57 protein-coding genes and 3 tRNA genes (1 of these 60 only partly in view) are annotated in these 55,974 nt (G+C 65.4%); 28 read left to right on the plus strand and 32 right to left on the minus strand.

Going from position 1 to position 55,974, the window contains the following annotated elements:
- Nucleotides 1–24 precede the first annotated feature (24 nt).
- The 10 genes from dnaA (at nt 25) to CCUG20998_RS00050 (ending at nt 12,223) form a co-directional block, all read left to right on the plus strand.
- Nucleotides 25–1,557, plus strand: coding sequence for a chromosomal replication initiator protein DnaA (gene dnaA, locus CCUG20998_RS00005; protein WP_036457103.1), 1,533 nt, complete (start codon nt 25–27; stop codon nt 1,555–1,557).
- Nucleotides 1,558–2,097: 540 nt separating this feature from the next.
- Complete coding sequence (dnaN, locus tag CCUG20998_RS00010; protein ID WP_012392010.1) at nt 2,098–3,306, plus strand: DNA polymerase III subunit beta; 1,209 nt, start codon at nt 2,098–2,100, stop codon at nt 3,304–3,306.
- Nucleotides 3,307–3,326: 20 nt separating this feature from the next.
- A complete protein-coding gene (gene recF, locus CCUG20998_RS00015; protein WP_020731179.1) occupies nt 3,327–4,484 on the plus strand; it encodes a DNA replication/repair protein RecF in 1,158 nt (385 codons plus the stop codon).
- Nucleotides 4,481–5,044 carry a DUF721 family protein gene (locus CCUG20998_RS00020; protein WP_036456822.1) on the plus strand — a complete coding sequence of 188 codons (564 nt, stop codon included), beginning with the start codon at nt 4,481–4,483 and terminating at the stop codon, nt 5,042–5,044. Before recF ends, CCUG20998_RS00020 begins: the two co-directional genes overlap by 4 nt.
- A 254-nt stretch (nt 5,045–5,298) precedes the next feature.
- Entirely contained in the window at nt 5,299–7,332 is a 2,034-nt protein-coding gene (gyrB, locus tag CCUG20998_RS00025; protein ID WP_020731182.1) for a DNA topoisomerase (ATP-hydrolyzing) subunit B, read from the plus strand.
- Nucleotides 7,333–7,371: 39 nt separating this feature from the next.
- Nucleotides 7,372–9,891, plus strand: coding sequence for a DNA gyrase subunit A (gene gyrA / locus CCUG20998_RS00030; RefSeq protein WP_020731183.1), 2,520 nt, complete (start codon nt 7,372–7,374; stop codon nt 9,889–9,891).
- An 83-nt stretch (nt 9,892–9,974) separates the two neighbouring features.
- Nucleotides 9,975–10,877: a DUF3566 domain-containing protein gene (locus tag CCUG20998_RS00035; protein WP_020731184.1), complete on the plus strand. Its 903-nt coding sequence runs from the start codon at nt 9,975–9,977 to the stop codon at nt 10,875–10,877.
- A gap of 60 nt (nt 10,878–10,937) precedes the next feature.
- Nucleotides 10,938–11,011, plus strand: a tRNA-Ile gene (locus CCUG20998_RS00040).
- 163 nt (nt 11,012–11,174) lie between these two features.
- Nucleotides 11,175–11,247 (plus strand) — tRNA-Ala (locus CCUG20998_RS00045).
- A gap of 136 nt (nt 11,248–11,383) precedes the next feature.
- Nucleotides 11,384–12,223, plus strand: a complete 840-nt coding sequence (locus CCUG20998_RS00050; RefSeq protein WP_231389804.1) for a class I SAM-dependent methyltransferase — start codon at nt 11,384–11,386, stop codon at nt 12,221–12,223.
- 27 nt (nt 12,224–12,250) lie between these two features.
- Here the strand turns inward: CCUG20998_RS00050 and CCUG20998_RS00055 are convergent, their stop codons facing one another.
- Complete coding sequence (locus tag CCUG20998_RS00055) at nt 12,251–13,012, minus strand: MerR family transcriptional regulator (protein WP_020731187.1); 762 nt, start codon at nt 13,010–13,012, stop codon at nt 12,251–12,253.
- Nucleotides 13,013–13,122: 110 nt separating this feature from the next.
- Nucleotides 13,123–13,551 carry a cell wall synthesis protein CwsA gene (cwsA, locus tag CCUG20998_RS00060; RefSeq protein ID WP_020727528.1) on the minus strand — a complete coding sequence of 143 codons (429 nt, stop codon included), beginning with the start codon at nt 13,549–13,551 and terminating at the stop codon, nt 13,123–13,125.
- 164 nt (nt 13,552–13,715) lie between these two features.
- Between cwsA and CCUG20998_RS00065 the strand changes: the two genes are divergently transcribed.
- Nucleotides 13,716–14,264 carry a peptidylprolyl isomerase gene (locus CCUG20998_RS00065; RefSeq protein ID WP_011738416.1) on the plus strand — a complete coding sequence of 183 codons (549 nt, stop codon included), beginning with the start codon at nt 13,716–13,718 and terminating at the stop codon, nt 14,262–14,264.
- A 10-nt stretch (nt 14,265–14,274) separates the two neighbouring features.
- On the opposite strand, the gene CCUG20998_RS00070 is transcribed toward CCUG20998_RS00065, so the two are convergent.
- Nucleotides 14,275–14,700 (minus strand): PH domain-containing protein, encoded by a 426-nt coding sequence (locus CCUG20998_RS00070; RefSeq protein WP_036456828.1) that lies wholly within the window; start codon nt 14,698–14,700, stop codon nt 14,275–14,277.
- Nucleotides 14,701–14,855: 155 nt separating this feature from the next.
- Nucleotides 14,856–15,137, minus strand: coding sequence for a cell division protein CrgA (gene crgA / locus CCUG20998_RS00075; protein ID WP_011738418.1), 282 nt, complete (start codon nt 15,135–15,137; stop codon nt 14,856–14,858).
- 128 nt (nt 15,138–15,265) lie between these two features.
- Between crgA and CCUG20998_RS00080 the strand changes: the two genes are divergently transcribed.
- The gene (locus CCUG20998_RS00080) at nt 15,266–16,009 is read left to right on the plus strand and encodes a DUF881 domain-containing protein (RefSeq protein ID WP_015353890.1); all 744 of its coding nucleotides are present in this window, start codon (nt 15,266–15,268) and stop codon (nt 16,007–16,009) included.
- Between the two features lie 37 nt (nt 16,010–16,046).
- On the plus strand, nt 16,047–16,733 hold the full coding sequence (locus CCUG20998_RS00085; protein ID WP_012392022.1) for an aminodeoxychorismate/anthranilate synthase component II: 687 nt from the start codon (nt 16,047–16,049) through the stop codon (nt 16,731–16,733).
- Here the strand turns inward: CCUG20998_RS00085 and pknB are convergent.
- The 7 genes from pknB to CCUG20998_RS00120 form a co-directional block, all read right to left on the minus strand.
- A complete protein-coding gene (gene pknB, locus CCUG20998_RS00090; protein ID WP_020731191.1) occupies nt 16,711–18,591 on the minus strand; it encodes a Stk1 family PASTA domain-containing Ser/Thr kinase in 1,881 nt (626 codons plus the stop codon). The two genes, CCUG20998_RS00085 and pknB, sit on opposite strands and share 23 nt — an antisense overlap.
- On the minus strand, nt 18,588–19,946 hold the full coding sequence (locus tag CCUG20998_RS00095) for a serine/threonine-protein kinase (RefSeq protein WP_038578150.1): 1,359 nt from the start codon (nt 19,944–19,946) through the stop codon (nt 18,588–18,590). Before CCUG20998_RS00095 ends, pknB begins: the two co-directional genes overlap by 4 nt.
- Nucleotides 19,943–21,418 carry a D,D-transpeptidase PbpA gene (gene pbpA / locus CCUG20998_RS00100; RefSeq protein ID WP_020731193.1) on the minus strand — a complete coding sequence of 492 codons (1,476 nt, stop codon included), beginning with the start codon at nt 21,416–21,418 and terminating at the stop codon, nt 19,943–19,945. Before pbpA ends, CCUG20998_RS00095 begins: the two co-directional genes overlap by 4 nt.
- Complete coding sequence (locus CCUG20998_RS00105) at nt 21,415–22,824, minus strand: FtsW/RodA/SpoVE family cell cycle protein (protein WP_012392026.1); 1,410 nt, start codon at nt 22,822–22,824, stop codon at nt 21,415–21,417. Before CCUG20998_RS00105 ends, pbpA begins: the two co-directional genes overlap by 4 nt.
- Nucleotides 22,821–24,380, minus strand: coding sequence for a PP2C family protein-serine/threonine phosphatase (locus CCUG20998_RS00110; RefSeq protein ID WP_020731194.1), 1,560 nt, complete (start codon nt 24,378–24,380; stop codon nt 22,821–22,823). The genes CCUG20998_RS00105 and CCUG20998_RS00110 overlap by 4 nt, the downstream gene beginning before the upstream one ends.
- On the minus strand, nt 24,377–24,844 hold the full coding sequence (locus tag CCUG20998_RS00115) for an FHA domain-containing protein FhaB/FipA (protein ID WP_015353896.1): 468 nt from the start codon (nt 24,842–24,844) through the stop codon (nt 24,377–24,379). The genes CCUG20998_RS00110 and CCUG20998_RS00115 overlap by 4 nt, the downstream gene beginning before the upstream one ends.
- Before the next feature lie 133 nt (nt 24,845–24,977).
- The gene (locus tag CCUG20998_RS00120; RefSeq protein WP_020731195.1) at nt 24,978–26,618 is read right to left on the minus strand and encodes a DUF3662 and FHA domain-containing protein; all 1,641 of its coding nucleotides are present in this window, start codon (nt 26,616–26,618) and stop codon (nt 24,978–24,980) included.
- A gap of 293 nt (nt 26,619–26,911) precedes the next feature.
- Here CCUG20998_RS00120 and CCUG20998_RS00125 point away from each other — a divergent pair.
- A tRNA-Leu gene (locus tag CCUG20998_RS00125) sits at nt 26,912–26,994 on the plus strand.
- 45 nt (nt 26,995–27,039) lie between these two features.
- Here the strand turns inward: CCUG20998_RS00125 and CCUG20998_RS00130 are convergent.
- From CCUG20998_RS00130 to CCUG20998_RS00160, 7 genes are all read right to left on the minus strand, one after another.
- A complete protein-coding gene (locus CCUG20998_RS00130) occupies nt 27,040–28,218 on the minus strand; it encodes an IS481 family transposase (RefSeq protein ID WP_036456834.1) in 1,179 nt (392 codons plus the stop codon).
- Between the two features lie 508 nt (nt 28,219–28,726).
- Nucleotides 28,727–29,895, minus strand: a protein-coding gene (locus tag CCUG20998_RS00135; protein ID WP_099052604.1) for an IS3 family transposase whose coding sequence is annotated in 2 segments (ribosomal slippage) — nt 28,727–29,608 and nt 29,611–29,895 — 1,167 coding nt in all. Because the reading frame shifts where the segments join, the coding sequence is not laid out codon by codon here.
- A 683-nt stretch (nt 29,896–30,578) separates the two neighbouring features.
- Nucleotides 30,579–30,761 carry a hypothetical protein gene (locus tag CCUG20998_RS00140; RefSeq protein WP_036456837.1) on the minus strand — a complete coding sequence of 61 codons (183 nt, stop codon included), beginning with the start codon at nt 30,759–30,761 and terminating at the stop codon, nt 30,579–30,581.
- Complete coding sequence (locus tag CCUG20998_RS00145; RefSeq protein WP_020731199.1) at nt 30,754–31,110, minus strand: hypothetical protein; 357 nt, start codon at nt 31,108–31,110, stop codon at nt 30,754–30,756. Before CCUG20998_RS00145 ends, CCUG20998_RS00140 begins: the two co-directional genes overlap by 8 nt.
- Before the next feature lie 118 nt (nt 31,111–31,228).
- Nucleotides 31,229–32,464, minus strand: a complete 1,236-nt coding sequence (locus tag CCUG20998_RS28255) for a hypothetical protein (protein ID WP_020731200.1) — start codon at nt 32,462–32,464, stop codon at nt 31,229–31,231.
- Entirely contained in the window at nt 32,465–32,713 is a 249-nt protein-coding gene (locus tag CCUG20998_RS00155; protein WP_050674459.1) for a hypothetical protein, read from the minus strand.
- 331 nt (nt 32,714–33,044) lie between these two features.
- Nucleotides 33,045–33,812 carry an SDR family NAD(P)-dependent oxidoreductase gene (locus CCUG20998_RS00160; protein ID WP_020731201.1) on the minus strand — a complete coding sequence of 256 codons (768 nt, stop codon included), beginning with the start codon at nt 33,810–33,812 and terminating at the stop codon, nt 33,045–33,047.
- 186 nt (nt 33,813–33,998) lie between these two features.
- On the opposite strand from CCUG20998_RS00160, the gene yaaA reads away from it, so the two are divergent.
- Nucleotides 33,999–34,751 (plus strand): peroxide stress protein YaaA, encoded by a 753-nt coding sequence (yaaA, locus tag CCUG20998_RS00165; RefSeq protein WP_020731202.1) that lies wholly within the window; start codon nt 33,999–34,001, stop codon nt 34,749–34,751.
- A 23-nt stretch (nt 34,752–34,774) separates the two neighbouring features.
- On the opposite strand, the gene CCUG20998_RS00170 is transcribed toward yaaA, so the two are convergent.
- From CCUG20998_RS00170 to CCUG20998_RS00185, 4 genes are read right to left on the minus strand one after another with little or no spacing between them, the layout of a single operon-like run.
- Complete coding sequence (locus CCUG20998_RS00170) at nt 34,775–35,770, minus strand: glycine betaine ABC transporter substrate-binding protein (RefSeq protein WP_020731203.1); 996 nt, start codon at nt 35,768–35,770, stop codon at nt 34,775–34,777.
- A 5-nt stretch (nt 35,771–35,775) separates the two neighbouring features.
- On the minus strand, nt 35,776–36,579 hold the full coding sequence (locus CCUG20998_RS00175; RefSeq protein ID WP_231389830.1) for an ABC transporter permease: 804 nt from the start codon (nt 36,577–36,579) through the stop codon (nt 35,776–35,778).
- Nucleotides 36,580–36,581: 2 nt separating this feature from the next.
- Nucleotides 36,582–37,781 carry an ABC transporter ATP-binding protein gene (locus CCUG20998_RS00180; protein ID WP_012392041.1) on the minus strand — a complete coding sequence of 400 codons (1,200 nt, stop codon included), beginning with the start codon at nt 37,779–37,781 and terminating at the stop codon, nt 36,582–36,584.
- On the minus strand, nt 37,774–38,421 hold the full coding sequence (locus tag CCUG20998_RS00185; protein ID WP_036457113.1) for an ABC transporter permease: 648 nt from the start codon (nt 38,419–38,421) through the stop codon (nt 37,774–37,776). Before CCUG20998_RS00185 ends, CCUG20998_RS00180 begins: the two co-directional genes overlap by 8 nt.
- Before the next feature lie 319 nt (nt 38,422–38,740).
- Here CCUG20998_RS00185 and CCUG20998_RS00190 point away from each other — a divergent pair, with 319 nt between their 5' ends.
- Nucleotides 38,741–39,148, plus strand: a complete 408-nt coding sequence (locus tag CCUG20998_RS00190; RefSeq protein WP_011738435.1) for a cold-shock protein — start codon at nt 38,741–38,743, stop codon at nt 39,146–39,148.
- Nucleotides 39,149–39,249: 101 nt separating this feature from the next.
- Here CCUG20998_RS00190 and CCUG20998_RS00195 read toward each other — a convergent pair whose 3' ends face one another.
- Nucleotides 39,250–40,209 (minus strand): dipeptidase, encoded by a 960-nt coding sequence (locus tag CCUG20998_RS00195; protein WP_020731206.1) that lies wholly within the window; start codon nt 40,207–40,209, stop codon nt 39,250–39,252.
- Between the two features lie 129 nt (nt 40,210–40,338).
- On the opposite strand from CCUG20998_RS00195, the gene CCUG20998_RS00200 reads away from it, so the two are divergent.
- Nucleotides 40,339–41,652, plus strand: a complete 1,314-nt coding sequence (locus CCUG20998_RS00200) for an ammonium transporter (RefSeq protein ID WP_036456843.1) — start codon at nt 40,339–40,341, stop codon at nt 41,650–41,652.
- Between the two features lie 9 nt (nt 41,653–41,661).
- Here the strand turns inward: CCUG20998_RS00200 and CCUG20998_RS00205 are convergent, their stop codons facing one another.
- The 3 genes from CCUG20998_RS00205 to CCUG20998_RS00215 all read right to left on the minus strand — a co-directional run bounded on the left by CCUG20998_RS00205 (nt 41,662) and on the right by CCUG20998_RS00215 (nt 43,456).
- Nucleotides 41,662–41,961 carry a GNAT family N-acetyltransferase gene (locus tag CCUG20998_RS00205; protein ID WP_020731208.1) on the minus strand — a complete coding sequence of 100 codons (300 nt, stop codon included), beginning with the start codon at nt 41,959–41,961 and terminating at the stop codon, nt 41,662–41,664.
- Nucleotides 41,958–42,926 (minus strand): pirin family protein, encoded by a 969-nt coding sequence (locus CCUG20998_RS00210; protein WP_020731209.1) that lies wholly within the window; start codon nt 42,924–42,926, stop codon nt 41,958–41,960. The genes CCUG20998_RS00205 and CCUG20998_RS00210 overlap by 4 nt, the downstream gene beginning before the upstream one ends.
- 113 nt (nt 42,927–43,039) lie before the next feature.
- Nucleotides 43,040–43,456 (minus strand): WhiB family transcriptional regulator, encoded by a 417-nt coding sequence (locus CCUG20998_RS00215; protein ID WP_012392048.1) that lies wholly within the window; start codon nt 43,454–43,456, stop codon nt 43,040–43,042.
- Between the two features lie 143 nt (nt 43,457–43,599).
- Here CCUG20998_RS00215 and CCUG20998_RS00220 point away from each other — a divergent pair, with 143 nt between their 5' ends.
- The 6 genes from CCUG20998_RS00220 (at nt 43,600) to CCUG20998_RS00245 (ending at nt 47,582) form a co-directional block, all read left to right on the plus strand.
- Nucleotides 43,600–44,391: a helix-turn-helix domain-containing protein gene (locus CCUG20998_RS00220; RefSeq protein WP_020731210.1), complete on the plus strand. Its 792-nt coding sequence runs from the start codon at nt 43,600–43,602 to the stop codon at nt 44,389–44,391.
- Nucleotides 44,388–45,215 (plus strand): C40 family peptidase, encoded by an 828-nt coding sequence (locus CCUG20998_RS00225; RefSeq protein ID WP_020731211.1) that lies wholly within the window; start codon nt 44,388–44,390, stop codon nt 45,213–45,215. Before CCUG20998_RS00220 ends, CCUG20998_RS00225 begins: the two co-directional genes overlap by 4 nt.
- The gene (locus CCUG20998_RS00230) at nt 45,212–45,592 is read left to right on the plus strand and encodes a DUF4226 domain-containing protein (protein WP_020731212.1); all 381 of its coding nucleotides are present in this window, start codon (nt 45,212–45,214) and stop codon (nt 45,590–45,592) included. Before CCUG20998_RS00225 ends, CCUG20998_RS00230 begins: the two co-directional genes overlap by 4 nt.
- Nucleotides 45,593–45,666: 74 nt before the next feature.
- On the plus strand, nt 45,667–46,920 hold the full coding sequence (locus CCUG20998_RS00235) for a DUF4226 domain-containing protein (RefSeq protein WP_020731213.1): 1,254 nt from the start codon (nt 45,667–45,669) through the stop codon (nt 46,918–46,920).
- A gap of 42 nt (nt 46,921–46,962) precedes the next feature.
- Complete coding sequence (locus CCUG20998_RS00240; RefSeq protein ID WP_020731214.1) at nt 46,963–47,280, plus strand: ESX-1 secretion-associated protein; 318 nt, start codon at nt 46,963–46,965, stop codon at nt 47,278–47,280.
- On the plus strand, nt 47,277–47,582 hold the full coding sequence (locus CCUG20998_RS00245) for a DUF2694 family protein (RefSeq protein ID WP_020731215.1): 306 nt from the start codon (nt 47,277–47,279) through the stop codon (nt 47,580–47,582). Before CCUG20998_RS00240 ends, CCUG20998_RS00245 begins: the two co-directional genes overlap by 4 nt.
- Nucleotides 47,583–47,586: 4 nt before the next feature.
- Here the strand turns inward: CCUG20998_RS00245 and CCUG20998_RS27740 are convergent, their stop codons facing one another.
- Nucleotides 47,587–47,730 carry a hypothetical protein gene (locus tag CCUG20998_RS27740; RefSeq protein WP_020727578.1) on the minus strand — a complete coding sequence of 48 codons (144 nt, stop codon included), beginning with the start codon at nt 47,728–47,730 and terminating at the stop codon, nt 47,587–47,589.
- Nucleotides 47,731–47,809: 79 nt separating this feature from the next.
- On the opposite strand from CCUG20998_RS27740, the gene CCUG20998_RS00250 reads away from it, so the two are divergent.
- The 3 genes from CCUG20998_RS00250 (at nt 47,810) to CCUG20998_RS00260 (ending at nt 49,697) form a co-directional block, all read left to right on the plus strand.
- Nucleotides 47,810–48,916, plus strand: a complete 1,107-nt coding sequence (locus CCUG20998_RS00250) for a DUF5631 domain-containing protein (RefSeq protein WP_020731216.1) — start codon at nt 47,810–47,812, stop codon at nt 48,914–48,916.
- Between the two features lie 87 nt (nt 48,917–49,003).
- The gene (locus CCUG20998_RS00255; protein WP_099052605.1) at nt 49,004–49,324 is read left to right on the plus strand and encodes a DUF2710 family protein; all 321 of its coding nucleotides are present in this window, start codon (nt 49,004–49,006) and stop codon (nt 49,322–49,324) included.
- Nucleotides 49,325–49,448: 124 nt separating this feature from the next.
- On the plus strand, nt 49,449–49,697 hold the full coding sequence (locus tag CCUG20998_RS00260; protein WP_020731219.1) for a hypothetical protein: 249 nt from the start codon (nt 49,449–49,451) through the stop codon (nt 49,695–49,697).
- 27 nt (nt 49,698–49,724) lie between these two features.
- Here the strand turns inward: CCUG20998_RS00260 and CCUG20998_RS00265 are convergent, their stop codons facing one another.
- Both CCUG20998_RS00265 and CCUG20998_RS00270 read right to left on the minus strand, forming a co-directional pair.
- Nucleotides 49,725–50,498 (minus strand): TIGR03084 family metal-binding protein, encoded by a 774-nt coding sequence (locus CCUG20998_RS00265; protein ID WP_020731220.1) that lies wholly within the window; start codon nt 50,496–50,498, stop codon nt 49,725–49,727.
- Nucleotides 50,499–50,500: 2 nt separating this feature from the next.
- Nucleotides 50,501–51,793: an MFS transporter gene (locus CCUG20998_RS00270; protein WP_012392059.1), complete on the minus strand. Its 1,293-nt coding sequence runs from the start codon at nt 51,791–51,793 to the stop codon at nt 50,501–50,503.
- Nucleotides 51,794–51,913: 120 nt separating this feature from the next.
- Between CCUG20998_RS00270 and CCUG20998_RS00275 the strand changes: the two genes are divergently transcribed.
- Complete coding sequence (locus CCUG20998_RS00275; protein WP_099052677.1) at nt 51,914–52,558, plus strand: YqgE/AlgH family protein; 645 nt, start codon at nt 51,914–51,916, stop codon at nt 52,556–52,558.
- Here CCUG20998_RS00275 and CCUG20998_RS00280 read toward each other — a convergent pair.
- From CCUG20998_RS00280 to CCUG20998_RS00290, 3 genes are all read right to left on the minus strand, one after another.
- Nucleotides 52,545–53,585 (minus strand): bile acid:sodium symporter family protein, encoded by a 1,041-nt coding sequence (locus CCUG20998_RS00280; RefSeq protein ID WP_231389805.1) that lies wholly within the window; start codon nt 53,583–53,585, stop codon nt 52,545–52,547. The two genes, CCUG20998_RS00275 and CCUG20998_RS00280, sit on opposite strands and share 14 nt — an antisense overlap.
- Nucleotides 53,586–53,592: 7 nt before the next feature.
- Entirely contained in the window at nt 53,593–53,943 is a 351-nt protein-coding gene (locus tag CCUG20998_RS00285) for a hypothetical protein (RefSeq protein ID WP_020731224.1), read from the minus strand.
- Between the two features lie 84 nt (nt 53,944–54,027).
- Nucleotides 54,028–55,161, minus strand: coding sequence for an LpqN/LpqT family lipoprotein (locus CCUG20998_RS00290; protein ID WP_020731225.1), 1,134 nt, complete (start codon nt 55,159–55,161; stop codon nt 54,028–54,030).
- Nucleotides 55,162–55,359: 198 nt separating this feature from the next.
- Here CCUG20998_RS00290 and leuS point away from each other — a divergent pair, with 198 nt between their 5' ends.
- On the plus strand, nt 55,360–55,974 hold the start of the coding sequence (leuS, locus tag CCUG20998_RS00295; RefSeq protein ID WP_020731226.1) for a leucine--tRNA ligase. It continues 2,316 nt past the right edge of the window; 615 of the gene's 2,931 nt are visible here — the first part of the coding sequence; it begins with the start codon at nt 55,360–55,362; its stop codon lies beyond the right edge, outside the window.

Raw genomic sequence — 55,974 nt, forward strand, 5'->3', positions numbered from 1 at the left:
ATGTCGGATCAGGGAGATGCGTCGTTGACCAATGACCCCGGTTCCGGTTTCGCCGCAGTGTGGAATGCCGTCGTCGCTGAGCTCAACGGAGAACCCAACACTGATGGTGATGCCGGCACCGGCACCACTTTGACCAGTCCACTAACCCCCCAGCAAAGAGCTTGGTTGAACCTCGTCCAACCGCTCACCATCGTTGAGGGGTTTGCTCTGCTGTCGGTCCCGAGCAGCTTTGTGCAAAACGAGATCGAACGCCACCTGCGCACCCCGATCACCGCAGCGCTGAGCCGTCGGCTTGGACAACAGATCCAGCTCGGGGTCCGCATCGCCCCGCCGCCCGCCGACGATGATGACGATTCGGTGGTCGCTGCGGTCGAGGACCCCGGCCTCGAAGCGTCACCAGAAACGTCACAAGAAGTCTCCGACGAGATCGATGACTTTGGCGAAAACGCGCCAAATTCGCGGCAAAGCTGGCCGACGCACTTCAAGAAGCGCTCAACCGACGCTGATACCAGCGCTAGCGCCGGCGGTACCAGCCTCAACCGCCGCTACACGTTCGACACCTTCGTCATCGGAGCCTCCAACCGATTCGCGCACGCGGCCACTCTGGCGATCGCCGAGGCACCCGCCCGTGCCTACAACCCACTTTTCATCTGGGGCGAGTCCGGACTGGGCAAAACACACCTGCTGCACGCCGCGGGGAACTACGCACAGCGTTTGTTCCCGGGCATGCGCGTCAAATACGTGTCCACCGAGGAATTCACCAACGACTTCATCAACTCGCTGCGTGATGACCGCAAAGTCGCCTTCAAACGCAGCTACCGCGACGTCGACGTATTGCTCGTCGATGACATCCAGTTCATCGAAGGCAAAGAAGGTATCCAGGAAGAGTTCTTCCACACCTTCAACACGTTGCACAACGCGAACAAGCAGATCGTGATCTCCTCGGACCGGCCGCCCAAACAGCTGGCCACTCTCGAAGACCGGCTCAGAACCCGGTTCGAGTGGGGACTGATCACCGACGTTCAACCCCCCGAGCTGGAAACCCGCATCGCGATCTTGCGTAAGAAGGCGCAGATGGAGCGACTCGCGGTGCCCGACGATGTCCTAGAACTGATCGCCAGCAGCATCGAACGCAACATTCGCGAACTCGAGGGTGCGCTCATCCGTGTCACCGCGTTTGCCTCGTTGAACAAGACGCCCATCGACAAGGCACTTGCCGAGATCGTGCTGCGTGATCTGATCGCCGACGCCGGCACCATGCAAATCAGCGCGGCCACCATCATGGCTGCCACCGCCGAGTACTTCGACACCACGGTCGAGGAGCTCCGCGGCCCTGGCAAGACCCGAGCGCTGGCTCAGTCGCGACAGATCGCGATGTACCTGTGCCGGGAGCTCACTGACCTGTCACTACCCAAGATCGGCCAGGCATTCGGGCGCGACCACACCACGGTCATGTACGCCCAGCGCAAGATCCTGTCCGAAATGGCCGAGCGCCGTGAGGTCTTCGATCACGTCAAGGAGCTCACCACCCGCATTCGGCAGCGCTCCAAGCGCTGATCCGCGGCCGGCTCCAGTAATTTCTGCAAAAAAACTTCTCTCACGTTAGTCACACGAGTTACACGACACCGGTGTGTGTAGTCCTGTGCACAAACGGCTGCAGACATTCATGTAATTTTCGGACTGGAGTGCACACCGCCCGTCCCATCCCCAACAGGCCAACACAGACCACACAGCCACCCGCAGCCTGATCCACAGCCCCACCGGTCCTCTAGCTGCGTCAAGACCCGGCTGTCCCCAGAATTAACACCCCTTATTACTGTTATTGAGATCTCTTCGATGTTTGTTCTTTGAAGAACAGCGTTGGGGACATCCGCTACACAGCGCCGCATCGCAGCGCGTGTCGGCTGACTTGTCGTCACTGACAGCGAGCTTTCAAGTTCGGGCTTGAAGCTCTACGGTTGGTGTTCGACTGTCGTTGCGGACGTCTTGGTGTAACTACACGCCACTGACGTACGAGGCGGTCAGTCCCACCTGCCGGCGACAAAGTCGGCTCATGGATTTACGGATTTTGAACTCACTGTTAGGTGAAGGGACGCAATGGACGCGGCTACGACACGAGCTGGTCTCACCGACTTGAAATTTCGTTTGGTGCGCGAGTCCTTCGCCGATGCGGTGTCGTGGGTCGCAAAAAACTTGCCCACCAGGCCTGCGGTGCCGGTGCTGTCGGGAGTGTTGTTGACCGGCTCCGACGAGGGGCTGACCATCTCGGGTTTTGACTACGAGGTTTCCGCAGAAGTCCGGGTTCCCGCCGAAATCGCTTCTCCTGGAACGGTTTTGGTATCCGGGCGATTGCTGTCCGACATTACCCGGGCACTGCCGAACAAGCCGGTCGACTTCTACGTCGACGGTAACCGCGTCGCGCTGACCTGTGGGAACGCCAGGTTTTCACTTCCGACGATGGCGGTTGAGGATTACCCGACGCTGCCCACACTGCCCGAGGACACCGGCACGCTGCCCGCCGAGCTGTTCTCCGAGGCGATCGGTCAGGTCGCCATCGCCGCAGGTCGTGATGACACCTTGCCCATGTTGACCGGTATTCGTGTCGAGATCTCAGGCGAGAAAGTGGTTTTGGCGGCTACCGACCGGTTCCGCCTGGCAGTTCGCGAGTTGACCTGGAATGCGTTGTCCCCCGACATCGAGGCGGCGGTGTTGGTGCCGGCCAAGACCCTGGGCGAGGCGGCCAAAGCCAACACCGATGGTTCGGAAGTCCGGTTGTCGTTGGGCGCCGGTATGGGGGTTGGCAAGGACGGCCTGCTGGGTATCAGCGGTGACGGCAAGCGCAGCACCACGCGGCTCCTTGATGCGGAGTTTCCCAAGTTCCGTCAGCTGTTGCCGGCCGAACACACCGCGGTGGCCAGCGCCGATGTGGCTGAGCTGACCGAGGCGATCAAGCTGGTCGCCTTGGTGGCCGACCGCGGCGCCCAGGTGCGCATGGAGTTCGCCGATGGAATGTTGCGGCTTTCGGCCGGAGCCGATGACGTCGGACGGGCCGAAGAAGACATTGCCGTTGAGTTCGCGGGTCAACCCTTGACCATCGCGTTCAACCCGACATATCTGATCGACGGGTTGGCCTCGTTGCATTCCGAGCGGGTGTCGTTCGGTTTCACCACGCCGGGCAAGCCGGCGCTGTTGCGGCCGGCGTCCGCTGAGGACCGGATTGTCAGCGGTCCCGGGGATCAAGGTCCCTTCGCGGCGGTGCCGACCGACTACGTCTATCTGTTGATGCCGGTTCGGTTGCCGGGCTGACCACCATGGTGCCGAAATAGGTGTACGTCCGGCATTTGGGATTGCGTGATTTCCGTTCGTGGGCGCACGCGGATCTTGAACTGGGGCCCGGACGAACGGTGTTCGTCGGTCCGAACGGATTTGGCAAGACCAATATCATTGAGGCGCTGTGGTATTCGGCCACATTGGGGTCGCACCGGGTCGGTACCGACGCGCCGTTGATCCGCGCGGGTGCCGACCGAGCGGTGATCTCGACGATCGTGGTCAATGACGGTCGAGAATGTGCGGTGGACCTGGAGATCGCCGCCGGCCGTGCTAACAAGGCGCGGTTGAATCGATCACCGGTGCGCAGCACGCGCGAGGTGATCGGTGTTTTGCGGGCGGTGTTGTTTGCCCCCGAAGATCTGGCCTTGGTGCGTGGGGACCCAGCGGATCGTCGCCGCTACCTCGATGACTTGGCGACGTTGCGCCGACCGACCATCGCCGGCGTGCGGGCCGACTATGACAAGGTGCTGCGGCAGCGCACCGCATTGCTGAAATCCGTTTCAGGAGCACGGTTTCGGGGAGACCGCGGCGCGTTGGACACCTTAGATGTATGGGACAGCCGGCTGGCTCAACATGGTGCGGAACTGATGGCGGCCCGCATTGATTTGGTGCGTCTACTGGCACCGGAAGTGGAAAAGGCATATCAGCTGCTGGCGCCGGAGTCGCGGTCAGCGGCGATCGCGTATCGAGCCAGCATGGATGCATTCGTGGCTGCCGACGACGCCGCGCCGGATCGTGTCACCCTGGAAGAAGGGTTGTTGGCGGCGTTGGCCGCGCGCCGTGATGCCGAGTTGGAGCGGGGTGTGTGTCTGGTGGGTCCGCACCGTGACGACTTGGAATTGCATCTCGGCGACCAGCCGGCAAAAGGCTTTGCCAGCCATGGGGAGTCGTGGTCGATGGCGGTGGCGCTGCGGTTGGCGGCCTTCGCGCTGCTGCGCGCCGACGGTAGCGAACCGGTCTTGTTGCTCGACGACGTGTTCGCTGAGCTCGATGCCGCCCGCCGCATGGCTTTGGCAAGGGTCGCCGAGTCGGCCGAACAAGTCTTGGTAACCGCGGCGGTGCTCGAAGACATCCCTTCGGGCTGGGATGCTCGCAAGGTGCATATCGATCTGCGTGACAGTGCGGACGGACGGGTGTCGGTGGTGCAATCGTGAGCGATGACGGCGAACAGCCCGGGCCCGGTGACGGCGCAGCACGTGACGAATTGCCCGGCATGGACTTGGTGCGGCGTACTTTGGAAGAAGCGCGGGCGGCAGCTCGCGCCCGTGGCCAAGACCCGGGGCGAGGTTTCGCCGCGGGGCCCGCGCCGCGACGTGTGGCGGGGCGACGCCGTCGGTGGTCAGGGCCAGGGCCGGACACCAGGGATCCGCAACCGCTGGGCAAGCTGACGCGCGACTTGGCGAAAAAGCGCGGGTGGTCCGGTCACGTGGCGGAAGGCACCGTGCTGGGTCAGTGGAGTCAGGTGGTCGGGTCGCAGATCGCCGATCATGCAACGCCCACGGCGCTGAATGAGGGTGTGTTGAGTGTGACTGCCGAATCGACGGCGTGGGCGACACAGTTGCGGATCATGCAATCACAACTGTTGGCCAAGATCGCCGCAGCGGTGGGCAACGGCGTGGTGACCTCGCTCAAGATCACCGGCCCGGCCAGTCCGTCGTGGCGCAAAGGGCCCCGGCACATCGCTGGTAGAGGGCCTCGCGACACCTACGGCTAGGACCCACGCGGACAAATGCGACCCCTTGAATCGAGTCCACGGCCATGGAGGTCTCAGATCGGCTAGGACGAGATGGACCCGCATCTCCAACGTCGGGACGCATCGGGAAGCAAGATATCGAGCGCACGGCGCAGTTAGATAGGTAGAAACGCGCCCAGAGAATCGGTGCGGACAACCACTCACGGTAGAGTGGAGGAGCGACTGCTGCGGTGACTGGACCGCGCGCATCCAACCCCGAGGAGAACATTCGGACCGTGGCTGCCCAGAAGAAGAAGGCACAAGACGAATACGGCGCTTCGGCGATCACCGTTCTCGAAGGCCTCGAGGCCGTCCGTAAACGCCCCGGTATGTACATCGGGTCCACCGGTGAGCGCGGTCTGCACCACCTGGTGTGGGAGGTCGTCGACAACTCGGTGGACGAGGCGATGGCCGGCTACGCCACCCAGGTGAACGTGCGGCTGCTCGATGACGGCAGTGTCGAGGTCGCTGACAACGGCCGAGGCATTCCGGTCGCGATGCACGCCACCGGCGCCCCGACCGTCGACGTTGTCATGACCCAACTGCACGCCGGCGGCAAGTTCGGCGGCGAGAACAGTGGTTACAACGTCAGTGGTGGTCTGCACGGCGTGGGTGTGTCGGTGGTCAACGCGCTGTCCACCCGACTGGAAGTCGACATCAAGCGCGACGGATACGAGTGGTCGCAGTTCTACGACCGCGCCCAGCCGGGCACCCTCAAACAGGGCGAGGCAACCAAGAAGACCGGAACCACCATCCGGTTCTGGGCCGACTCGGACATCTTTGAGACCACCGAATACGACTTCGAGACGGTGGCGCGGCGCCTGCAGGAGATGGCGTTCCTCAACAAGGGCCTGACCATCAACCTCACCGACGAGCGGGTCACCCCGGACGAGGTCGTCGACGACGTCGTCAGTGATACCGCCGAAGCACCAAAGTCCGCCCAGGAGAAGGCCGCCGAATCGACCGCGCCGCACAAGGTCAAGAGCCGCACCTTCCACTATCCCGGCGGTTTGGTCGATTTCGTCAAGCACATCAACCGCACCAAGAGTCCGATTCAGCAGAGCATCGTCGACTTCGAGGGCAAGGGCTCCGGCCACGAAGTCGAAATCGCGATGCAGTGGAACGGCGGCTACTCGGAGTCGGTGCACACCTTCGCCAACACCATCAACACCCATGAGGGTGGAACGCACGAAGAGGGCTTCCGCAGTGCGTTGACCTCGGTGGTGAACAAGTACGCCAAAGACAAGAAGCTGCTCAAGGACAAGGACCCCAACCTCACCGGTGACGACATCCGCGAGGGGTTGGCCGCGGTCATCTCGGTGCGGGTGGCAGAGCCGCAGTTCGAGGGTCAGACGAAGACCAAGCTGGGCAACACCGAGGTCAAGTCGTTTGTCCAGAAGGTTTGTAACGAGCAGCTCACCCACTGGTTCGAGGCCAATCCTTCGGAAGCCAAAACCATTGTGAACAAGGCGGTATCCTCGGCGCAGGCACGTCTCGCCGCGCGCAAGGCGCGAGAGTTGGTGCGTCGCAAGAGCGCAACCGATCTCGGTGGGCTGCCCGGCAAGTTGGCCGACTGCCGCTCGACAGATCCGCGTAAGTCGGAACTGTATGTGGTGGAGGGTGACTCGGCCGGCGGCTCGGCAAAGAGTGGCCGCGATTCGATGTTCCAGGCGATCCTGCCGCTGCGCGGCAAGATCATCAATGTCGAAAAGGCACGCATCGACCGAGTCCTGAAAAACACTGAAGTCCAGGCGATCATCACCGCGTTGGGTACCGGTATTCACGACGAATTCGACCTCTCGAAGCTGCGCTATCACAAGATCGTCTTGATGGCCGACGCCGACGTCGACGGCCAACACATCTCCACATTGTTGTTGACCCTGTTGTTCCGCTTCATGCGTCCGCTGATCGAGAACGGCCACGTGTTCCTGGCACAGCCGCCGCTGTACAAGTTGAAGTGGCAGCGCACCGAACCCGAGTTCGCCTACTCCGATCGGGAGCGCGACGGCCTCCTCGAGGCTGGGCTCAAAGCCGGCAAGAAGATCAACAAGGAAGACGGCATTCAGCGTTACAAAGGTCTGGGCGAGATGGACGCCAAGGAGCTGTGGGAAACCACGATGGACCCATCGGTTCGGGTGCTGCGCCAGGTGACCCTCGACGATGCGGCGGCCGCCGACGAATTGTTCTCCATTCTGATGGGCGAAGACGTCGATGCACGCCGCAGCTTTATCACCCGTAATGCCAAAGACGTTCGGTTCCTGGACGTTTAGACCCCGAGTCCGCGTTTTGACTGAGCAAACGAGGAATAGATGACAGACACGACGCTGCCGCCTGGTGGTGAAGCTAGTGACCGGATAGAACCGGTCGACATTCAGCAGGAGATGCAGCGCAGCTACATCGACTACGCGATGAGCGTCATCGTCGGCCGGGCCCTGCCCGAAGTCCGCGACGGGCTCAAGCCGGTACACCGCCGTGTGCTCTATGCGATGTATGACTCCGGGTTCCGGCCAGACCGCAGTCACGCCAAGTCGGCGCGCTCGGTCGCCGAAACGATGGGTAACTACCACCCGCACGGTGACGCGTCGATCTATGACACCTTGGTGCGGATGGCGCAGCCGTGGTCGCTGCGGTACCCGCTGGTCGACGGTCAGGGCAACTTCGGGTCGCCGGGTAATGACCCGCCGGCGGCGATGCGGTACACCGAGGCTCGCCTGACCCCGTTGGCGATGGAGATGTTGCGTGAAATCGACGAGGAGACAGTCGATTTCATCCCGAACTACGACGGTCGGGTGCAGGAACCGACGGTGTTGCCCAGCCGGTTCCCCAACCTGTTGGCCAACGGGTCCGGCGGCATCGCGGTCGGCATGGCCACCAACATCCCGCCGCACAACTTGCGTGAACTCGCCGAAGCGGTGTTCTGGTGCCTGGAAAACCACGACGCCGACGAAGAGGCGACGCTGGCCGCGGTCACCGAACGCGTCAAGGGACCTGACTTCCCCACCTCGGGTCTGATCGTCGGTACCCAAGGCATCTCCGATGCCTACAAGACCGGTCGCGGTTCCATCCGGATGCGCGGAGTCGTCGAGATAGAGGAAGATTCGCGCGGCCGGACATCACTGGTCATCACCGAGCTGCCGTATCAGGTCAACCACGACAACTTCATCACCTCGATCGCCGAGCAGGTTCGCGACGGCAAACTGGCGGGCATCTCCAATATCGAGGACCAGTCCAGCGACCGGGTGGGCCTGCGGATCGTCGTCGAGATCAAACGCGACGCCGTGGCCAAGGTAGTCCTCAACAACCTCTACAAGCACACCCAGCTGCAGACCAGCTTCGGCGCCAACATGCTGTCCATCGTCGATGGCGTACCGCGCACCCTGCGTCTGGACCAGATGATCCGCTACTACGTCGAACACCAACTCGACGTGATCATCCGCCGCACCACCTACCGGCTGCGAAAAGCCAATGAGCGGGCCCACATTCTGCGCGGTCTGGTCAAGGCGCTCGACGCGCTCGACGAGGTGATCGCACTGATCCGGGCCTCGCAGACGGTCGACATCGCCCGCGCCGGGCTGATCGAACTGCTCGACATCGACGAGATCCAGGCCCAGGCCATCCTGGACATGCAGCTGCGGCGGCTGGCCGCCCTGGAACGTCAGCGCATCGTCGACGACCTGGCCAAGATCGAGGCCGAGATCGCCGATCTGGAAGACATCCTGGCCAAACCGGAACGCCAGCGCGCCATCGTGCGGGACGAACTCGCCGAGATCGTCGACAAGCACGGCGACGACCGTCGTACCCGGATCATCGCCGCCGACGGCGAAGTGAGCGATGAGGACTTGATCGCCCGCGAGGACGTCGTCGTCACGATCACCGAAACCGGTTACGCCAAGCGGACCAAGACCGACCTGTACCGCAGCCAGAAGCGCGGCGGCAAGGGCGTGCAGGGTGCCGGTCTCAAGCAAGACGACATCGTCCGGCACTTCTTCGTGTGCTCAACGCATGACTGGATCTTGTTCTTCACCACCCAGGGCCGGGTCTATCGGGCCAAGGCCTACGAACTGCCCGAGGCGTTACGCACCGCGCGTGGGCAGCACGTGGCGAACCTGTTGGCATTCCAGCCCGAGGAACGCATCGCTCAGGTCATCCAGATCAAGAGCTATGAGGATGCGCCCTACCTGGTGCTGGCCACCCAGAACGGGTTGGTGAAGAAATCCAAGTTGACCGACTTCGATTCCAACCGCTCCGGGGGGATCGTGGCGATCAACCTGCGGGGTGAAGACGAACTCGTTGGCGCCGTGCTGTGCTCGTCCGAGGAAGACCTGTTGCTGGTCTCGGCGAACGGTCAGTCGATCCGGTTCTCGGCGACCGACGAGGCGCTGCGGCCGATGGGCCGGGCCACCTCCGGCGTGCAGGGCATGCGGTTCAACGCCGATGACCGGCTGCTGTCGCTGAATGTGGTCCGAGAGGGCACCTATTTGCTGGTGGCCACGGCGGGCGGCTACGCCAAACGCACCGGGATCGAGGAGTATCCGGTCCAGGGCCGCGGCGGCAAGGGCGTGCTGACCATCATGTACGACCGCCGGCGCGGCCGGCTGGTCGGCGCGCTGATCGTCGATGACGACAGTGAGCTCTACGCGATCACCTCCGGTGGCGGCGTCATCCGTACCGCGGCTCGCCAGGTCCGCAAGGCGGGACGGCAGACCAAGGGCGTTCGGTTGATGAACCTCGGCGAGGGTGACACGCTGTTGGCCATCGCCCGCAACGCTGAAGAGAACGCCGACGAAGCTGTCGCGGAAGCAACCGACACCGACGAGTCCAGCAACTAGGGCCGGGGCGGGGTACACCCGCCCTGGGGCAAAGCGTGGGGCCATTAGACTCAGCGACCTGGGTACATACGTTAGGAGTCCGGGTGACCTCACCGAACGATCCAGGCGCCCCCAATATGGGCGACAACTTCAATGGGGATGCCGCGGTCGACCGTTCCGGCGTACACCGGGCGGGGACGGGGCCAGGCCGGCTACCCGATCCAGCGGATTCACCGCCCTGGCAGCGGGGTGCGGCGCGACCGGGAAACCCGGGGCCACGCCCACCCGAACAGTCCGGTGAGGGGCGGGTGCCCGGTCCGACGTCGGCCGCCGACGCCCGGCTGAGCCGCTTCATCTCCGGTACGTCGGCGCCGGCCGGCGCGCCGGCTCCGGTCAAGGCCCCGCCGCCGGAGGCCGACGCCCCACCGGTGCGTGGCGAGAGCCTCCCCGCGGAGGCCTACGCCAGCGAACTGCCCGATCTGTCCGGACCGGCTCCCCGACCCGTGCAGCGCAAGCCCGCACCCGATCGCGGGGCGGACAATTCTGGGGCCCATCCGGTGGCCGGTGCGGCACGGTCGGCGGCCGCCGAAGCTCGGGAGTCGCGGGAATCGCGCTTCCAGGTGTCGTCTCGGCGGGCGGCGCGTGGCCCGGTACGGGCCAGCATGCAGATCCGACGGATTGATCCGTGGAGCACGCTGAAGGTGTCGGCGCTGCTCTCGGTGGCGCTGTTCTTCATCTGGATGATCGCGGTGGCCTTCCTGTACCTGGTTCTGGGCGGGATGGGCGTGTGGGCCAAGCTCAACAGCAACGTCGGCGACCTGCTGAACAACACCAGCGGCAGTAGCGCGGAGCTGGTCTCCAGCGGAACCATCTTCGGCGGTGCCGTGCTGATCGGCTTGGTGAACATCGTTTTGATGACAGCGATGGCCACCATCGCGGCATTTATCTACAACCTGGCGACCGATCTGATCGGCGGTATCGAGGTCACCCTGGCCGATCGCGACTAGCGGTTTTGGGAGTCGGGCACCCATTGCGGTAATCTCGTCGCTCGGCCGTATGCGCAATACGGGCCTATAGCTCAGGCGGTTAGAGCGCTTCGCTGATAACGAAGAGGTCGGAGGTTCGAGTCCTCCTAGGCCCACGACCATGTGCCCATCAAGACATAGCGTGCGGCTCGTGTTGCTGCTGGTAGCGACTGCTGTGGTAGCAGCATCGGTGCGGGCACGGCGCGGCGTCGAGGTCTGGCACGTGGCGCCGGATCCGGATTCTGGATTCGTACCCGGTTACCCACCCGGTCACGACGAGGGGCCTTAGCTCAGTTGGTAGAGCACCGCCTTTGCAAGGCGGGTGTCAGGGGTTCGATTCCCCTAGGCTCCACAAATCATCTGTCTGACCTCGGCTGGTCGCCCACTCCCCCGACATGAGGGTCGTTGCGCGCCGAACTCGTCACACTGACCATGCGCGCATTGCGATGTTGCGGATTTGCTCCCGATCACCGAATCAAGGATCAATCGTGGTGGATGTGAACCGACCCGACTATGTACTGGGCCATTCGGACTACGAGTTGGGCCGCCTGGGCCGCCAGGCCATGCTGCTGGACGCGACCACGCGCGAGTACCTGGCCACCGCGGGCCTCGAGCCCGGGATGCGGGTGCTCGATGTGGGCAGCGGTCCCGGAGACGTCGCGTTTCTCGCCTCGGAGCTGACGATGCCCGGCGGCGAGGTGGTCGGAACGGACCGGGCGGCCGGCGCGGTGAGCGCGGCATCGGCGACCGCGGCGGCGCGGGGGCTATCCGAAACCGTTAGCTTCCGGCTGGGTGACCCCGCCGACTTGAGCTTCGAGCGGCCATTCGATGCGATTGTGGGCCGCTACGTCCTGACCTTCCAGGCCGATCCCGCCGCCATGCTGCACCGACTGTCTCAACATCTGGTGCCTGGCGGGATCGTGGCGTTTCACGAGCCGGACTGGAGTGCCGTCCGCTCGTCGCCGCCGGCGCCCACCCACGACCGCTGCTGTCATTGGATCCGCGAGGCGTTGGACCGCACCCACACCTCCTGGAACATGGCCGACCGCCTACACGACGCCTTCATCGGTGCCGGGCTACCGGCACCGACGTTGACCATGCGGACCTTCATCGGGGCGGGGCGTGCGGCCGCGGTGTGGCTACAAGCCCTTGCCGATCTGGTTGAGACGCTGCTGCCAACCAGCCAGGCCCAGGGTGTGGCGACCGCGACCGAGGTCGGAATTGAAACGCTGACGCAGCGGCTGCTCGAGGAGGCCAGCGACCTGGGCGCGACGGTTATCGGACGCTCCGAGGTCGGAGCGTGGACTCGCACCCCGCGCAGCGGCTAGCACCGGACCCAGGACGGGCCGGTCACGTCAGCCGCCGGTCCGGTTCGCGTTGGCGTGAATCGCCTCACGACAGTAGGCCGCGAGCCCCGGCAGCCCGAATGATTCGTCGTAGGTCGCGATGTACCTGGGGTCGCTCACGTACATGTCGCCCAGGTTGCGGTGAAAGGCCGGCGGGCAGTCGTAGAACCAGCGATTCACGTGGCGGCGGTGTTGCTCCGCCGCGTTCATCGCCTCCTCGGAGTCGGCCGGCAGCCCAGCGCGGAAGGCGTCGGACAAGGCCTTTTCAACGGCTTGGCCCTCGGCCTTGATCCGAACCCACTCGTCCTTGCCGTAGGACTTGGTGCGGCGTTGGGACTCCTTCCACTGCGCGGTCTCGCCCCACTTCTGCTCGGTCTCGGCCCGGTAGTCGTCGAAGCCGTCACCGAAGAGTTCGCGCATGTCGTCGTCGGTCATGGGGGTGTTGGTCATGGCTTTCTCCAATGCCTGGTCGATTGCCTCGACGAGGTCCTTCATCTCATCGAGTCGCGCCATGACGCGTTCGCGCTGACGAACCAGGTGGCTGACCGCATTGCCCTCGTCGAGCAGCCGCGCGATCCGGTCGAGCGGCAGCTCGAGTCGGCGATAGACGATGACCTGGGACAGGCGCGTCAGGTCCGCCGACGTATAAACCCGGTAACCCGAGGCCGCACGTCGACTCGGGATCAACAACCCGATTTCGTCATAGTGGTGAAGCGTGCGCACCGTGATGCCAAATCGCTCCGCGACCTGGCCCACGGTGAGTCCGTCCACCGGCGTCTCCTGCGTCACGTCGATCAGGTTGGTGCCTCACGTCGCGTGAGGGTCAAGCCTTCGTGATGGCCGGCCTAGTTGCCCGAGTCCGTGGGCACGCTAAGCGAGTCCTAGGGACGCGGCTGGACGTCAACGCTGGGTGGGCGCGGGGACGGCTCGGGCTGCGACGAACGGCGCACCACGGTGAATGCCACCGCACCGCCGGCCACGACAACCACGGTGACCGCCCCGGCAATCACCCAGGGACGCTTACTGCGGCCCTGCTTGCGCCGGGCCTCCTGAATCACCTGGGGCAGATTGGCGACCACTTCTTGAGCGGCGGCCAGCTCCTGGGCAATCGCTTCCTGAGCGGCGGCAACCTCGCGGGCCAAGCGGCCCTGACGGTACCGGCGGCGAAGCTCCGACGCGGTCGACTGCGCAGAGTGCACCCCGAGTCCCACAACACCTCGGGTCACATCCACCGGCCCCACCGCCGTGTAGGTCAGCCCGCGGGTCAGTCGCTCCCGTGGCGTCAACCGTGCTTCCGCCTGCTCGCTCATCTGCCGCCTCTCTACTGTCGTGCCAAACCGTCTTGCCAGGCCCTGGCCCAGAGCTACTCCGGTCCCTCCACAGACTGCCACCATTAGGGCGTTCGCGGGCCCATTGCCCGCACACGGCTTCCGACGAGTCGGAATGACACCGGCTGCGGCCGGGCCCGTCTGTAATGGCAGACTGTGATTCCGTGACTAACAGCCCAATTCAGACTGCAACCGCCACGCTGCACACCAACCGCGGGGATATCAAGGTCGCCCTCTTCGGGAACCACGCTCCCAAGACCGTTGCCAACTTTGTCGGCCTTGCGCAGGGCACCAAGGAATATTCGACCCAGAACGCATCCGGTAGCACCTCTGGCCCGTTCTACGATGGCGCTGTCTTTCACCGGGTGATCCGGGGCTTCATGATCCAGGGCGGCGACCCCACCGGCACCGGCCGCGGCGGACCGGGCTACAAGTTCGCTGACGAGTTCCACCCGGAGCTGCAATTCGACAAGCCCTACCTGCTGGCGATGGCCAACGCCGGGCCGGGCACCAACGGCTCGCAGTTCTTCATCACCGTCGGCCCGACGCCGCACCTGAATCGGCGCCACACGATCTTCGGCGAGGTGAGCGACCCGGACTCACAGGGTGTGGTGGAGGCGATCGCGACGACCTCCACCGACGGCAGCGACCGGCCCACCGAACCGGTCGTGATCGAGTCGATCACTATTTCCTGACACCTTCAGCTCAACGTTTACCGCGGCCGGCATAGCCGGCCGCGGTAAGCGCGTCGAGTACGTCGAGCGGATCGGTACCGAGATCCCACCGCGACAAGACGAACATGGCGTCGTTGTCCGCCTCGATCTCGAGCAAACGGACCGTGCGCGCATGGCGACGGAATTCGTTGATCCGGATGATCTTGATGCTGGCGGGGCGCAGCAGCTGAGTCCGCAGCCAGCCGCGGATCGCTAGGCCCTCACGCGTGATTGCCAGCTTTGGCCGCGCGCGCCACGATCCGCCCGCAAACAAGATCAGACCCAGTGCGGCAACGCCTGCCAGAATGCGCCCAGGCGGGTCTGTGACGACAGTCACAGCGGCGGTAGCCATCAAAACGCCAGCGAGCGCACAACCAGCGATTCCCGCCGTCCGCGGCGACCATTGTGTTTGCTGCATGCGCTACTTCAGCCCTCCGACCACGGGGGATACGGTTATCCACAGACGCTATCAACAGTGGGGATAAATCACACGCGTGTGATTGAACTACAAAAGAGTTGCTGGCGCGGTGACCCACCTACCCAGTAATGAATTCATTACGGGTGTGGTATGGGTCAGTGCCAGCGCATCGTGAGCAACAATCCGGTGATCATGAAAGCGAACGCGATCGCGTAGTTCCACGGACCCAGCTGAGCCATCCAATTGAGCGCCGCGGGAGCTTGACTACCGACGGCAGCCAACTGGAACACCATCAACCAGACCAGGCCGATGAGCATCAAACCGATGAACAACGCGACGAACCAGACGCTGGAAGGGCCGACCTTCACCTTCACTGGGGTGCGGCTCACCGGCTTGACGGTGAAGTCGTTCTTCTTACGGACCTTCGACTTGGGCATTGGTACCTCGAAATACCTCAACAACACAATGAGCGGGACAGGACTGCAACGATTACGGTTGCAGCATTAGGCATAGCTTTGCCACGAGACTAACCCAACCGGCCCTGTGACCAGGAAATGGAGGCGGCATGACCGATGAGCGCCGCTCGCCGTGGCGCTTCGGCGTTCCGCTGGTGTGCCTACTGGCAGGTCTGCTGCTGGCCGCCACTCACGGGGTCTCCGGCGGCGCGGAAATCCGCCGCAGCGATGCACCACGACTGGTGGACCTGGTCCGTCAGTCGCAGTCATCGGTCAACCGCCTCAGCGCTGAGCGCGATGCCCTCACCGCGCGGATCGACGCGAACCACCTGCGGTCCTCTGATGCCGCCCTGACGGCGATGCTGCGCCGAGCCCGCGAGTTGGCCAGCGAGGCGGATATGGATCCGGCACACGGCCCGGGCCTGGTGGTCACGCTCAACGACGCGCAGCGCGACGCCAACGGCCGCTTCCCGCGCGACGCCTCCCCCGATGACCTGGTGGTGCACCAACAAGACATCGACGCCGTTCTCAACGCGATGTGGAGTGCCGGCGCTGAGGCGATTCAGATGCAGGACCAGCGCATCATCGCCAACTCGGTGGTTCGCTGCGTCGGCAACACCCTGTTGCTCAACGGTCGCACCTACAGCCCGCCCTACATCATTACCGCGATCGGTGATGCGGCCGCGATGCAAGCGGCGCTGGAGGCAGCGCCACTGGTGGTCCTGTACAAGCAGTATGTGGTGCGGTTCGGTTTGGGCTACCGCGAGGAAGCCAAATCCGATGTGAATGTCGCCGGGTACTCCGAACCGGTCCGGATGCACTACGCGCAGCCGCTCGGTCCGGTGGGCTACTGAGCCGACCAGAACTCGGGCCGGACGGTAACCTGTCACGATGCCCATCCTGGTCGTCGACAACTACGACAGCTTCGTGTTCAACCTGGTCCAGTACCTGGGCCAGTTGGGTGTGCGGGCCGAGGTGTGGCGAAACGACGACCCGCGGCTCTCCGACGAGGCCGCCATCGCGGCGCAATTCGATGGGGTGCTGCTCAGCCCGGGCCCGGGCACTCCGGAACGAGCCGGCGCATCGGTGAGTTTGGTCCGGGCGTGTGCGGCGGCGCGCACGCCACTGTTGGGGGTATGCCTGGGCCACCAGGCCATCGGGGTTGCCTTTGGCGCCACCGTCGATCGGGCGCCCGAGCTGCTGCACGGTAAGACCAGCAGCGTCTATCACACAAATGTCGGCGTACTACAAGGACTTCCGGACCCGTTCACGGCAACCCGCTATCACTCGCTGACCATCCTGCCGGACTCGCTGCCGGCCGAGCTGGAAGCCACGGCGCACACCCGCAGCGGAGTGATCATGGGAGTTCGCCACACCGAGCTGCCGATTCACGGTGTCCAGTTCCACCCCGAGTCGATCCTGACCGAGGGCGGGCACCGGATGCTGGCCAACTGGCTGGCCTACTGCGGATGGGCGCGCGACGACACACTGGTGCGACGTTTGGAAAACGAGGTCGCCAGCGCGATCCGACCGCACCTGCCGGTGGAGGCCGGAACTACTGACCGAACTTCAGCGTGACAATGCCGTCGCGGTTCACCCCGGCACCGGCGGGCGGATTCTGATACACGACCCGGTTGTGCTGGGAACCGCCGGCGTCCACGTCGGGCCCCTTGTCCAGTGATCCCGTCCAGCCCAGCGCGCGCAACCGCGGCTCGGCGTCGGTCCAGAACATGCCGGACAGGTCGGGCATGACGAACTGATTGCCCTTGGACACCTGTAGCTCGATCACCGAATCGATCGGCACCGTGGTGCCCGCCGGCGGATTGGTGGCGATGACGCTGCCGGCAGGCTTGGGGCTATCCACCGATGCCTGACTGAACTTGGTGAACCCGTAAACGTTGAGGTTCTGTTCGGCTTCCTCAACACTTTGGCCCGCGACGTCGGGAATCTGCTTGGTCGCGGGGCCAGAGCCGACGATGATCGTGATGACGTTGGTGATCGCCGACGTCTGGTTGGCCGGCGGGTTGGTTCCGATGACCTTGCCCATCAGTTCGGGGGTCGAGGGCGACTTGGCCTCTTTGAACCTGCCGAATCCCGCCGCGGTCAGCTTCTTGACGGCCTCGGCGTAGGTCATCGAGGAGACGTCGGGGAGCTCGCGCTGCTCGGGACCGGTGGAGACGTTGATGGTGATCTGGTCGCCGGCCGACACCGAGGCGTTGGCGGCCGGGTCGGTACCGATGACGTGGTCGGGTGGGATCGTCGAGTCCGGCTTGAGCAGGGTGCGGGTCTTGAAGCCACGGTTTTGCAGCGCAGCGATGGCATCCGCCGATGCTTGGCCCCGCACATTGGGAACTTGCACGTTGCGGGTGTTGCCGCCGAACGTGTTGATGGCGATGGTGACGACGATCGTCAGTACGGCCAGCACGGCCACCACGGCCACCCAGCGGCCGACCGAGGGCGTGCTGCGGTCCCGGTCGGTGTCGTCGAGTGTCTGGCGAGGCAGCGGGTCGGTGCGCGGGGCGGCCGGGCTGGACGGCGAGGACGCCGTCAGGGAGCGCCGCTCGGCGCCGGTCAGCACTTTGGGTGCCTCGGGCGCTTCGCCGTTGTGCACCCGCACCAGGTCGGCGCGCATCTCCGCGGCGGTCTGGTAGCGGTTGTCCGGGTTCTTGGCCAGGGCCTTGAGCACCACCGCGTCCAGCTCGGCGGAGATCCCTTCGTGGCGTTCCGACGGCGGGATGGGGTCTTCCCGAACATGCTGGTAGGCGACCGCGACCGGGGAATCGCCGGTGAACGGTGGCTCGCCGGTCAGGATCTCGTAGAGCACGCATCCCAACGAGTAGACGTCGGATCGTGCGTCGACCGAATCGCCGCGGGCCTGCTCGGGCGACAGGTACTGCGCGGTGCCGATGACCGCCGCGGTCTGGGTGACGCTGTTGCCGCTGTCGGCGATCGCGCGCGCGATGCCGAAGTCCATCACCTTGACCGCATTGGTGGTGCTGATCATGATGTTTGCCGGCTTGACATCGCGGTGAATGATGCCGTTTTGATGGCTGAAGTTCAGTGCCTGGCACGCGTCCGCGATGATTTCGATGGCGCGCGTGGGGGCCATCGGGCCGTCGGTGTGCACGATGTCACGCAGGGTGACCCCGTTGACGTACTCCATGACGATGTAGGGCAACGGTCCGGACGGCGTCTCGGCTTCGCCGGTGTCGTACACCGCGACAATCGCCGGGTGATTGAGCGCGGCGGCGTTTTGCGCCTCCCGCCGGAAGCGCAGATAGAAGCTGGGATCGCGAGCCAGGTCAGCGCGCAGCACCTTGACCGCGACGTCGCGGTGTAGCCGCAGGTCGCGGGCGAGGTGTACCTCCGACATGCCTCCGAAACCGAGGATGTCGCCCAGTTCGTAGCGGTCGGACAGGTGCTGAGGGGTGGTCATCGCTGCATCTCAAATCGGGCCAGCGCCGCAAGATGCTGCGGCGTTACCGTGACATTCCAGCTGGTTGCGCTGCCCCGGTTCCCTATCGGGCGATTTCGGCCCGCATCGTCGACCAGGTCAGGCTGGTTGCTTTGCAGTCCAGGATTCCCTATTGCTTTACCTTCCGTCCAATTAAGGCGCGGCCCCTGACCGGTCGGCGTTTGGTGGGCCGTTGTGGTCTGGGTGACGGTCGGCGGCGGTGGCTGTTGCTGGCTGTCGGCCCGCGAATTGATGACGATGAGCACCGCGATGATGATCGCCAGTGCGCCCAACACCCCGGCGGCCCACAGCAACGCGCGCTGGCCCGAGGAGAAGGTACGCCGGGCCGGTGGCGGCCGGTGTCCGCCCGTCGCGGGCCGGGTTCGGCGCGGCGTGGTCGTCCGGGTGGCGGGGGCGGGCGCGATTCGCGCCGGTGCGCTCGATGGGATGGCTGCCGGGGCAGCCCGGCCGGCGGGTGGTGATTGGCTGGGTCGGGGCGGGCGCCGGCCGGCGCGCACGGCGGCGACAGCGTCGGCGAAGGGTCCCCCACTGCGGTACCGCAGGCCGGGGTTCTTGACCAGCGTGATCTCGATCAGCTCGCGCACATTCGGCGGGAGTTCGGCCGGCAACGGCGGCGGCGGCTCCTTGATGTGCTTCATCGCCACCGTCAGAGCTCCGTCGCCGGTGAACGGTCGTTTGCCCGAAACCGCTTCGTAGCCAACCACTCCCAACGAGTAGACGTCGCTGGACGGGCTGGCATCCTGGCCGAGCGCCTGCTCGGGCGCGATGTACTGGGCGGTGCCCATCACCATGCCGGTCTGGGTCACCGGTGCCGCATCGACGGCCTTGGCGATACCGAAGTCGGTGATCTTGACCTGCCCGGTGGGGGTGATCAGGATGTTGCCCGGCTTGACGTCGCGGTGCACCAGGCCGGCCGCGTGGGCCACCTGCAGGGCACGCCCGGTCTGCTCGAGCATGTCCAGCGCGTGCCGCAGCGATAGCCGCCCGGTGCGTTTGAGCACGGAGTTCAGCGGTTCGCCGTTGACCAGCTCCATCACCAGGTAGGCGGTGCGGCCCTCACCGTTCATCTGGCTTTCGCCGTAGTCGTGCACGGCGGCGATGCCGGGATGGTTGAGCATCGCGGTGGTGCGTGCCTCGGCGCGGAACCGCTCGATGAACTCGGGGTCCGACGAGAATTCCTGTTTGAGGACCTTGACCGCGACGCGCCGGCCCAACCGGCTGTCGACCGCCTCCCAGACCTGGCCCATGCCACCGGTGGCGATGAGCCGCTGCAGGCGATACCTGCCAGACAGCGTCATACCAACTCTTGGGCTCATGGTTCCCCCTGAAGCGCGGCCTCGATCACGGCCCGCCCGATCGGGGCCGCGAGCGCGCCGCCGGTCGCAGAAAGGCGATCGGCCCCATTTTCCACCAGCACCGCGACAGCAACTTTGGGAGCCTGTGCGGGGGCAAACGCGATATACCACGCGTGAGGTGGGGTATGACGGGGATCGGTGCCGTGCTCTGCGGTACCCGTCTTGGATGCGATCTGCACGCCGGGGATGGCCCCTTTCTGCTGTGCGACTTGCTCGGCGCCGACCATCAGCTCTGTTAGCTTAGCGGCGACCTGCGGTGACACCGCGCGGCGCTGCTGATGTGGTGTGGTGGTGCTGATATTGGCCAGGTCGGGCCCTTTGAGGCTGTCGACCAGGTAGGGCCGCATCACGACGCCGCCGTTGGCGATGGTCGCGGCAATCTGCGCGTTTTGCAGCGGTGTGAGCGCGACGTCCTTTTGTCCGATGCTCGACATGCCCAGTGCGGCGGCGTCCGGGATGGGTCCGACCGTGGATTCGGCCACCTGCAGGGGTATCGCGCTCGGTGGGGTGTCCAGCCCGAAGGCATGTGCCATGCTGCGCAGAGCCGCCGCGCCGGTCGAGATGCCCAACTGCACAAACGCGGTGTTGCAGGACTTGGCGAACGCCTCGCGAAGCGACACGGTCTGCCCGCTGCCACACGGGGCACCGCCGTAGTTCTCCAGGGTCGCCGTGCTGTCGGGCAGCGGAATGTTGGCGGCGGCGGTCAGCTGGTCGTTCTCGGTGGCCCCGGCCTGCAATGCGGCGGCGGTGGTGATCACCTTGAAGGTCGAGCCGGGCGGATACGTTTCCGAAATTGCCCGGTTGGTCAGCGGGGAGCTGGGATCGTCGCGCAAATCCTTCCAGGCTTCGGCCTGTGCCTCCGGATCGTGCGACGCCAGCAGGTTGGGGTCATACGACGGCGAAGAGACCAGCGCCAAGATCTTGCCGGTCGACGGTTCCAGCGCGACGACCGCGCCCTTGCAGGGCCCGCCGCAGCCCTGCTGCATGGCGTCCCACCCGGCCTGCTGGATGCGGGGGTTGATCGTGGTGTCGACGTTGCCGCCACGGGGGTCGCGGCCGGTGAAGAAGTCGGCCAGCCGGCGACCGAACAGGCGCTGGTCGGATCCGTTGAGGAGCGGATCCTCGGCGCGCTCCAGGCCGGTGCTGGAATAGCGCAGCGAGTAGAAGCCCGTCACCGGCGCGTACACCTCCGGGTTGGGATAAACCCGCAGGAAACGGAACCGGCTGTCGGTGGCCACCGAGTAGGCCAGCAGCTGGCCGCCGGCGGTGATCTGGCCGCGCTGGCGGGAGTACTCGTCGAGGAGCACCCGCTGGTTGCGGGGATCGGCTCGTAACCCGTCGGCGGTGAAGACCTGGGTCATCGTGGCGTTGAGCAGTAGTAGCACGATCAACGCCATCACGGTCACCGAGATTCGGCGCAGAGAGGCGTTCATACCCGCTCGATCACCTCAGTGCCGGCCGCCGCGATGGACGACGTATTTCGAGGGCGGGTGCGCAACGGTCGTCGGGCACCGTGGGAGATTCGCGCCAGGATGGCCAGCAGCACGTAGTTGGCTAGCAGCGACGACCCGCCGTAGGACATCCATGGTGTGGTCAACCCGGTCAGCGGGATGAGCTTGGTGACGCCGCCGACGACGATGAACAGCTGGATGGCCAGCGTTGATGCCAGACCGGCGGCCAAGAGCTTGCCGAAGCTGTCGCGGGTGGCGATCGCCGTACGCAGTCCGCGGATGATGACGATGGTGTAGAGCATCAAGATGGCGGCCAGCCCCACCAGCCCGAGCTCTTCCCCGAACGCGGCGATGATGAAGTCGGTCGACGCCGCGGGCACGGTGTCGGGCTGTCCGTTGCCCAGACCGGTACCGAAGATGCCGCCGGTTGCGAAGCTGAACAGGGCTTGCACCATTTGGTAGCCGGTGCCGTCGGGATCGGCGAACGGGTCCAGCCAGTTCTGCACCCGGACGCGGACGTGGTGGAAAACGAAGTAGGCGACCACGCTTCCGGCGGTGAACAGTGTCAGCCCGATGATGACCCAACTGAAGCGTTGCGTGGCCAGGTAAAGCACCACCAGGAATGACGCGTACAACAGCAGCGAGGTGCCGAGGTCCTTTTCGAAGACCATCACACCGACCGAGGCCACCCAGGCCGCCAGCAGCGGCGCGAGGTCGCGCGGGCGCGGCAGGGTCATGCCCATCAGGTGCTTGCCGGCGCTGGTGAACAGTCCGCGCTTGGCCACCAGCACCGCCGAAAAGAAGATCAGCAGCAGAATCTTGGAGAACTCGGCGGGCTGGATGGAGAAGCCGGGCAACCGAATCCAGATCTTGGAGCCGTTTTCCTCAGACAAGGCCGCGGGCAGTACCGCGGGGATCGCCAGCAACACCAGACCCGCCAGACCACACGTGTAGCCATAGCGCGCCAGCTGGCGATGGTCCTTGAGAAACGTCACCACCAGCGCAAACGACGCCACCCCGACCAGAGTCCACAGCATCTGCTGGTTTGCGCTGGGATGTGCGCGGTGGCCGATCTGCTTGTCGACGAGGTCGAGCCGGTGGATCATCACCAGGCCTAGTCCGTTGAGCAGCGCCACCACCGGCAGCAGCAGCGGATCGGTGAACGGCGCGAAGCGTCTGATCGCCAGGTGAGCGAAGCCGAACAGGGTGAGGAAGGCCAGCCCGTAGCTGGCTAGGTCCCAATGGATGGCCCGGTCTTGATTGGCTTCCACGATGAATAGCGCAGCGATGGTGATCACCGCGGCGAAGCACAACAGCAGCAGTTCGGCGTTTCGTCGGGTCGGCAACGGGGGCGTCACCGTTACCGGTGGCTGCAGCTGGGTCGTCATGCCACCGCCCGGCAGTCAATGCCCGGCTGCGGTGGGGGTGGCGGGAGTGCGGTCACGTTCGGCGAACTCGTCGTCGACGTCGGAGTGGGTGACGTCGGGGCCGCCGGCGAGGTACCCGTGGGCGGGGTGCTGGTAGCTGCCGTACTTCCGGAAGTCGTGGTCGGCGTGGTGCTGGCCGAGGGAGTCGGGGTGGTCGTCGACGCTGGTGAGGAGGTGACGCTGGGCTGTCCGGGTGTCTCGCTGGCGGTGCTCGGGGCAGATGATTCCGGCGGCGAGGTGGCGCGCGGCGCGGGGCAGGGCGGCAGCAGCGAGTTGGCGGCCAACTCGCGCAACTGCCCGATCGCGTTGTCGAGCGAGCCGGCGGGAAGGCCGGCCTGCACCTGTGCGCGTTCGGGTGGGCGTAGGTCGTCCAACTTCATCAGATTGCAGTCGAGATGCTCGCCGGATTGCTGATAGCTGATTTGGGACAGCTCGTTGCGTGCGTTCAGACAGCCCATGAGATACGGCTCGTGCAGGGACATGCCCAGAAACGACCCCTGAATGCCCCGCATGATCGATACGGTGCCGTTGAATTCGGCGACGTAATAGTTGTTGCGGATCACCGCGCGGCTGATGAACAGGCCCGCCACCACCAGCAGCACCACCAGCGTGGCGACCAGCGCCATCCGTCGCCATGACCAGCGAGGCCGGTGAACGGTCTCGACTTGCGGCGGAACCCGCTTGACCGCCTCTTTGCGGGCGGTTATCGCCGAAGCCCGTCCTGCGGCGGTGTTGGGCAGGGTCAGCTGGTCGTCATCACCGGAGACCGCGCCGGCCAGGATCGGCTGGGTTTGTCCGTATTCGTAGTCGACGACGTCGGCCACCACGACCGTGACGTTGTCGGGACCGCCCCCGCGTAGGGCCAGCTCGATGAGACGGTAGGCGCTTTCGGCGACGTCGGGAATCTGCAGCGCTTCATGGATGGTTTCGTCGCTCACCGGGTCCGACAGGCCGTCCGAGCACAGCAGATAGCGGTCGCCGGCGCGAGCTTCTCGCATGGTCAACGTCGGCTCGACCTCATGACCGGTCAGCGCACGCATGATCAGCGAACGCTGCGGGTGGCTGTGCGCCTCCTCCGCGGTGATCCGCCCCTCGTCCACCAGCGTCTGGACAAACGTGTCGTCCTTGGTGATCTGGGTCAGCTCACCGTCGCGCAGCAGGTAGCCGCGGGAGTCACCGATGTGCACCAGCCCCAGTCGGTTACCGGCAAACAGGATCGCGGTGAGTGTGGTCCCCATGCCTTCGAGCTCGGGTTCCATCTCGACTTGGGCGGCGATAGCCGAGTTGCCGGAGCGCACCGCGGCATCCAGCTTGGCCAGCAGGTCGCCGCCGGGCTCATCGTCGTCCAGATGTGCCAGCGCGGCGATGACCAACTGGGATGCCACTTCCCCGGCGGCGTGGCCGCCCATGCCGTCGGCCAGCGCCAACAGGCGTGCCCCGGCATACACGGAGTCCTCGTTATTGGCGCGTACCAGGCCGCGATCACTGCGGGCGGCGTAGCGCAAGACTAGGGTCACGGGCGCAACTCGATTGCCGTCTTGCCGATTCGCACCGGCGTTCCCATGGGAACTCGTACCGCAGTCGTCACCTTCGCCCTGTCAAGGTAAGTACCGTTGGTCGATCCTAAGTCCTCGACGTACCACTCCGATCCTCGTTGGGAAAGCCTGGCGTGGCGCGTCGAGGCGTAGTCGTCAGTCAACACCAGGGTCGAGTCGTCCGCGCGTCCAATCAATACCGGCTGTCCACTCAAAGTTATGCGGGCGCCGGTCAGCGCCCCCTCGGTCACTACGAGATAGCGTGCCGACTGCCCGCGCCGCCGCGACGGTAAGAGCGTCCCGCGCAACGCCAGACCGCGGCGCACCATGACGGCACCGGTCGGTGCGTAGATATCGGTCCGCAGGATCCGCAACACCGACCAGATGAAAAGCCACAGCAGCATCAAAAAACCGGCACGCGTCAGTTGCAGTACTAACCCCTGCATCTGGCGTCCTTTCCGTCCTGGCATCCGTCCTGGCACTGCCCACCCCACGCCGGTGCCGAGCACATCAGCAAGGTCACGATACTTGGACGGCGGTCGGTGCGGAGTAAAGCACGGCAGCTGTGAGCCCAGAGGGTCAGTGGATGCGGACGATTATCTCGGAATGGCCCAAGCGAATCACATCGCCGTCGGCCAACTGCCACTCCTGCACGGGCGCGTTGTTGACGGTGGTGCCGTTCGTCGAGTTCAGGTCCGCCAGCAGCGCAACCTGTCCATCCCAGCGGATCTCCAGATGGCGACGTGACACCCCGGTGTCGGGCAACCGGAACTGCGCGTCCTGCCCGCGGCCGATGATGTTGGACCCGTCGCGGAGCTGGTACGTGCGTCCGCTTCCATCGTCGAGCTGCAGGATCACCGAAGATCCGGCAGCCCCGTAGCCGCTCTGTCCGTAACCGCCGTAACCGCCGCCGGCCGGCTGGCCGTACTCGGGCGGTGCCTGACCGTAGTCGGATGGGGCCTGGCCGTAGTCGGATGGGGCCTGACCGTAGTCGGGGGCCGCCGCTTGGCCGTACTCGTAGTCGCGACCGGCCGGGTCGGCGTATCCGGCGCCCTGCGGCGGGTAGCCGCCCGGGGAGGACGTGTCGGCGTATTGGGTGTAGTCGCCCTGGCCATACTCGGGCCGGCCGTACCCGGCGCCGCCCTGCTGGTAGCCCTGGTCGTAGCCGCCGCCCTGGTCGGGGTAGCCCGGGCGCTGCGCCTCAGGGGGTGCCGACGGAGCCGCGGGCGCTGAATAGGCGCCCTCGTCCTGGCGTGCGGGCTCGCGGCCGTATTCGCCGTAGCCCCCGTATCCGGGCTGACCGCCCGGCGGTTGGCCGTAGCCGCCACCCTGGCGGTAACCCTGGTCGTAGCCCTGGGCGCCGTAACCTCCGGGCGCGGGCGGACGCTGCTCATACGACGGCGGGTAGCCACCCTGCTCGGGGTAACCGCGTTGGTCGGGGTAACCGCCCTGCTCGGGGTAGCCGCGCTGGTCGGGGTAGCCGCGCTGGTCTTGGTAGCCGCGCTGGTCGGGGTAGCCGCCCTGCTCGGGGTAGCCGCCCTGTTCCGGGTAGCCGCCCTGGTCTTGCGGGCGTGGCGGCGGGTACCCGGGCTGAGGCGGGTAACCCCCGGCCTCCGGCGGGTATCCGCCACGTGGGTCGGGTCCGCCGTGCGGACCGCCGCGCGGGTCTTCTTGCGGACGGGCGTAACGCTCGTCGTAGTACTCGTCGGGCCGCCCCTGCCCCTGACCGCCGCGGTAGCTCGAGTTGTCAGTCATTGGTGGTACTCCTGGTTCTGCGCCAAACGCATCGTTCGATTGTGGCTGGGCGGAATCGTTGACTGTCGGGCGGGGCTCGACGTCGGGGTTAACAGCCCCGCGGGCGCGGAACTGGCCAGTATGCAGGCTCGATGACTGCTCGAACCGGACGACCACATCACCATAAGTTTGCCACCCCTGTTCATGGATGTAGTCCGCCAAGTACCGAGCAAATTCGCTCGACGTGAGGTGTGGATCGGCGCCCAATTCCTCAGCGTCGTGCACACTGAGGGTAATGATGTATTCGTTGGGGGCCAAAAGGCGATTTCCCGGCAGGGAGCGCACGCCGTCGGCCGCTTCCCGTCGCAACAGGGCTTCGACCTCTTGCGGGACGATCGATCCGCCGAACATCCGGGCAAATGCGTCCCCCACCGTCGACTCGAGTTTGCGCTCGATGCGCTGAACTAGCCCTTTCTGGCTACCCATCTCTTCAGCGCTCGCCTCACTGTGTTGTGGTCCATCGTTGGCGCAAGGCAAACGACTCACCCGCGGGTCGTGGTCAACAGACCATGCTATCGGGACACCGTGACCCTGGGGCACCGTGAGAACCCTGAGAATCACATCGAGACACTTCAGAGACCCAGAAGTTGGTCCGTGTACCAGGGCCGCTGGGGTCGAACTGCGGCTCGGCGGGGGTTCCCGGGGCTGCCCCCGGCCCCACCCCGTTGGCAGCGGTTGGGGTTCGGGCCTACTAAAGTGATATGGTCCTCCGGTCGTTTGGGCGAGTGGCGGAATGGCAGACGCGCTGGCTTCAGGTGCCAGTGTCCTTCGGGACGTGGGGGTTCAAGTCCCCCTTCGCCCACAGTGTGATGAGTCGCGTCATCGGTTACAGATGTCGCGTGATGGGTTACAGATTCCCCGGCCATCGGCCGGGGTTTTTCTGTTGGTTGCGCCAGTAGTTTTTGTCGGGGTTGATGGTGTGGCTGCTCAGGACGTGGTGGCCGGTTTTGCTGAGGACGGTCACAGTGCTGGTGGCGACCAGGATGAGTACTGGGGTGTGGGCGTGGGCGCGTCCGATGCCGAGGTGGTGCAGGCGGCTGGCGTGGCGCAGGGTGAGTTTGCCGAATTGGTCGACGGTGTCATGGCGGATGCGGAAGTGTGCGTTTGGTTGGCCGGTGGGGCGGGCTTTGGGGCGTGCCTGGTAGGCCTGTTCGGGGGTGATGGCGCCGGGGTGGGCGCGGTGGGGTCGTTGGGTGTTGTAGATGGTGCGGAAGGTGTCGAGCAGGGTCTGCAGTTCGTTCGGGGTGGCGGGTAGTGGTCGGGCGGCTAGCCAGCGTTTGAGGGTTTGGTGGAAGCGTTCGATTTTGCCTTGGGTTTGGGGGTGGCCGGGGTGCCCGTTCTTTTGGGTGATGCCCAGGCTGGCTAGTAGGCGTTCGAAGTCGTTGTGGCCGTGGGTGAATCGGGAGGTGTAGACGGCCCCGTTGTCGGTGAGGGTGGAGGCGGGCAGGCCGTATTCGGCGGCGGTGGTGGTGAAGCTGGCTACGACGTCGGGGCCGCTGACTCGAGAGTAGGCGGTGCAGCCCAGCAGGTAGCGGGAGTGGTCGTCGAGCCAGTTGAGGATCTCGACATCGGTGCCGTTGGCCAGGGTCCAGTGGGTGAAGTCGGATTGCCAGCATTCGTTGGGCTGTTCGGCGGCGAAGCGGTGGTAGGAGCTTTTGGGTCGCTTGCGTGGTTGGGGGGTGATCAGGTCGTGGTGACCCAGTATGCGTCGGATGGTGGAGGTTGATGGCACTGCCAGGCCGCGGCGGGCCAGGTGTTCTTGCAGGGTCAGTGGGCCGGCATCGAGTCCGTCGGCGACGAGTTTCTCGCGCAGCTCGACGATCGCGATGATGATTGGGTCGCTGACCGCGCGGGGGTTGCTGGCAGGCCTGCGTGAGCGCGGGTCGACTGCCTCTAGGCCGCCCTGGCGGTAGCGCGCGACTAGACGGTAGATGTGTTGTCGAGACAGCCCATAGACACGAGCTGCCGCGGTCACCGACAGTCGGCCGCTAGTGACTTCTAGGACGACCACACGGGCTTTGGGCATGAGTCATGACTGTCACCTATGACGCGACTCATCGCCCGTTTGTCCAGGTGTCACCCATGACGCGACTCATGTGTCACCTATGTCGTGAACTCACACACCCCTTCGCCCACAGCAGTGAGCGGTTCGATGAACCGTAGACACAAAGGTCACGAACTCATTTGGGTCCGTGACCTTTGTGTTTGGTGGGTTCCTCGTCGACGAAGGCCGTTTCGATGTGGTCAGGGACTTCCGTCGCTATATCCCGCGTGGGTTGGTAGTGCAGTTCATAGTCAGGAAAGTTCATAGTCAGGAAACGGTTAGGCGTTCCACGTCGTCCTGTAGCCGAGGGGTGACCAGAGTGGCGAAGCGGTTGCCAACCTTGGCTGCGTCGATGAGCGACGCCCAGGATCGCCCGGTCACGACCACGACGCAGTAGGGCACCGCACGGCGAGGCAGGTCACGTTGTCGAGATCGTTGCCCCTCCCATGTCTTCTATGGATGGGTCTGCTGCACAGATAGGTGACAGCGGTTAGGCCGCCTGTTCGGCGGTCTGGGTCATGATGGTCTCGAATTCGATGGGCGTCAATCGGCCGAGTGCTGTCTGACGGCGACGACGATGGTAGGTGCGTTCGATCCAGGTGATGATCGCGATCCTCAGCTGTTCGCGGGTGTCCCAGGTTCGGCGGTTCAGGACGTTTTTCTGCAGCAGCGAGAAGAAGGACTCCATGGCGGCGTTGTCGCCGGCCGAGCCCACTTGGCCCATCGAGCCAAGCATGCGGTGACGAAACAGGCTCTGCTGCAACTCCCTTGACCGAAATTGACTACCGCGGTCGCTGTGTAGCACACAGCCGGCCACCTTCGCGGCGCGGCGAGCAACCGCGGAATCGAGTGCGGCAACAGCGATGGAGGATTCCATCCGCTCAGCCATCGAATAGCCGACGATGCGGTTGGACCACACGTCCTTGATCGCGCACAGGTAGAGCTTGCCTTCCCGGGTCGGGTGCTCGGTGATGTCGGACAGCCACAGCTGGTTGGGGCCCGCGGCGGTGAAGTCCCGGCGCACGAGATCGTCATGCGCCGGAGCCCCCACTTTGGCCTTCTTCCCGCGTTTCTTCTTGCCGAAGACGCTGAACCAGCCGTTGGCGCTGCAGATCCGCCACACCGTGCGCTCCGCTACACAGAACCCGGCGGCCTTGGCTTCATCGGCCAGAAACCGGTAGCCGAATTCCGGGTCGTCGCGGTGGGCGTCGAACAGGGCGTTGGCCAGATGCGCCCGGTTCCACTCGGTGTCGGTCACGGGTTGGTCGAGCCAGCGGTAGTAGGGCGCGCGAGCGATGTTGAGGACCCGGCACGTCACCGTGACGGGGATACCGTCGGCGGCCAACTCAGGGACGAGCGGGTAGATCATTTTCCCGGAAGATGCGCCTGCGAGAGATAGGCCGCCGCCCGGCGCAGCACTTCATTTTCCTGCTCTAGCAAACGAATTCGCTTACGCGCTTCCCGCAGTTCGGCTGATTCGCTGGTGGTCGTCCCGGCCCGCTTACCGTCGTCGACATCGGCCTTCTTCAGCCACCCGTACAGCGTCGTGTAGTGGATCCCGAAATCCGAGGCAATCTGCTCCAACGGAACCTCGGGATCACGGTTGCGGGCGACCCGGACAACGTCGTCGCGGAACTCCTGAGGGTACGGCTTAGACACAGTGACATCCTTCCAGCCCAGCCCCGCAGGACTAGACACATCAGATGTCACCTATTCATGCAGCAGACCCACACGACGAGACGATGACAACACAACCTCCAGAACCTAGAGAAGTGTTGCGACCGCCCCCAGAAACCACCGGCACGCTCGATTGGCGCTCAATGCAACGGTCACCGTCACAGAGTTTGTGCTCGATACTTGGCACGCACGGGTGGCTACCGGGCGCCTCAAAACTGTGAGCTGAAGATCTCATTGCAGGAGTCCGACTCGTGTGACCGCAGGTAGAACGCCCCGATCCAGATTTCTGGGCGCGGCCTTTTTCTGCGCCAGTCCGGCAGCTGGTCCGCAGTACGTTGCAGGGCAGAGTGCCGAGCCCTATCTAGCGCGGCTGAAACATGACCAACGCCCGATTCGCCTACGCGGCTTGGCCAGCGCGCACGTCTGCGTCGGAGTTGTTCACACAGTGTCCCCACCGTGGCGGTGCCCCAGGGACCTACCCGGTGCATCGATACCGGCGATGAAATCGACCGGCTTGGCTAATCCGGGATGCCTCGTTTCAGAGGAACACCTCGACACCCCGGCCGCCGGACGCAAGCGACGTAACAATGCGCAGAAGTGGCTGCATACCATCCTGCGGCTATCGCCGGGCGGTCATTCGTCAGGAGGTTCCTGCTCGGTGTGTCTCAATCGGTGTCGGGATCGTGCAACGGTGGGGGCGGGCTGGTTGGTCGCATGATGGTCGGCCAGCTCGGGTTGATAACCGGGTCGGCGCGGCCGTCGCGGATCCGTTTGAAGTACCAGAGAGAGGCCGCAATAAACAAGGCCATCAGCATGAAACAGCCAACGGCGGCAACAATTTCAGTCATCCTGCCTCGGGCATTCGGCTAGCAGCTCGGCAGCGGTGCGATCGTGTTCATCGTTGTAGCGCTGGTAGGCCTGCACGAATTGCTCTTCAACGTTACTTATCTGGCCCTGATCGATGCCGGTCGGCGGCGGGTGGCTTACGGTCTGACTCCATAATTCAACAATAGTCGCGTCCAGGTCGACCAGGTGCAGAGCTTTCCCCCGTAGGCCTGCCTCATCGATGTTGTTGGCATAGTCCCTCATAGTCTGCACACGCTTGCTGTATGCGGTGATCGCTACCTGCGGATCGTCTGGGTTGGCCAGCGTCAATGCGGTCAGTTGCTGCACGTCGCTGGTCGAGTACGTCAGCATGTCGTGAACGGTGCGGCAGTCCGCAGCTTTGGTCGAATTATGTTGCAGCAGTAGCCACGACGCTGCTCCTATGCAGATGACTAGTGCCGTCACCAAGCCGCCGATCGCGGCGCGTCTGCTAACTGCCACTAGTCATGACCGGAACGACCGGGGTGTCAAGTTCGAGCGTCCCGCCGACGACGTGCAGGGGATCCCCGAAGGCGTTTGGTAGGTAGAAGGTGCCGCTTGGATACATGCCACTTTCCTGCACGATCTGGCCGAGGCTCACCGGCGTCCATTGGTTGGCCTCGCTCATGATCGGCAGTTGCAGCGCCGGAATCTGCCCAGACCCAGAAATGACCGGAATTTTGTTCATCTCGTATGAGTAGTTTTGCCACTGGGCTTGATACCACGTGTCGCCGAGCTGCACCATTTGCGTTTGACCAGTGAACTCCGTGCCAGAGATGCGGAACTTGTAGGCGTTCTGCATCTCGAAGCCGACGCCGTCGTTGTACTGCGCGGACTGCCCATTCACGGTGAGCACCCCTGACGGGGCACCCTCGAGGAACGAGCACGGAGGTGGGGCAGACCGGTAGGGCGCCGGAGCGGGTAGCGCGCTACCGTCCGGGGACGGACGGCTGAGGTCAACCCCCCAGTAGCCGGTCTTTTCGGCTTCACCCGCCGGTGGCGGGCCGTTCCATCGGGTGGCCGACGGGTCCGGCAACGGCGCCACCGGCCCCTCCGGTGGCCGTTGGGGCACTTCATCCCCAGTGACGTAGTCAACGGCACGAATGTTGCCCTCGTCATCACGGGTAGATCGACGATCCCCATCACCATGCTGATCCACCGACGGATTCGGTGATGGCGTAAACACGACGGTTCCCAGATGAGCCGTGGCGGTGGTCAGCTCACCCGCAACTTTTAGATCTGCCCCCGCTAGTTGTATGGCGCGAGTACGGATGTCACCTGCGAATCCTTCTGCCTGTGCTTGACGAGTGGCCTGCTCTGCGGCCGTAGCGCTAGTACGGGTGTCGGTGACGGATAAGTCTTCTCCGACAGTGAATCCCGCGTTCTGGGCGTCCTCGACGGCATACAGGACTCTTCGTTGTGCTGCGCTGATGTCGCTGACGCCGTTGCGTGCAATCATTGCTGCCTGGCGTAGCTGGTCGGCTTTTGCGCTGACGATGGGCAGGTCGGCGCTGGTTCGTTCCCGCAGTGCGTCACCGCCGGCGCCTTGCCATGCGATGGCATAGGACTGGTTGCGCATCTGCAGGAACACGTCTTCCCACTGATCGGCGGTCTTGGTCCAGAAGCCGGCCGCATCTACGAGGTGTTCGGTGCTCCATGCCCGGATTTGCGACAAGGTGGCCGGCATCTATACCACCGTCACCTGCGTCACGGCGGCCATCTCACCGGCGGCGGTGGCTTGAGTTCGTCCGACGAATGCCGCCGCCGCGCCGCCGATTGCTGCGTTGATACCACTTACCGCCGCCGTAGTGGCTCGGAATGGCGGGCCGAACGCCGGCGGCGTTGTACCGGCGGCGAGTTGGGCACCAAGGCCATGCCATTGACCCGCCGTGACCCCTACCTGACCAAGTACTACCTGCAGTTCATCCGGTCCCACTTGCGCGAGTCTAAATCGAGGCCAGGTGGAGGGCTATTCAGGCTGCCCCAGCCTGTACCACCCAACCCATCGCCAAAACCGCCGAAGGACGTAAGCGACGTTGACGCCTGCGGTCGAGCAGACCAGCAGTCCCGACAGAGATTCTTACCCAATTCGGATTCCTACTTGCCTGTCTCAGTTCTAGAGGTTCGGCAGTGAGCAGATCCTTGCGGGCAGAAAGATATCCGGGTTTGGCGTGGTTCAAAGCCAGTTGTCGCAAACCGGGCCCAGCGTTGGGGCTCGTCGTGATGGTCGGCCCACAGCTCGATTCCAACGACCGCGGTCGCGGTACCTACGCCGAGGTGACGACCTTCTTGATCACTCTGCGGCGCAACGTTGTCGGAAGCAACCGACCCAGACCGACGAGTGTGCTCATGGCTCGCGGGAACGAATAGGACTCTCGGCCAGAAGATAGTGCGCGTAGAACGTGCTCTGCAGCTTCCTGTTCAGAGATTTCGCCGGGTGCGGGCATTCCGTCACCCTCGGTGGCCTCCGTGGCAACGAATCCCGGATAGATCGACACAAATCGCACACCGCTGCCGGCATACTCAATCCGATAGGCGTCGAACAGCACCCTCAATGCGGCCTTCGCCGCCGAGTAAGGCCCCTGCAGCGGTACGGCGTACCAACCGGCCAACGAGTTGGTGTGTGCGATCACGCCGGTCCCGCGCTCGGTCATGTGCCGCAACACCGGAACGAGGTAGTTGACCGCGACGTCGTAGTTGGCGTCCATGACGCTTGTGATGTCAGCAGCGTCAAGCCGGGTCAGATCAAGCGCAGGAGCACCGCCGGCATTGAGCAATACCACATCGATCTTGCCGTGGCGCTCGAGTACGTCGGCGACAACCGACTGTGCGGCAACCGGATCGGTGGCATCGGCCGGGTGGATCGAACAGCTGCCACCCATCTCCGCGATGGTCGCGGCGAGGCTGGCCAGCCGGTCGGTACGCCGGGCCGTCACCGCCACGGTGGCGCCCCGGCGCGCAGCCCGCTCCGCGACGCTGCGACCGATTCCGGATGAGCCGCCGACAATCAAGAACGTTGCTGACTCGACGCGCACTCTGTAGGCCCTTCGTTTGCCGATGACGGCCACTAGGCAGACTAGCGGCCGGTGGCTACCAGGCCGACGAAGACTCGCCTACCTGGGCGGGTTGGGCGGATTGCCGGTTCCGGCAAGCCCCCCCGATCGCCGCGAACACCGCGTGTACCAATCCGGCGAAATCACGGCCGACTATCGTCTGCACCCGTGATTGTGCTGCTACCGCCGTCGGAGACCAAGCGGGGTGGGGGTGATGGCCCCCCACTGCGACTCGAAAAACTCGCCAACCCGGGACTGGGTGCACTGCGGGCCGCGCTGGTCGGCGAACTCGTCGATCTCGCGGCCGACCCGCCGGCGTGCAGAACAGCCCTGGGGGTCTCGCCGTCCCAGAATGCCGAGATCGAGCGCAACGCCGCGCTGCGTACCGCGCCGACGCTGCCGGCGCTGCGCCGCTACACCGGTGTCCTCTACGACGCGTTGGATGTCGATTCGCTGCGCGGCGCCGAGGCAAAGCGCGCCCGCGCTCGGCTGGCCATTGGTTCGGCATTGTTCGGGCTGTTGCGCGCCGACGATCAGGTGCCCGCCTACCGGCTTTCCGCTACTTCCAAGCTCCCGGCGAAACCCACCTTGGCCGCCCGGTGGAAGCCCCTGCTGGAGCCGTTGCTCGCGGAGTTGGCGGCCCAAGACCTGATCGTCGATCTGCGCTCCGGCTCCTATGTAGCGCTGGGACCAACATCCGGCGCGATCCACGTCAAGGTCCTCGCCGAGCATCCCGACGGCCGACGGACCGTGGTCACCCATTTCAACAAGGCATACAAGGGTCGGCTGGCCCGCATTCTGGCGACGACGCGGGCCGAGCCCACCGATGCGGCCGCGGTCGCTGCGGTCGCTCGCAGGGCCGGCATGCAGGTGGAGCGCAGCGGAAACGAATTGACCCTCGTCGTCGCTGCGGGCGGGTGAGACCGGACGTCTGACCCAGGCCGCTAGGTGAGCAGCTTCTGTTGCAGCAGCCAGTCTTTGGCAACGATGGCCGGGTCCCGGCCATCGTTGTCCACCTGGGCGTTCAATTCCCTCATCGTGTCGTTGGTGAGCCTCGGATTGAGCTGCGCAAAGATCTCCCGAAGTTCGGGGTGATCATCGATCAGCGAGGTATCGACAACCTCGGTGAGGTTGTACAGCGGGAAGAAGTGCTTGTCGTCTTCGAGGAGACGCAGATGCAGCGCGGGGATCCGGCCGTCGGTGGTGAACACTTCGCCGAAATTGCATTCCCCTTGTGCCGTGGCGCTGTAGACGACCCCGGTGTCCAACGTGGTGATCTTCGCCAGATCCTCGAGATCAAGCCCGTAGGCGTGCAGCATCGGCACGAAACCGTCGTTGCGGCTTGCGAATTCGCTTTCGATACAGAACGTGAGCGCGGAGCGGGGCAGCTTCTTGAGGTCGGAAAGCTTGGTCACCCCGAGTCGTTCGGCTTCGGACTCGCGGATGGCCAACGTGTAGGTGTTGTTCATCGGCGCCGGCGGCAACCAGGTCAGGCCGTTGACCTGATCGGCGGCGTTGACGGCTTCCCATTGCTGCTTTGCGCCCTTGATCGGGTTCTCATGGCCGAGGTAGTTGATCCAGCCGGTACCGGTGTACTCCGGCGCGATGTTCGCCTCGCCGGTGAGCAACGCCCGCCGGACCCCGAAGCTGCCGGGCGTGTTGCTGAGGTTGGTGACCCTAGCGCCCGCGGCATGCAGGACGATCGAGAGCATGTTGCCGAGGATCAGCTGCTCGGTGAAGTCCTTGGCCGCGACGGTGATGGGCACGCCCTCCAAGGACTGATAGTGGCGGATGAGGCCGGGTTTGGCTTCCAGCACCGCACCGGTCGCCGAGCGCAGCCCGCAGCTGGCCACCAGGCCCACGCACAGCACCGCCAGCGCCGCGAACGCCAGCCGTCGCGCGCGCCGACATTTACTCCATCGGTGGACCGCTGCGAGCATGTGATTCACAGTCCCCTCGGTGCGGCCACCATCTCGATGAGGCGAGCCAGCCAGTCGATGAACAACGCCAGTGCCGCCACCAGAATGGCGCCGACGATCAGGGTCACCGGCTGTTGCAGCTTGATGCCGGTGGTGATCAGCTGCCCCAATCCCCCGCCGCCGGTGAACGACGCCAGCGCCGCCGTCCCGACAATCAGCACCAAGGCTGTCCGAACGCCGGCGACGATGACCGGTAGCGACAACGGCAGTTCGACACGACGCAGCGTCGAGAACGCTGACAAACCCATTCCCCGGGCGGCTTCGACGATCCGGCGATCCACGCCGTCGAGTCCGGTGACGGTGTTGGCGATGATGGGCATCGCGCCGTAGACGGTGAGGGCAACGATCGCGCCGAGCTGACCGATCCCGAACACGACCGCCCCCAGCGCGATCAGGCCGATGGCCGGCGCGGCCTGACCGAAACCGGCGACGGTGATGATCGGCTTCGAATAGCGCCGCATCGACCCTCGCGTCAACGCGATTCCCACCGGAATCGCCACCACACACGTGAGCACCGTGGCCGACAGGCTGATCACCAGGTGTTCGCGCAGCAGCTGCAACAGATGCGACACGCTCAGCGAGCGGCGCTCCGACTCGGACACATCGGCCACGGTGACATAGGCCAGCGCTCCGGCCACCGCGAAGGCACACGTGAGTGGCTGCAGCGCCCACCGCCCGACACTAGGCCGACCTGGCGTCGTCGGGGCCGTGGGTTGGCCCTCGGCGCCGCCCTTGACGGCACCTTCGACGTTGATGTCGCTGCCGGCCACGCTCACGTGTCGGGCTCCTCAGAGTTCGCTGCACCGCGTATGTCGGCGATTGCCTCCATGATCGTCTCGACTCTAATGACGCCCTGATAGGTATTGCGCCGGCCGGTGACGACCACGACCCCGTGTGACGAGGTCAGCATTTCGTCTAACGCGTCGTTGAGGGTCGATGCTAGGTTGACGCACTCCAGGTCGTCATCGCGGGTCACCTGTGCTAGCGCCTGGGGTTTGGCCAGCTCCTCGAGGGGCAGCCAGCGCAGCGGTCGATTCTGCCGGTCAAGCACGATGGCGTGCTCCCGGTCGAGGGATCCGGCCAGTTCAACGGCTTCGGCGGGGTCGCCGCCGGCCTGCGCGACGACGGCCTCGTGCAGGTCGATGTCGCGCACCCGGGTCAGGCTGAGCTGCATGAGGGTTGCGCCGGCGCCGACGAACCCGCGGACGAAGTCGTTGGCGGGTTCGGCGAGGATCCGTTCCGGGGTGTCGTATTGGACGACCTTGGAGCCGGTGGTCAGGATGGCGATCCGGTCACCCAGCTTGACGGCCTCGCCGAAGTCGTGGGTGACGAAGACGATTGTCTTGTGCAGTTCTTCCTGCAGCCGCAACAACTCGTCCTGTAGTCGTTGGCGGGTGATCGGGTCGACCGCACCGAACGGCTCGTCCATCAACAGCACCGGCGGGTCGGCGGCCAGGGCGCGAGCGACACCGACGCGCTGCTGCTGGCCCCCGGAGAGTTCGCGGGGGAACCGGTCGCGGTACTGGGCCGGGTCGAGGTTGACCAGGTCGAGCAGTTCGTCGATACGGGCGGCAACCCGGTTCTTGTCCCACTTGAGTAGGCGGGGAACGATGCCGATGTTGTCACCCACCGTCAGGTGCGGGAACAGTCCCGCGCCCTGGACCACGTAACCGATGTGGCGTCGAAGTTCATCGGGGTTGCGGCGGGTGACATCGTCATCGCCGATGAAGATCCGCCCGCTGGTGGGCTCGATCAGCCGGTTGATCATCTTCATCGTCGTGGTCTTTCCACAACCCGAAGGGCCTACCAACATGACGATCTCGCCCGCGCCGATCTCCAAGGTGACGTTGTCGACCGCGGGTGTGGAGCGCACGCCGTACCGCTTGGTCACCCCATCCAGCAGAATCCGGAGTCCGCTGCTCTGGGGAGCGTCGGACGTGGTCGGTTGATCAGCGGATGCGGCTTCAGGCACGTATTCCTCTCGGGGTGGTGAGACGCGCAATGAGGTTGAGCACCGTGTCGAGAATGACCGCCAGGATCAGGATGCCGATGGTGGCGGCGACGATCGAATTGGTCGCGTTGGCGCCACCCATTCGGGAGATGCCCGAGAAGATGTAGCCACCCAGTCCCGGACCGAGCGCGAAGGCCACGATGGCCGCGATGCCCATCAGCATCTGGGCGGACACCCGCACACCGGTCATGATCACCGGCCAGGCCAGCGGCAGTTCCAGACGCACCAGCGTGGTCAGTCGGCTCATTCCCATCCCCCGGGCCGACTCCACCAGGCCTTTGTCGACGCCGGTCAGTCCCACCACAACGTTGCGCAGAATGGGGAACACGCCAAAGAAGGTCAGCATGATCACCGACGGCAGAACGCCGAGGCCGACGATCCCGACGAGCACACCGAGCAGGGCGTAGGACGGAATCGTCAACCCGACCGCGGTCACCGCGTTCCCGGTGGCCACGCCCAGCGGCGAGTTGTAGATGAGAACACCGAGAATCAGGGCTATCGCCGTCGCCAGGATGAGCGTCTGTCCTACCAGGCTGATGTGCTGGTAGGCCAGAAACCACAGCACTGACCACCGATCGACTACGAAATCGTATAAACCCATGAACTCGGTAGCGGCCTCCATAATGGGGATGTAGCGCGTGCTGACGTGATGTCGTTATTCAACCTAACCAGATCGGCACCCCATCGCGAGTCCGATGCGGCAAATCCCGGCCGGATGGGTGCGGCGCGACGGCTCGCGTGCTCGGCTTCCAGGCGGGAGGGATCTACGCTGGTACGGTTGCGGATCCGCTGGGTCGCTGGCGGTCTTCCGGTGTCCAGAGCACGGTGAGGACGGGTTCGTTGGCGAGATTACTTGACTCGGTGAATTACTCTGGATATATGTTTGTATTCATTCGTGAGTGAGTTGAACGGGGTATTCGGTGAGGGGTACAGGGCGGATTGTTCGTTTTGACGACGTTCGTGGTTATGGGTTTATTGCTCCCGATTCCGGTGGCGAGGACGTTTTCCTGCATGCCAATGACTTGGATTTCGATCGGCTTTTGGCAAAACGCGGAACGCGGGTTTCCTTTGATATCGAGGACGGTCCTCGCGGCAAGTTCGCCACGGCAGTGCTGATCACTTCGGAAGGGTCCGGCAGGACCGGTGCTGGGAGCAAGGCCGCTGCCTCGGACACCGATGAGTATTTCGATGTCTTCTCGGCCCAGGAATTCAAGGAAGCGGCTACCGAGATCCTCTTGGAGGCGACGCCTTCAATTACGGGTGAGCAGATTGTGCGTATCCGGGCGGCATTCGAGGGATTTGCCCGAAAACACGGTTGGATCGAATAGTCGGGCGGACGCCATTTCCGGATCCCGCCCGGAGGGTGAGATGTCGACCAATCAATTGTGCGAGTATCAGTGTGGTCGCCGGAACAATCGTGGCGGGGTTGTCAGGTGGGCCAGACGCGTTGCGCCACTCGATAGAAGTTGGCGCCGAGCACCGCGTTGATGTGATCGTCGGCCCAGCCCCGGTTGGCGAGGTGCGCACCGAGTGTGAGCAGCGTTTCGGGCGCCATCCACTGGATCGGTCCCCAGCGGGTGTAGCTCTCATCGAATAGGTCCGGGTTGCGGGCCAGCTCGTCGTAGAAGTCGGCGAGATCGAAGGAGAAGTCGCTGCTGATACCGACGTGGTCGATGCCCACCAGATCGACGGCGTATTCCAGGTGCCGTGTCATGGCGTCGAGGGTGGGCGTATTGGGCCCCAGGAAAATGCCGACCCCGGTGATTCCGATGACCCCACCGGTGGCCGCGCAGGCTCGTGCTTGGTCGTCGGTGATGTTGCGCGGGTGATCCCACACCGCGCGCATGCAGGAGTGGCTGTAGACCACCGGACCGGTAGAGACCTCACACATGTCCAGTCCGGTGCGGGTGCTGCAGTGCGACCCGTCGGGCACGATGCCCACGTCGTTCATCTCGGCGACGATCGCGCGTCCCCAGCCGGTCAGGCCGGCATCGGTGGTGTCCAGACAACCGCTGCCCGCACGGTTGGCGTGGTTGTAGGTCGGCAGCAGCGTGCGCACCCCGAGGTCGGCCAGGGTCGCCAGGTTGTCGAGGTTGTCGTCGAGGGGGCGGGAGTCCTCCAGGTCGAAGACCACCGCGATGCGCCCGCCGCGGGTGATGGTGGTGACATCGCCGACGCCGGCGGCCAGCTCCAGGTCGGGGTGGGCGCTGATCGCGGCGCGGTAGTGATCCAGCAGCGTCGTCGTGTCGCGGAAGCTGTGCGGCGAATACCCGGCGTTGACCGATACCAACACCGCCATGTCGTGACCGTGGTACCGGATCAGCGGTTCGACCGAGGTGTCGGTCTGTAGTGGCAGACACGTGTGCTGGTCCCACAGGAACGACGTCATACACGGATATTGCACCGCGGCCGGGGCTCGGTTTGCGGCGGCTGACTATGCCGAGATCCGCCGTCTAGCGTCTATCGGAAACATCGCGCCGATATTCTCGTGGCTGCTGACTATCGAAGGAGCGCCGAGTTGGATATCGATCCCGCCGCTACCGCGTGGCTGCTGGCCAGCACCGCACTCGTGCTGCTGATGACGCCCGGGCTGGCGATCTTCTACGGCGGCATGGTGCGCACCACCGGCGTGCTCAACATGATCATGATGAGCTTCATCTCCATACCGCTGGTCACGGTGGCGTGGTTGCTGGCCGGTTACAGCTTGGCGTTCTCCGACGGCGCGGCGCCTGGCTTCCCCGGTGGGCTGGTGGGCGGGCTGACGCATGCCGGAATGCGCGGTATCGGTCCGGCGACGGTCCATGGGTCGGTTCCCGAGTTGCTGTTCGCGACCTTTCAGCTGAGCTTTGCGATCATCACCGCCGCCCTGGTCAGCGGCGCTATCGCGGATCGGGCCAAGTTCGCGGCCTGGATGGTTTTCGTACCCGTCTGGTCGATCGCGGTGTACTCGGTTGTGGCGCACTGGGTGTGGGCGCCCAGCGGCTGGCTGGCGAAGATGGGAGTGCTCGACTACGCGGGCGGGCTGGTCGTCGAGATCGTCTCGGGTTCCTCGGCCCTTGCCCTGGCGCTGGTGCTGGGTCCACGCATCGGGTTCAAGGTTGATCCGATGCGCCCGCACAATCTGCCGTTCGTGCTGCTGGGTGTGGGACTGCTGTGGTTCGGCTGGTTTGGGTTCAATGCCGGTTCGGCGTTGGCGGCCAATGGGCTGGCCTCGGCGATCTTCCTCAACACCCTGGTCGCCGGGTGCCTGGGGATGCTGGGCTGGCTGGCAGTCGAGCAGATCCGCGACGGCAAGCCGACCACGTTCGGTGCCGCCTCGGGCGTGGTGGCGGGTCTGGTGGCGATCACGCCGTCGTGTGGCACGGTGAACACCCTGGGTGCGGCCCTGGTCGGGTTGGCGGCCGGGACTGTCTGCGCGTTCGCGATCACGGTGAAGTTCAAACTCAACTACGACGACTCGCTCGACGTGGTGGGTGTGCACTTCATCGGTGGTGTGGTGGGCGTCCTGCTGATCGGGTTGCTGGCCACCGCGGTGATGACCGACGGCGCGCGGGGTCTGTTCTACGGCGGTGGGCTGGGCCAGCTCGGCAAGCAGGCATTGGCGATGGTGGTGGTGGCGCTCTACGCGTTCACGGTGAGCTATTTGTTGGCCGCGCTGATCGAGCGGTTGATGGGGTTCCGGGTAAGCCGCGAGGAAGAGGTCAGCGGTGTCGACTTCAGCCAGCACGCGGAGACGGCCTACACCGAGGGTGTCTATGGGCATCAGCAGCTGCATCGCCCATTCTCCGGTGGGGACGCAATTCGCCCGCGCCCCAACATCGAGGACGCCTGAGCTGTCCCGTTAAACGGGGTCGGTGATCGCGTCGTATTCGGGATGCTTGTCGAGGACCGTAACGACCATGGAGCACACCGGGACGATGCGCTTGCCCGCGGCTCGTGCGTCTTGCAGGGCTTCCTCCACGAGGATGGTCGCCAGGCCCCGTCCGCCGAACGCCGGATCGACTTCGGTGTGGTCGAAGACGCGCTGATCGCCGCGGTCGATGTAGGTGGCGAGTCCGACGGTTTGTCCTTCGACCGCGATCGTGTACTTGCCCGCCTCGGCGGTGATGGTGGTCTGCGCGCCGGTCTTGTCGGCAGTCATCGATGGTCCTCTCGGTTCGGTAGCGGTCTGGGCAGCAGCCGGGTGGTGGGCAGGGGCGGGGCGGGCAGTCGGGTGACCGAACCCTGGTAGCCGACAACCTCACCGAAGCGCGCGTCGGCGTCCTGCCACAGTTGGCGATAGCTCACGATCTCGTTGTGGTTGCGCCCGACGAAGTTCCACCACATCACCAATTCTTCGGCAAACGGTGTGCCGCCCAACAGCAGTAGTCGCGCCGGCTGTGCCCCGACGTTGCGCACGTGCACGGTGGTGTTATCCGGGCCCTGGTAGCCCAGATCGCCTGCCGCCAGCGCGGTCCCAGCCAATTCGAGATCGCCGACATCGCACAGCACCCCGTGTTCGAATGTCGGGTCGACTTCGATATCCAGCTCGGCATGGGCGTCCAGGTCGAGCTGGGCGCCAAGTAGCGGCGTGAAGGTATGTACCGGCGACCGCAAGCCGGCCAGCTCGCCGATGAACACCCGCGCTCGCGCACCGGGGAGTACCGCCGGTGCCGGCGCGTAGTGAGCAAAGTCGCGCCCGGTGTCGCGGGCGGAATCGGGCAGGGCCACCCACAGTTGGGCGCCATGTAGCACGCCGCTACCCACCGACACCTCGGAGTGACAGATGCCCGCGCCCGCGGTCATCAGGTTCAGCTCGCCGGGGCGGATCCGGGCATGGACCCCCGCGCTGTCCCGGTGCTCCACTTCCCCACTGAACAGCCAGCTGACCGTCTGCAGTCCGGTGTGCGGGTGGGGCGCCACATCCATGTGGGCCGAGACCGGGCCATAGTGGTCGACGAAACACCAGGCGCCGATCAGGGAACGTTGCCGCTGCGGAAGGGTGCGTTGCACCCGGATTGCACGCGGCCCACCCAGCGGCACTTCCCGCGGATGCAGCACCTCGATACCGGCACCGTGTGCGGCGCAGCAGGCTACCTCCGCTGGTGCGGTCTCCAGGTTGCTCATTGGTGCACCCTTCGTCGCGGGTGTGCTCGGGCGAGCTACCGCGACCCTACGCCGGTTCGGCGACCGGGCCGCCCCAGGTAGCGCGTGATCACGACGCGGCCCCACCGGTGGGGCTAGGCCGCTGTTTGGGGGCCCACCTGTGTGACCGGCAAATGCCACACCACCGCGGTCACGGGGACGGCATCGCGTTCGTTGCGCGCCAGCAGGGCGGTGTTTTCCGGGAGCTGTCGGGCATTGATCTCCCCCGCCGCGATTCGGCGCAAGACGTCATGAGCCTCAGCCAGCTGTCCGCGCTTGCGGTACTGGCCCCCGGGCAGCTTGACCCCAGCCCACACCCCGTACTCCTCGCGATGCTTGACGGCACGTTCGGCGCACAGACGTTGCTGGGCCAGCGGGCACCGGCGCAGGCACTGAATCCGCGCTTCGGTGGCGGAGCGCTCATAGGCGCGGGCCTTGGCGGCACCGTCGCCACTGTCGTCGTCGGGGTAGCCGAACCACAGTTCCGGGTTGGTGGCGCAAGGGTTGGACATCAGCCGGTCTCCTTCTCCGCTAAAACGTATGCGAAAGCGTATACGAAGATGCGCGATCCCGGCAAGAGAAGCGTGACAAAAACGTATATACACAGGGTGTCGTACCGGTCTGTGTAATATCCCGGCTATGGCCGGAGCTAGCGGTGAGCCGTGAATCGGCCGGTGCGGCTATCCGTGCCTTGCGTGAGTCACACGATTGGTCACTGGCCGACCTCGCGGCCGCGACCGGTGTCAGCATCATGGGCCTCAGCTATCTGGAACGAGGTGCCCGCAAGCCGCACAAAGGCACAGTTCAGAAGGTAGAAAACGGCCTCGGTTTGCCGCCGGGCACCTACTCGCGGCTGCTGGTCGCCGCCGATCCGGAGGCGGAACTAGCCCGGCTGCTCGCTGCCCGGCCGACCGAGACGGCCTCGCCTCGCCGCCCCGGCGTGGTGGTGGTCGACCGCCACAGTGACACCGATGTGCTGGAGGGATACGCCGAAGCCCAGCTGGATGCCCTCAGGTCGGTCATCGATAGATTGCCGGCGAGCACATCAAACGAATATGAGACGTATATTCTCTCTGTGGTCGCTCAGTGCGTGAAGGCCGAGATGCTGGCCGCCAGCTCATGGCGGGTGGCGGTCAACGCCGGCTCGGAGTCCAGCGCCCGACTCATGGAGCACCTGCAGGCGCTGGAGGCAACGCGCACCGCCCTGCTCGAGCGGATGCCGGCGAGCTTGAGCGCGCGCTTCGACCGGGCGTGCGCGCAATCGCAGTTACCGGACGCGGTCATCGCGGCACTGATCGGTGTCGATAGTGACGAACTGTGGGATATCCGCAACAGGGGGGTCATCCCGCCCGGAGCGCTCCCCCGGATTCGCGCCTTCGTCGATGGATCCACGGAGTCCTCCCAACAGCAGGATCGCGGCTGCGACGACGGCGAGGGGCAACGATGATTCCCACCGAAGTCGATGCGTTGCTTCGCGCCCATCAGATGTTCGTCGGCACTGGCGATCACCGGATGCCGGACGTGCACCCCCAACCGGGTGCGGAGCCGCTGTGGCGCGCCACCCTGCCCAACCCCGCGACGGATCAACCCCGCTATGGGTTCAGGGCAGCACGTGGCCGGGAAGTCCTAGCGGCTGCGACAAGAACCGATGCGGCGGTTGCCGCGGTGATTGCCGATGCGCATCGGGATCGCGAGCAGGCCCGGGAGTTGACCGGCAACGTCGTGAACCAGGCTCGGGCCGATGGTGTGGCACCGCCGGTGACGCCGTTGGCCCAGCGTGAGGCCATCCGTCGCCGGGTGGGCCGGCTGCGTGCCCAACGCGCGCATGTTCTGTGGGCGCACCGACGGGCGCGGCGCCGGTTGGCCGCCTTGCGCCTGCTGCGGTACCGGATGCTGCACCACCATGGGTCGAGGCAGCGGTTGTCGCCGATCAGCGGGCGCGCCGGAATCGCGGTGCGAGCGGCGTTGTCGCGGCTGGGCCGCCCCTACGTTTGGGGGGCCACCGGCCCGGACCGGTTCGACTGCTCTGGGCTGGTCCAATGGGCCTACGCGCAGGCGGGCGTGCACTTGGACCGCACCACCTACCAGCAGATCAACGACGGGATCGTGGTGTCGCGCTCGCAGATACGGCCCGGCGATCTGGTCTTCCCGCATCCGGGCCACGTGCAGCTGGCGATCGGCAACAATCTGGTGGTCGAGGCGCCGCACGCGGGCGCCTCGGTGCGGATCAGCCCATTGGGTAACCATGTGCAAATCCGGCGGCCGCTATGAACGGCGGCGAACCCAGGTCTGAGCAGGCCGGATCCGCGCTAGCCGCGATTCGGGCGCGGCAAGCCGAGCTGGCGCGCCAACACGACGTGCTCGGCGAGGCCGACCGTGCGCTGGCGGAGGCGCTCACCCGTGCGCACACGGTAATGCGCGACAGTGTCCGTCGCCTCGATGCGATCGGTGCAGAGATCGATGGCGCTGTGGCAGGCCAGGATTCGCTCGCCCTCGATACCCCGCTGGGGGCGCGTGAGTTTCAGAATTTCCTGCTCGCCAAGCAGCGCGAGATCGCAACCATCGTCGCCACCGCCCACGAGCTTGATCGCACGAAAAGTGCTGTGCTGGCGAGCTTGCGGGCACACTATGGCGAATCCGCGGGCTAGCCCGCCAGCCGGTTGTGCACAGACCAGGTGAGGTGAATTGTCGGCGCTGAGGCGCCTGGGTACTGTCACGCGACATGGGCGGATCGGAGCAGCGTGCGCAGTCGGGCGCGGCACGCGGAGCCGCCGCCGATGCCATCGCTGGCGCGGAAGTGGCTTTAGCACACCAGAATTCGATGAGCTCGCAGCTCGATCTGCAGGTGATCGCGGCTATCTTGAATGCGCACCTGACGGCGGTCGACGGAAGCGAGGCGCTCGACGAGCTGCAGCAAGAGACCGAAGCCGCAGTGCGGACCCGCTCGGATCTGGACACACCGGCCGGAGCCCGCGACTTCCAGCGCTTCCTGATCGGAAAGCTCAGAGATATCCGGGAGGTGGTCGCCACTGCGAGCCTCGATGACACCTCGAAAGCAACCCTGATGGCCGCATGGACGTCGCTGTACAACGCATCCAAGCAAGAGGCGAGTTCGCCCGGTGATGCGCCGACGGTCACCGAGCCCGCGGCGGGCACCGGTGCCGATGCGGACCGCGCGGCTGGGCTGATCTCGGGGGACCCGCTTTTGGACTCGCTGTTGTTCGACGACCCGGGTTTGGTAGCTGAGGCGCCGTTGCCGCAGGGCGCTGCGCCGTCGGGCGCGGCGACGGCGCCGGCGTTGCCGAGCATGCCCGGCCTGGGCGACGGATCGGGCGCTGCCACTCCGTCGGGTGCTGGTTCGGTCCCGAACTTGCCCGCGGGTCCGGCCTTGTCCGCAATCCCCCGGGCAATCGCATCACGCCTGGACGAGCTCGATGACCCCAGCCTCGACTCCCTTGCCCTGGATCCGGACGACTCAGACGACGAACCAGCTGATCTGGATGAGGACACCGACGGCGGTGGCGAAGACACGGAGCAACCGGCATCGTCGGGCGAGCCGCAACCGCTGCCCACCGGACCGACGAAGGTGACTCTGCCCAACGGGGACACGATCACCGCGGCAAGCCCTGAACTAGCCGCGGCGATCAACGCCACCGCGGGCGGTGCTGCCATCGCAGATGCGTTCCAGCAACAAGGCATTGCCATCCCCCCGCCCGGAACGCCGGTGAGTGACCCGATAGACCCGGCGCGACTCGCCGCCGGAGACATCGGCATGTTCACGGATCGGCACGCGCTTGCCCTCGGTGATGGCAACGCGTTTCTGGACGGGCAGATGCAACAGGTTTCCAGCATGGGCGGGCCGAACTTCCTAGGCTGGCAGCATCCGCCAACATCGACGACCGTCACGGCGCCGGCCCAGACCGGCGCCCCAACCCCAACCCGGCCGGCGACTACGCCGGTCGCCCCGCGATACTGAGCCCGCCGGCGGGACCCCGGCGCCATAACGAGGAGACAGCGGATGGCAGATCGAATCCATGTGGAGCCGGCGCACCTGCGCGAAGCCGCTGCCCATCACGAGCAAACCTCCGAATACCTGCGCAGCGTGCCGTCGTCGCATGCCGCGATACAGGAGAGCCTGAACTCATTGGGGCCGATCTTCAGTGAGCTGCGCGACGCCGGCCGCGATCTTCTCGAACTACGACGTCAGTGCTACGAGCAGCAGGCCGACGAGCATGCCGACATCGCGCAGAACCTACGGACCTCCGCGGCGATGTGGGACCAGCACGAGCAAGACGCGGCTCACGACTTCGGCGGCATCGTCGACAACGGTCGATGACCGACGCCAACCCCGCGTTCGACACCGTCCATCCCAGCGGGCACATCCTGGTCCGGTCCTGCCGGGGCGGTTACATGCACAGCGTGGCCTTGAGCGAGGGAGCGATGGAGACCGACGCCGCTGCGCTGGCCGAGGGAATTTTGCTGACGGCCGATGTCTCATGTCTGAAGGCTTTGCTAGAAGTGCGCGAAGAGATCGTTGCGGCCGGCCACACGCCATCGGCGGAGGTGCCGACCAACCGAGATCTCGACGTCGCCATCGAGCGACTGCTGGCCCACCAATTACGGCCGCGCCGCCGCTGATCGGCTAGAGCAGCCAGGGTTTGGCGGTATCGGGATCGGGTGCGATGTCGGTGGGTGGTTCGACGGGATTGGCGCCAAACAGTTCCCGCGCGCGGCTTAGCAGAGAACGCACCTCATCGAGTTGCTGCTGCAGCGCAGAATCAGCCATGGCCTCACGCTACCGAGGCCCGCTCGTCGGCACAATTCACCATCTGCGACGCCCCGTGAGGTGCCGGTACGCTGAGCCGATGGCGATTTTCGGGCGACGGACGGCGCGTCAGCGCCTCCGCAAAGCCGCCCAGGAATCCCTGGCCATCCCGGCGTTCAGCTCTCCGCCGGACTGCACCCCATGGGTGATCGGCGGGCTATGGCCCACCGAACTGTCGCGGGATGCGCCCGAAACTGCCACGCTGGCAGAGTATTTGGAAGCCGACCTGCAGCGTATCGCCGATTCCGCCAATGAGGAGCTGGCTAGCCTGCGCCACGCGGTAATGCTTGATTCGGACCGACGTGCCGCAGAGGCCAGGGTGATCGACGACGCCCGCGCGCGGGCGGTGCAACGAGTCGAGTCGGCACGGAATCAACTACGTGAAGGGGCGTCAACCGAGCCGCCCGTCGCACCACCAGACGTCGCCGATCCGAACGCGGCCGAACCGGGATCGCAACCGCAACCGCCGACAGCCGGGCGCCCCGACGCGGTCGATGCGGCCCGGGCAGCGGCTCGAGCTCCGGCACCTGCTGTGCCGGAGTCGGACGACCAGCGGCTGCGTCGACTGCTGATGTTCGTGGCCCGCCAGGAGCCTCGCCTGAACTGGGCGATTGGGCAACGGCCTGAAGGCACGGTGCTGGTCACCGACGTCGCCCACGGCTGGATACCTCCCGGGATTGCCCTTCCGCAGGGCGTCCGGTTGCTGCCCCCAAAGCGGCGCAGCGGCCGGCTCGCCGCACTGGTCGATGCGGCGACGGGTTTGCTGAGCTACAGCCCGGGCGATCCGCTGCCCTGGGCGGACGAAGACACCGCGACGAGATCCTCGGTGCGGCCGCGTGAGTTGCCGATGGCCGACAATGTGGCCCGAGAGCTCTGTGACGCTACCCGCAGCCGTGTCGGGTTGCCGAGGATGGCGCACGTACTTGCCAAGGCGGCTGATGCCGGGACGGCCGTGGTGGAAGACGAAATCGACCTTTTGCGAGTGCATCTCGACACCGCGCGGCACGAGGTTATGGCCCGCTACCCCAGCATCGATGGTGAGGTGTTGCTCAACTGCATGTTGTTGGCGGCCACCGCAAGCAGTGTCAGCGGCGACGCGGTGACGGCGAACTACCACCTGGCCTGGTTTCGGGAACTCAATGCGTGACCATTCGCCGATCGAATCGGCCACCGGTGCATACACGCTCGACGTCACGTTTGAATTGACGGTGGCTACAGCCGTGGACATACTGTCTTGGTGTCGGGGCCCGGCGGTCGCGCGGAATTGAGCGATAAAGACCTCGTTGAATCCGTCCTTCGCGAACTGAGCGAGGCGGCCGACAAATGGGAAGCACTTGTCGCGCAGGCGGAGAATGTCACCTACAGCGTGGACCTGGGAGATGTTCACGCTGTGGCCAATTCCGACGGCCGGTTGCTGAAGTTGACGCTGCATCCCGGCGTCATGACCGGCTACTCCCATGCTGAGCTGGCCGATCGATTGAACGTCGCCCTCGCCGCGCTGCGTGAAGAGGCGGAAGCCGAAAACGAGGCCCGCTACGGCGGGCCTTTGCAGTAACCGGCCGCTGGATTGTCTTGCGGTGCAATGAGTTCGAAATGGCCATCCGGTGGCTCGGCTAGATTTTCCGCACCACAGTCTCTTTCGCATCATCGGGGCGGCATCCGGGCTAGATTGGTGGACCATGACCTGGTTGACGATCGCCAAGGTGGCCTTGGTGGGCTTCCTGGTGATGGGCAGCGGCGTGTTGTTGTTCACCTTTGTGCGCAAGGCTCGACGTGGCGTCAGGCCGCCAACATCGGATCCCAATGCTTCGTCCTACTTGAACGCGGTGTTCGGGGGCGCGCCACCAACCCCGTTGCCCCAGTGGGCGCACCACGACGAGGCATTCGACGAGGACCCCGAGGGCGGCGACTCGCGCCACGGCGCCTAGCCGGCTAGGTCGCGCGTCAGGTTAGGGTCATCGCCCCTCGCCGGGAGGCCCGGCGAAGGCCTGCGCGATCTGTAGCCATTGCCGCGCATCCTCGCCGGTCGCGGTGAGGTGCAGGGAGCTCAACGGTCGCCGCTGGGTGACCAGGAAGCAGAAATCTTCGGCGGGCCCGGTGACCCGCTGGGCCGCATCGGCCGGTCCCCACGACCAGATGTCACCGCCGGGGCCGCGCAGTTCGACCAGGAACTGCTCGGTGGGCGGGGCCAGGTTGTTGACGAAGTAGGCGTAGTCGCGGGTGCGCACACCCAGGTGGGCAATCGAGCGCAGCCGGTCGGTGGCGGGCCGGGTGACACCGAGGGCGTCGGCGACATCAAGCCCGTGCGCCCAGGTCTCCATCAAGCGCGCGGTGGCCATTGACGCGGCGCTCATGGGGGGGCCGAACCACGGCAACTTGCGTCCGTCGGCAACATTGAGCAGCGCCTCATGCAGTCGGCCGCGGGTGAGCCGCCAATCGCTGAGCAGCTCCGCCAGCGGCAGCGCCGCAAGCTCCTCGGCGCCCTCGTCCACGAAGCCGGCCGGGTTGGCGGCCGCCGCGGTCAGTACGTCGGCGAACCCCGCCTCGTCGGTCACCGCGGTGAGTGCCACGCGATCGGTCCACAGCAGGTGCGCGATCTGGTGTGCGATGCTCCACCCCGGTGCCGGGGTCAGCTCGCTCCACCGCTGCGGTGCCAGCGGCGCCACCAGGGCGTCCAGGTCGTCGTTTTCTGCCTCCAGGTCAGCCACGATCGGGCCGGGACCCGCCATTGTCAACCTCCCTCAACGTTCGCGGCCGAACTGCGCCGGCCGACGATGCTGTGCACACAAAGTCCGATCAGATAGATCACCGAGCCGACCAACACAAAGACCGGCGCGCGCCCGTCGTCGGGAATCAAGGCCGCGGCCACGGTAACCGAGACGATATACGAGACCCAGAACAGCGCATCCTGCACGGCGAACACGTGTCCCCGCAGCGCGTCATCGACATCGATCTGCATCGCCGAGTCGGCGCACAGCTTGACCACCTGACCGGCCACTCCCAGCAGAAACCCGCAGACCACCATGACCGGGAGCAGCAGGCCCGCGCCGGCAAGCTGGATGACCGCGGCGGCGGCCAGGGCGCCATTTGTCGTGGCGTAGCGCCCCCAGCGCCTGATCAGGCCCGGGGTGAGCACGTTTGCCAGGAAGGCCCCGAGGCCGGTTGCGGCGAAGAACAGCAGTGCCGTGCCCAACCCTTCGACGTCCACGTCTCGCATGTGATGGACCAGCAGCAAGATCAGCAGGGAGTTGACGCCGACCACCATTCGGTGGGCCGCCAGACCGGACAGCGCGGCGGCCACCGTCGGGAGCTGGACGACCGTACGCACCCCGTGCATCCAGCCGGTGATAACCGCGTACACGGCCGATCCGTGAATCGCGCGCTTGGTGTCGTCGGGGCCGAGCACCCGGGGGGCGAACCGCAGGGCCAGCAGCAGTGAAATCGCGACCGGAATCATCGCGGTGAAAATGACCGCGGCGGCGCCATGATCACCGCCACCGGCCAGCCATCGGGGCAGCAACATGAAGTTGGCGCCCACAAACGCCGCGACCGCACCCGAGGCGGTGGCCACCGAATTCATCGTGACCACCTGCTCGCGCGGCACCACATGGGGCAACGACGCCGACAGCCCCGAGGCGACGAACCGGGCCAGACCATTGGCCAACAGCGCGACAAACAGCAGCAGCAGATCGCCCGCCTCAAACGCCAGAATGGTCCCGATCCCGGCAATGAGGATCAATCGACCGATATTGGCGCCGACGATCACCAAGCGCCGATCCCAACGGTCCATCAGCGCACCGGCAAACGGGCCCAGCAGGGAGTACGGCAAGAACAGCACCGCGAACGCGCGCGCAATGGCCATCGGATCGGCGGCGCGGTCCGGATTGAACAGCAAGGCCCCGGCCAGCCCCGCCTGAAAGAGGCCATCACCGAACTGGCTGGCGATGCGCACCTGAAGCAGCCGCCAAAAATCAGGCAGGCTCCTTACCGACCGCCACAATTCGACGGGTGCGCTGGCGTGCATCCGGCTGCGAATCACAGACCCCCACTTCCACGATCGAGCGAAGGTTAGCCCGATTTCGCATGGTGCGGACCCAACAACGCTACAAATATCTGCCGACAGTGCTCGTTTAACCCGGTGATGATGCTGTTAGTGCCGTGGTGTGAATGCCATGATGTTGGGGTGGCGCCGCAGGAAGATCCAGAAGACCATGTTGCGCCTGCCGCACAACGGGTGCGAGCGGGTACGTTGCTGCTGGCCAATACCGACCTGCTCGAGCCCACCTTCCGGCGCAGCGTCATCTATATCGTCGAGCACAACGACGGCGGGACGCTGGGTGTGGTGCTCAACCGGCCCAGCGAGACCGCCGTGCACAACGTTTTGCCGCAGTGGGCCAAGCTTGCGGCCAAGCCCAAGACGATGTTCATCGGCGGGCCGGTGAAGCGCGACGCTGCCCTGTGCCTGGCGACGTTGCGGGTCGGGGCCGATCCGGGTGAAGTGTCTGGTCTGCGCCATGTTGCCGGCCGGATCGTGATGGTCGATCTCGACGCCGACCCCGACCTGATCGCACCGCTGGTCGAAGGCGTGCGGATCTTTGCGGGCTATTCCGGGTGGACCATCGGGCAGCTCGAGGGCGAAATCGAACGCGATGACTGGATCGTGCTGTCGGCCTTGCCATCTGACGTTCTGGTACCGCCGCGGGCCGACTTGTGGGGCCGGACATTGCGACGGCAGCCTTGGCCGCTTTCGCTGCTGGCGACCCACCCGATCGACGTCAGCCGGAACTGAGGCTTTCCCCCCGCTCGTCGGGTTCGGCGACGGCGGGCAGGGCGGCCGAGTCGGCTTGGTCGACCACTTTTCTCCCCAGCTTGCTGGCGATCACCGCGCCCACCACGAGCTGCAACTGGTGATAGATCATCAACGGCAGCATGACCACGCCGGATATCGCCTCGGGGAACATCACCATCGCCATCGGCAGTCCGGACACCAGACTCTTCTGGGAACCACAGAACATCAGCACGACCGCGTTGTCGCGATTGAGGTGAGCGGCCCGTCCCAGCGCCGTGGTGATCCCCAAGGCCAGGGCGAGCAACAGCGCATCGAGGGCCACCACCGCCACCAAGTGCCACGCTTCGACCTCGGTCCATCCACCCGTCGCCACCCCGAGCGAGTAGGCCGCGTACACCAACAGCAGGATCGCGGCGCGATCGATCCAGCGCATCAGGCCTGGATGCCGTGCGTTGAGCGCACCGATCCAGCGCCTGGCCAGCTGCCCCAGCACAAACGGTACGAACAGTTGCAGCACAAAATCGGCCAGTGCGCTCTCTTCGGCCTGGGAGCCACCGCCGATGTCCATCAAGAACAGCACCAGTATCGGAGCGAGCAGCACACCGAGGATGTTGGACAACGACGCGCTGACTATCGCCGCCGACACGTGCCCACGCGCGATCGAGGTGAACAAGATCGCTGACTGCATCGTCGAGGAGACCAGGCACATGAACAGCAGTCCGCTGTGCAGCTCTTCGTCCATCCAGGACCGCACCAGCGCGCGGATGGCCAGCCCGAGGATCGGGAATATGAGGAATGTGGTGATCAGCACCAGCGCATGAAGGCGCCATTGGCGTAGCCCGTGCCAGGCCTGCTCGAGGGACAGCTTGCCGCCGTAGAGGAAAAACAACACGGAGACGGCCACCCGGGCGGCGATGATCACCGTGTCGCTGGCGGCACCGCGTGCCGGTAGCAGGACGGCGGCCAATACGCCCCCCAGCACCATCAGCAGCACTGGGTCTAACCGGATCCCCCGCTGCCGTGCCACCGGATGCTCAGTGGCAGGAGAGCGTACAACCAGCGCAGGAGCCGCTACAGGAGGCTTCGTCGGGAATCGCATCCACGCGGCTCAGCGCAAACCGTGCGCTCTGCCACGAACCGGCGGCCAGCGTGCCCAACGCGCCCGTGACGCACACGATCAACACCACCAAGGCGGTGTGCGGGGAGGCCGCGAGCGCCACCACCCCTCCGGCGCTCAACATGACCGCGGCCGCCAACTGGGTGGGTGCCATCGCTCGCAATGCCAGCTGAGTCGAGTCGGTGACATCGGCGCGGGCGAGTGACCACGCTCCGAATAGGGCGGACGCCGCCGCCGCACACATGCAGAGCACACCGGCGATCATCATGGAGTCACAATACGAGGTCGTGACCGAGTTCGCTTGATCAAGGGGCGATCGGATCAAACCCCCCGGGGTAATGGGTGTCGGGAGTCAGCGCGATGGGGCGGGCGCGGCGGCGACCGGCGGCGCCGCGGCTACTTGGCCCGGCACGGCCTGCAGCGCGGGCGTCAGATTGGGCGCGGGCGCCTGAGCCGGCGCCGTCGCGGCCGCCGGGTGATGAGGTATCGACACGGGTGCCTGAGCGGGTGCGACCGGCGACGCGGCCCGAGCCGGGGTCTGCGGCGCTACCGCAGCGGGTGCGCCCGCCCGGGCGGGTGTGTGACGGGCTGCCGTCGGGGCCGCCACCCGGAATCCATTGATGATCGCGTCGGTGGCGGGGGCATCGGCCACCGCCTGGGACTGCGCCGTGGTGACCGAGAGCGACACCAGGTAGTTCTCACTACCCGAGGTGGCGATGACGTGGCGCCGGGAGGTGTTCAGCGTCATGTCGTTTTCGCGGTAGGTGCCCTCGATGACCGACGACGGGAAGCCACCGAACTCGGCCATCGAGGCGTTGGTCGTCCGCCAGGCGAGCAAGTTCTGACTGTCCACAAAGCCATGGGAGATGGCCTCGGCGGGATCCAGATCGCCGACCAGCTTGTACACCACCACCTGCGCGTTGGATGTGTACACGCTGTTGCCGCCCACTCGGTCGGCGATCACGGCGAACGCGTCGGGCACGTTGGGGTCGGGCACCGACGTCCAGCGCGGGGGCATGGGCAGGGTGATCTCGAGTGCGTTGAACCCCTGCGGCCGCTGCGCCTCGAGCTTGACGCCCTTGCCGTTCAGGTAGTCGCGCACGGTCCCGGTGGCGGCGGGTGTTATCGCAGGGGCCACCGGCGCCGCGACGGGCAGCTGCCCGGCGGCGGGGACTTGCCCGGCGGCGGGCATTTGTCCGGTGGCGGGGATGGCGGCCGGTACCGGCGCGCCCGTCGCGGCCGGAACCTGCATCGGGGCGGGCACCTGCGCGGGAGCCGGGGCGAACCGGTTGGTGATGCTCCCGGGGGAGGCATTGAGGTTCTGGACGGGGGGAACCGCCGCTTGGGCGGGAGCCGGTGCGGGCGACGGGGGCTGCGGATAGAGCGGGTCGGCCGACGCCGTGCCGCTCGCGACGAGTGTGACGCCGACGAAGCCGGCGGCCATGCACCCTGCGAACCCTCGCCAAGTGCGCGCGATGTGGATCATTTGCGTCGGTCCCTCCGAAACTATTCGGGCGGCGCTGCCCGCTACCGAAGCTGAATGTAACTAGCTGGCGGCGGCAGCTACCAGGACCGACACAGACCTGGGATGAACATCTGATCGGTGTGCAACGCAACCGAGACCAACCCGTGGCCGTGGGCTACGGGCCAGCCGCTGCAAAGCCGCCCTTATACCCTGTTGGGCGTGACCGAATCGCCGACCACGACACCTGGCAGCACGTCCGGTGCCCCCTCTGGTGTCCCCTCCGGTGTTAACGACGCGGAATCCGACGCTCCGCGGCATCGCTACACCGCCGAGCTAGCGGCCGGTGTGGAGCGGACCTGGCAGCAGAACTGGGCCCGCCTGGGCACGTTCAACGTGCCCAACCCGGTTGGATCGCTCGCACCGTCGGACGGTTCCCCGGTGCCCGCGGACAAGCTGTTCGTCCAGGACATGTTTCCCTATCCATCCGGGGAGGGCCTGCACGTCGGGCACCCGTTGGGCTACATCGCCACCGACGTGTTCGCCCGCTATCACCGGATGAAGGGCCGCAACGTGCTGCATGCGTTGGGGTTCGACGCCTTCGGTCTGCCGGCCGAGCAGTATGCCGTGCAAACCGGCACCCACCCACGGACCAGGACCGAGGCCAACGTCGTCAACTTCCGGCGCCAGCTGGGCCGGCTGGGGCTGGGCCACGACAGCCGGCGGAGCTTCTCCACCACCGACGTCGAGTTCTACAAGTGGACCCAGTGGATCTTCCTGCAGATCTACAACGCGTGGTTCGACGCGGCAGCCAACAAGGCTCGCCCGATATCGGAG

It is taken from the genome of Mycobacterium marinum (genome assembly GCF_003391395.1).
Taxonomy (GTDB): Bacteria; Actinomycetota; Actinomycetes; order Mycobacteriales; family Mycobacteriaceae; genus Mycobacterium; species Mycobacterium marinum.

Coding starts and splice junctions, on each gene's coding strand:
- dnaN (WP_012392010.1), top strand. CDS start 2,098: ATGGACGCGGCTACGACACGAGCTGGTCTCACCGACTTGAAATTTCGT.
- gyrA (WP_020731183.1), top strand. CDS start 7,372: ATGACAGACACGACGCTGCCGCCTGGTGGTGAAGCTAGTGACCGGATA.
- cwsA (WP_020727528.1), bottom strand. CDS start 13,551: ATGAGCGAGCAGGCGGAAGCACGGTTGACGCCACGGGAGCGACTGACC.
- CCUG20998_RS00065 (WP_011738416.1), top strand. CDS start 13,716: ATGGCAGACTGTGATTCCGTGACTAACAGCCCAATTCAGACTGCAACC.
- CCUG20998_RS00070 (WP_036456828.1), bottom strand. CDS start 14,700: ATGCAGCAAACACAATGGTCGCCGCGGACGGCGGGAATCGCTGGTTGT.
- crgA (WP_011738418.1), bottom strand. CDS start 15,137: ATGCCCAAGTCGAAGGTCCGTAAGAAGAACGACTTCACCGTCAAGCCG.
- CCUG20998_RS00080 (WP_015353890.1), top strand. CDS start 15,266: ATGACCGATGAGCGCCGCTCGCCGTGGCGCTTCGGCGTTCCGCTGGTG.
- CCUG20998_RS00085 (WP_012392022.1), top strand. CDS start 16,047: ATGCCCATCCTGGTCGTCGACAACTACGACAGCTTCGTGTTCAACCTG.
- pknB (WP_020731191.1), bottom strand. CDS start 18,591: ATGACCACCCCTCAGCACCTGTCCGACCGCTACGAACTGGGCGACATC.
- CCUG20998_RS00095 (WP_038578150.1), bottom strand. CDS start 19,946: ATGAGCCCAAGAGTTGGTATGACGCTGTCTGGCAGGTATCGCCTGCAG.
- pbpA (WP_020731193.1), bottom strand. CDS start 21,418: ATGAACGCCTCTCTGCGCCGAATCTCGGTGACCGTGATGGCGTTGATC.
- CCUG20998_RS00105 (WP_012392026.1), bottom strand. CDS start 22,824: ATGACGACCCAGCTGCAGCCACCGGTAACGGTGACGCCCCCGTTGCCG.
- CCUG20998_RS00115 (WP_015353896.1), bottom strand. CDS start 24,844: ATGCAGGGGTTAGTACTGCAACTGACGCGTGCCGGTTTTTTGATGCTG.
- CCUG20998_RS00120 (WP_020731195.1), bottom strand. CDS start 26,618: ATGGGTAGCCAGAAAGGGCTAGTTCAGCGCATCGAGCGCAAACTCGAG.
- CCUG20998_RS00130 (WP_036456834.1), bottom strand. CDS start 28,218: ATGCCCAAAGCCCGTGTGGTCGTCCTAGAAGTCACTAGCGGCCGACTG.
- CCUG20998_RS00140 (WP_036456837.1), bottom strand. CDS start 30,761: ATGACTGAAATTGTTGCCGCCGTTGGCTGTTTCATGCTGATGGCCTTG.
- CCUG20998_RS00145 (WP_020731199.1), bottom strand. CDS start 31,110: ATGCTGACGTACTCGACCAGCGACGTGCAGCAACTGACCGCATTGACG.
- CCUG20998_RS28255 (WP_020731200.1), bottom strand. CDS start 32,464: ATGCCGGCCACCTTGTCGCAAATCCGGGCATGGAGCACCGAACACCTC.
- CCUG20998_RS00170 (WP_020731203.1), bottom strand. CDS start 35,770: ATGCTCGCAGCGGTCCACCGATGGAGTAAATGTCGGCGCGCGCGACGG.
- CCUG20998_RS00185 (WP_036457113.1), bottom strand. CDS start 38,421: ATGGGTTTATACGATTTCGTAGTCGATCGGTGGTCAGTGCTGTGGTTT.
- CCUG20998_RS00195 (WP_020731206.1), bottom strand. CDS start 40,209: ATGACGTCGTTCCTGTGGGACCAGCACACGTGTCTGCCACTACAGACC.
- CCUG20998_RS00205 (WP_020731208.1), bottom strand. CDS start 41,961: ATGACTGCCGACAAGACCGGCGCGCAGACCACCATCACCGCCGAGGCG.
- CCUG20998_RS00210 (WP_020731209.1), bottom strand. CDS start 42,926: ATGAGCAACCTGGAGACCGCACCAGCGGAGGTAGCCTGCTGCGCCGCA.
- CCUG20998_RS00215 (WP_012392048.1), bottom strand. CDS start 43,456: ATGTCCAACCCTTGCGCCACCAACCCGGAACTGTGGTTCGGCTACCCC.
- CCUG20998_RS00225 (WP_020731211.1), top strand. CDS start 44,388: ATGATTCCCACCGAAGTCGATGCGTTGCTTCGCGCCCATCAGATGTTC.
- CCUG20998_RS00230 (WP_020731212.1), top strand. CDS start 45,212: ATGAACGGCGGCGAACCCAGGTCTGAGCAGGCCGGATCCGCGCTAGCC.
- CCUG20998_RS00235 (WP_020731213.1), top strand. CDS start 45,667: ATGGGCGGATCGGAGCAGCGTGCGCAGTCGGGCGCGGCACGCGGAGCC.
- CCUG20998_RS00240 (WP_020731214.1), top strand. CDS start 46,963: ATGGCAGATCGAATCCATGTGGAGCCGGCGCACCTGCGCGAAGCCGCT.
- CCUG20998_RS00245 (WP_020731215.1), top strand. CDS start 47,277: ATGACCGACGCCAACCCCGCGTTCGACACCGTCCATCCCAGCGGGCAC.
- CCUG20998_RS27740 (WP_020727578.1), bottom strand. CDS start 47,730: ATGGCTGATTCTGCGCTGCAGCAGCAACTCGATGAGGTGCGTTCTCTG.
- CCUG20998_RS00250 (WP_020731216.1), top strand. CDS start 47,810: ATGGCGATTTTCGGGCGACGGACGGCGCGTCAGCGCCTCCGCAAAGCC.
- CCUG20998_RS00260 (WP_020731219.1), top strand. CDS start 49,449: ATGACCTGGTTGACGATCGCCAAGGTGGCCTTGGTGGGCTTCCTGGTG.
- CCUG20998_RS00265 (WP_020731220.1), bottom strand. CDS start 50,498: ATGGCGGGTCCCGGCCCGATCGTGGCTGACCTGGAGGCAGAAAACGAC.
- CCUG20998_RS00270 (WP_012392059.1), bottom strand. CDS start 51,793: ATGCACGCCAGCGCACCCGTCGAATTGTGGCGGTCGGTAAGGAGCCTG.
- CCUG20998_RS00275 (WP_099052677.1), top strand. CDS start 51,914: ATGCTGTTAGTGCCGTGGTGTGAATGCCATGATGTTGGGGTGGCGCCG.
- CCUG20998_RS00285 (WP_020731224.1), bottom strand. CDS start 53,943: ATGATGATCGCCGGTGTGCTCTGCATGTGTGCGGCGGCGGCGTCCGCC.
- CCUG20998_RS00290 (WP_020731225.1), bottom strand. CDS start 55,161: ATGATCCACATCGCGCGCACTTGGCGAGGGTTCGCAGGGTGCATGGCC.